General features: G+C 61.8%; 55 protein-coding genes and 1 pseudogene (2 of these 56 only partly in view). 29 read left to right on the top strand and 27 right to left on the bottom strand.

Going from position 1 to position 55,022, the window contains the following annotated elements; translation table 11 throughout:
- Positions 1-422, bottom strand: partial view of a hypothetical protein gene (locus tag C0Z18_RS22400; RefSeq protein ID WP_102647634.1) — the 5' portion only. Its footprint begins 61 nt before the window's first position; the window shows 422 of its 483 coding nt (coding positions 1-422); the start codon lies at positions 420-422; its stop codon lies beyond the left edge, outside the window.
- Between the two features lie 357 nt (positions 423-779).
- Here C0Z18_RS22400 and C0Z18_RS22395 point away from each other — a divergent pair, with 357 nt between their 5' ends.
- Positions 780-1,304, top strand: a complete 525-nt coding sequence (locus tag C0Z18_RS22395) for a CinA family protein (protein WP_102647633.1) — start codon at positions 780-782, stop codon at positions 1,302-1,304.
- Between the two features lie 46 nt (positions 1,305-1,350).
- On the opposite strand, the gene trpS is transcribed toward C0Z18_RS22395, so the two are convergent.
- The gene (trpS, locus tag C0Z18_RS22390) at positions 1,351-2,361 is read right to left on the bottom strand and encodes a tryptophan--tRNA ligase (protein ID WP_102647632.1); all 1,011 of its coding nucleotides are present in this window, start codon (positions 2,359-2,361) and stop codon (positions 1,351-1,353) included.
- Positions 2,362-2,751: 390 nt separating this feature from the next.
- On the opposite strand from trpS, the gene C0Z18_RS22385 reads away from it, so the two are divergent.
- Both C0Z18_RS22385 and C0Z18_RS22380 read left to right on the top strand, forming a co-directional pair.
- Positions 2,752-3,354, top strand: a complete 603-nt coding sequence (locus tag C0Z18_RS22385; RefSeq protein WP_102647661.1) for a DUF1326 domain-containing protein — start codon at positions 2,752-2,754, stop codon at positions 3,352-3,354.
- The gene (locus C0Z18_RS22380; RefSeq protein WP_199189519.1) at positions 3,347-4,144 is read left to right on the top strand and encodes a DUF2182 domain-containing protein; all 798 of its coding nucleotides are present in this window, start codon (positions 3,347-3,349) and stop codon (positions 4,142-4,144) included. The genes C0Z18_RS22385 and C0Z18_RS22380 overlap by 8 nt, the downstream gene beginning before the upstream one ends.
- 25 nt (positions 4,145-4,169) lie before the next feature.
- Here the strand turns inward: C0Z18_RS22380 and C0Z18_RS22375 are convergent, their stop codons facing one another.
- Positions 4,170-4,787, bottom strand: a complete 618-nt coding sequence (locus tag C0Z18_RS22375; protein ID WP_102647631.1) for a glutathione S-transferase family protein — start codon at positions 4,785-4,787, stop codon at positions 4,170-4,172.
- Positions 4,788-4,861: 74 nt separating this feature from the next.
- Positions 4,862-5,227: a hypothetical protein gene (locus C0Z18_RS22370; RefSeq protein WP_102647630.1), complete on the bottom strand. Its 366-nt coding sequence runs from the start codon at positions 5,225-5,227 to the stop codon at positions 4,862-4,864.
- An 87-nt stretch (positions 5,228-5,314) separates the two neighbouring features.
- Between C0Z18_RS22370 and C0Z18_RS22365 the strand changes: the two genes are divergently transcribed.
- A complete protein-coding gene (locus tag C0Z18_RS22365) occupies positions 5,315-5,761 on the top strand; it encodes a MarR family winged helix-turn-helix transcriptional regulator (protein WP_102647629.1) in 447 nt (148 codons plus the stop codon).
- 122 nt (positions 5,762-5,883) lie between these two features.
- On the opposite strand, the gene C0Z18_RS22360 is transcribed toward C0Z18_RS22365, so the two are convergent.
- Together C0Z18_RS22360 and C0Z18_RS22355 are read right to left on the bottom strand one after the other, a co-directional pair.
- A complete protein-coding gene (locus tag C0Z18_RS22360; RefSeq protein ID WP_102647628.1) occupies positions 5,884-6,981 on the bottom strand; it encodes an aromatic ring-hydroxylating oxygenase subunit alpha in 1,098 nt (365 codons plus the stop codon).
- A 150-nt stretch (positions 6,982-7,131) separates the two neighbouring features.
- On the bottom strand, positions 7,132-8,412 hold the full coding sequence (locus C0Z18_RS22355; protein ID WP_102647627.1) for a DUF3422 family protein: 1,281 nt from the start codon (positions 8,410-8,412) through the stop codon (positions 7,132-7,134).
- Positions 8,413-8,626: 214 nt separating this feature from the next.
- Between C0Z18_RS22355 and C0Z18_RS22350 the strand changes: the two genes are divergently transcribed.
- Positions 8,627-9,799, top strand: coding sequence for a CaiB/BaiF CoA transferase family protein (locus C0Z18_RS22350; RefSeq protein ID WP_233217431.1), 1,173 nt, complete (start codon positions 8,627-8,629; stop codon positions 9,797-9,799).
- A 77-nt stretch (positions 9,800-9,876) separates the two neighbouring features.
- On the opposite strand, the gene C0Z18_RS22345 is transcribed toward C0Z18_RS22350, so the two are convergent.
- Both C0Z18_RS22345 and C0Z18_RS33585 read right to left on the bottom strand, forming a co-directional pair.
- Complete coding sequence (locus C0Z18_RS22345) at positions 9,877-10,200, bottom strand: hypothetical protein (RefSeq protein ID WP_146014069.1); 324 nt, start codon at positions 10,198-10,200, stop codon at positions 9,877-9,879.
- A pseudogene (locus C0Z18_RS33585) lies at positions 10,197-10,675 on the bottom strand (divalent metal cation transporter). The gene C0Z18_RS22345 and the pseudogene C0Z18_RS33585 overlap by 4 nt, the downstream one beginning before the upstream one ends.
- A 386-nt stretch (positions 10,676-11,061) precedes the next feature.
- Between C0Z18_RS33585 and C0Z18_RS22330 the strand changes: the two are divergent.
- Positions 11,062-11,721, top strand: coding sequence for a carbonic anhydrase (locus C0Z18_RS22330; protein ID WP_102647623.1), 660 nt, complete (start codon positions 11,062-11,064; stop codon positions 11,719-11,721).
- A gap of 70 nt (positions 11,722-11,791) precedes the next feature.
- On the opposite strand, the gene C0Z18_RS22325 is transcribed toward C0Z18_RS22330, so the two are convergent.
- Positions 11,792-13,387 (bottom strand): alkaline phosphatase family protein, encoded by a 1,596-nt coding sequence (locus C0Z18_RS22325; protein ID WP_408647092.1) that lies wholly within the window; start codon positions 13,385-13,387, stop codon positions 11,792-11,794.
- A gap of 194 nt (positions 13,388-13,581) precedes the next feature.
- Positions 13,582-14,553: a LysR substrate-binding domain-containing protein gene (locus C0Z18_RS22320; protein ID WP_102647621.1), complete on the bottom strand. Its 972-nt coding sequence runs from the start codon at positions 14,551-14,553 to the stop codon at positions 13,582-13,584.
- A gap of 134 nt (positions 14,554-14,687) precedes the next feature.
- Between C0Z18_RS22320 and C0Z18_RS22315 the strand changes: the two genes are divergently transcribed.
- Positions 14,688-15,902, top strand: a complete 1,215-nt coding sequence (locus tag C0Z18_RS22315; RefSeq protein WP_102647620.1) for an MFS transporter — start codon at positions 14,688-14,690, stop codon at positions 15,900-15,902.
- Between the two features lie 19 nt (positions 15,903-15,921).
- On the opposite strand, the gene cysS is transcribed toward C0Z18_RS22315, so the two are convergent.
- From cysS to glpD, 5 genes are all read right to left on the bottom strand, one after another.
- Positions 15,922-17,331: a cysteine--tRNA ligase gene (cysS, locus tag C0Z18_RS22310; RefSeq protein ID WP_102647619.1), complete on the bottom strand. Its 1,410-nt coding sequence runs from the start codon at positions 17,329-17,331 to the stop codon at positions 15,922-15,924.
- A 274-nt stretch (positions 17,332-17,605) separates the two neighbouring features.
- Positions 17,606-17,974 (bottom strand): VOC family protein, encoded by a 369-nt coding sequence (locus C0Z18_RS22305; RefSeq protein WP_102647618.1) that lies wholly within the window; start codon positions 17,972-17,974, stop codon positions 17,606-17,608.
- An 89-nt stretch (positions 17,975-18,063) separates the two neighbouring features.
- Positions 18,064-18,807: an SDR family NAD(P)-dependent oxidoreductase gene (locus C0Z18_RS22300; RefSeq protein WP_102647617.1), complete on the bottom strand. Its 744-nt coding sequence runs from the start codon at positions 18,805-18,807 to the stop codon at positions 18,064-18,066.
- A 155-nt stretch (positions 18,808-18,962) separates the two neighbouring features.
- Complete coding sequence (gene pyk, locus C0Z18_RS22295; RefSeq protein ID WP_102647616.1) at positions 18,963-20,384, bottom strand: pyruvate kinase; 1,422 nt, start codon at positions 20,382-20,384, stop codon at positions 18,963-18,965.
- An 89-nt stretch (positions 20,385-20,473) separates the two neighbouring features.
- On the bottom strand, positions 20,474-22,009 hold the full coding sequence (glpD, locus tag C0Z18_RS22290; protein WP_102647615.1) for a glycerol-3-phosphate dehydrogenase: 1,536 nt from the start codon (positions 22,007-22,009) through the stop codon (positions 20,474-20,476).
- Between the two features lie 282 nt (positions 22,010-22,291).
- Here glpD and C0Z18_RS22285 point away from each other — a divergent pair, with 282 nt between their 5' ends.
- From C0Z18_RS22285 to C0Z18_RS22275, 3 genes are all read left to right on the top strand, one after another.
- Positions 22,292-23,020: an SDR family oxidoreductase gene (locus C0Z18_RS22285; RefSeq protein ID WP_102647614.1), complete on the top strand. Its 729-nt coding sequence runs from the start codon at positions 22,292-22,294 to the stop codon at positions 23,018-23,020.
- A 153-nt stretch (positions 23,021-23,173) separates the two neighbouring features.
- A complete protein-coding gene (locus tag C0Z18_RS22280) occupies positions 23,174-23,407 on the top strand; it encodes a FitA-like ribbon-helix-helix domain-containing protein (RefSeq protein WP_102647613.1) in 234 nt (77 codons plus the stop codon).
- Between the two features lie 196 nt (positions 23,408-23,603).
- Entirely contained in the window at positions 23,604-24,089 is a 486-nt protein-coding gene (locus C0Z18_RS22275) for an OsmC family protein (protein ID WP_102647612.1), read from the top strand.
- A gap of 135 nt (positions 24,090-24,224) precedes the next feature.
- On the opposite strand, the gene C0Z18_RS22270 is transcribed toward C0Z18_RS22275, so the two are convergent.
- Positions 24,225-25,541 (bottom strand): NRAMP family divalent metal transporter, encoded by a 1,317-nt coding sequence (locus tag C0Z18_RS22270; protein ID WP_102647611.1) that lies wholly within the window; start codon positions 25,539-25,541, stop codon positions 24,225-24,227.
- A 78-nt stretch (positions 25,542-25,619) separates the two neighbouring features.
- Between C0Z18_RS22270 and C0Z18_RS22265 the strand changes: the two genes are divergently transcribed.
- The 8 genes from C0Z18_RS22265 to C0Z18_RS22230 all read left to right on the top strand — a co-directional run bounded on the left by C0Z18_RS22265 (position 25,620) and on the right by C0Z18_RS22230 (position 34,784).
- Positions 25,620-26,513 carry a LysR substrate-binding domain-containing protein gene (locus C0Z18_RS22265; protein WP_102647610.1) on the top strand — a complete coding sequence of 298 codons (894 nt, stop codon included), beginning with the start codon at positions 25,620-25,622 and terminating at the stop codon, positions 26,511-26,513.
- Between the two features lie 182 nt (positions 26,514-26,695).
- Positions 26,696-28,051: an MFS transporter gene (locus C0Z18_RS22260; RefSeq protein ID WP_199189518.1), complete on the top strand. Its 1,356-nt coding sequence runs from the start codon at positions 26,696-26,698 to the stop codon at positions 28,049-28,051.
- A 46-nt stretch (positions 28,052-28,097) separates the two neighbouring features.
- The gene (gene gudD / locus C0Z18_RS22255) at positions 28,098-29,438 is read left to right on the top strand and encodes a glucarate dehydratase (RefSeq protein ID WP_102647609.1); all 1,341 of its coding nucleotides are present in this window, start codon (positions 28,098-28,100) and stop codon (positions 29,436-29,438) included.
- Between the two features lie 68 nt (positions 29,439-29,506).
- A complete protein-coding gene (kdgD, locus tag C0Z18_RS22250) occupies positions 29,507-30,436 on the top strand; it encodes a 5-dehydro-4-deoxyglucarate dehydratase (RefSeq protein ID WP_102647608.1) in 930 nt (309 codons plus the stop codon).
- A gap of 177 nt (positions 30,437-30,613) precedes the next feature.
- Entirely contained in the window at positions 30,614-31,315 is a 702-nt protein-coding gene (locus tag C0Z18_RS22245) for an ABC transporter ATP-binding protein (protein WP_102647658.1), read from the top strand.
- On the top strand, positions 31,312-32,715 hold the full coding sequence (locus C0Z18_RS22240; protein ID WP_102647607.1) for an ABC transporter permease: 1,404 nt from the start codon (positions 31,312-31,314) through the stop codon (positions 32,713-32,715). Before C0Z18_RS22245 ends, C0Z18_RS22240 begins: the two co-directional genes overlap by 4 nt.
- A 23-nt stretch (positions 32,716-32,738) precedes the next feature.
- Positions 32,739-33,518, top strand: a complete 780-nt coding sequence (locus C0Z18_RS22235) for an outer membrane lipoprotein-sorting protein (protein WP_102647606.1) — start codon at positions 32,739-32,741, stop codon at positions 33,516-33,518.
- A 3-nt stretch (positions 33,519-33,521) separates the two neighbouring features.
- Entirely contained in the window at positions 33,522-34,784 is a 1,263-nt protein-coding gene (locus tag C0Z18_RS22230; RefSeq protein WP_102647605.1) for a hypothetical protein, read from the top strand.
- Positions 34,785-34,812: 28 nt separating this feature from the next.
- On the opposite strand, the gene C0Z18_RS22225 is transcribed toward C0Z18_RS22230, so the two are convergent.
- On the bottom strand, positions 34,813-35,703 hold the full coding sequence (locus C0Z18_RS22225; protein WP_102647657.1) for a class I SAM-dependent methyltransferase: 891 nt from the start codon (positions 35,701-35,703) through the stop codon (positions 34,813-34,815).
- A 273-nt stretch (positions 35,704-35,976) separates the two neighbouring features.
- Between C0Z18_RS22225 and C0Z18_RS22220 the strand changes: the two genes are divergently transcribed.
- Together C0Z18_RS22220 and C0Z18_RS22215 are read left to right on the top strand one after the other, a co-directional pair.
- Positions 35,977-36,669: an N-acetylmuramoyl-L-alanine amidase gene (locus C0Z18_RS22220; RefSeq protein WP_233217428.1), complete on the top strand. Its 693-nt coding sequence runs from the start codon at positions 35,977-35,979 to the stop codon at positions 36,667-36,669.
- A 29-nt stretch (positions 36,670-36,698) separates the two neighbouring features.
- The gene (locus tag C0Z18_RS22215) at positions 36,699-37,076 is read left to right on the top strand and encodes a lysozyme inhibitor LprI family protein (protein WP_102647604.1); all 378 of its coding nucleotides are present in this window, start codon (positions 36,699-36,701) and stop codon (positions 37,074-37,076) included.
- A gap of 38 nt (positions 37,077-37,114) precedes the next feature.
- Here the strand turns inward: C0Z18_RS22215 and C0Z18_RS22210 are convergent, their stop codons facing one another.
- Positions 37,115-37,570, bottom strand: a complete 456-nt coding sequence (locus C0Z18_RS22210) for a GNAT family N-acetyltransferase (protein WP_102647655.1) — start codon at positions 37,568-37,570, stop codon at positions 37,115-37,117.
- Between the two features lie 190 nt (positions 37,571-37,760).
- Between C0Z18_RS22210 and C0Z18_RS22205 the strand changes: the two genes are divergently transcribed.
- The gene (locus tag C0Z18_RS22205; RefSeq protein ID WP_102647603.1) at positions 37,761-39,092 is read left to right on the top strand and encodes a carotenoid oxygenase family protein; all 1,332 of its coding nucleotides are present in this window, start codon (positions 37,761-37,763) and stop codon (positions 39,090-39,092) included.
- A gap of 39 nt (positions 39,093-39,131) precedes the next feature.
- Here the strand turns inward: C0Z18_RS22205 and C0Z18_RS22200 are convergent, their stop codons facing one another.
- Positions 39,132-39,836, bottom strand: coding sequence for an SDR family NAD(P)-dependent oxidoreductase (locus C0Z18_RS22200; protein WP_102647602.1), 705 nt, complete (start codon positions 39,834-39,836; stop codon positions 39,132-39,134).
- A gap of 177 nt (positions 39,837-40,013) precedes the next feature.
- Between C0Z18_RS22200 and C0Z18_RS22195 the strand changes: the two genes are divergently transcribed.
- Positions 40,014-40,934 (top strand): LysR family transcriptional regulator, encoded by a 921-nt coding sequence (locus tag C0Z18_RS22195; protein WP_102647601.1) that lies wholly within the window; start codon positions 40,014-40,016, stop codon positions 40,932-40,934.
- Between the two features lie 85 nt (positions 40,935-41,019).
- Entirely contained in the window at positions 41,020-41,523 is a 504-nt protein-coding gene (locus tag C0Z18_RS22190) for a GNAT family N-acetyltransferase (protein WP_102647600.1), read from the top strand.
- A 7-nt stretch (positions 41,524-41,530) separates the two neighbouring features.
- Here C0Z18_RS22190 and tam read toward each other — a convergent pair whose 3' ends face one another.
- The 7 genes from tam to C0Z18_RS22155 all read right to left on the bottom strand — a co-directional run bounded on the left by tam (position 41,531) and on the right by C0Z18_RS22155 (position 48,568).
- The gene (tam, locus tag C0Z18_RS22185; protein WP_102647599.1) at positions 41,531-42,310 is read right to left on the bottom strand and encodes a trans-aconitate 2-methyltransferase; all 780 of its coding nucleotides are present in this window, start codon (positions 42,308-42,310) and stop codon (positions 41,531-41,533) included.
- A 78-nt stretch (positions 42,311-42,388) separates the two neighbouring features.
- Positions 42,389-43,213 (bottom strand): OmpW/AlkL family protein, encoded by an 825-nt coding sequence (locus C0Z18_RS22180; protein WP_102647654.1) that lies wholly within the window; start codon positions 43,211-43,213, stop codon positions 42,389-42,391.
- A 37-nt stretch (positions 43,214-43,250) separates the two neighbouring features.
- Positions 43,251-44,504: a DUF2957 domain-containing protein gene (locus tag C0Z18_RS22175; RefSeq protein ID WP_102647598.1), complete on the bottom strand. Its 1,254-nt coding sequence runs from the start codon at positions 44,502-44,504 to the stop codon at positions 43,251-43,253.
- A 140-nt stretch (positions 44,505-44,644) separates the two neighbouring features.
- Entirely contained in the window at positions 44,645-45,121 is a 477-nt protein-coding gene (locus tag C0Z18_RS22170; RefSeq protein ID WP_102647597.1) for a hypothetical protein, read from the bottom strand.
- An 84-nt stretch (positions 45,122-45,205) separates the two neighbouring features.
- Positions 45,206-46,810 (bottom strand): DUF2957 domain-containing protein, encoded by a 1,605-nt coding sequence (locus tag C0Z18_RS22165; protein ID WP_102647596.1) that lies wholly within the window; start codon positions 46,808-46,810, stop codon positions 45,206-45,208.
- Between the two features lie 773 nt (positions 46,811-47,583).
- Complete coding sequence (locus tag C0Z18_RS22160; RefSeq protein WP_102647595.1) at positions 47,584-47,787, bottom strand: hypothetical protein; 204 nt, start codon at positions 47,785-47,787, stop codon at positions 47,584-47,586.
- Between the two features lie 151 nt (positions 47,788-47,938).
- The gene (locus tag C0Z18_RS22155; protein WP_102647594.1) at positions 47,939-48,568 is read right to left on the bottom strand and encodes a LysE/ArgO family amino acid transporter; all 630 of its coding nucleotides are present in this window, start codon (positions 48,566-48,568) and stop codon (positions 47,939-47,941) included.
- Between the two features lie 97 nt (positions 48,569-48,665).
- Between C0Z18_RS22155 and C0Z18_RS22150 the strand changes: the two genes are divergently transcribed.
- Entirely contained in the window at positions 48,666-49,562 is an 897-nt protein-coding gene (locus C0Z18_RS22150) for a LysR family transcriptional regulator ArgP (RefSeq protein WP_102647593.1), read from the top strand.
- Positions 49,563-49,763: 201 nt separating this feature from the next.
- Positions 49,764-50,336, top strand: coding sequence for a helix-turn-helix domain-containing protein (locus tag C0Z18_RS22145; protein WP_102647592.1), 573 nt, complete (start codon positions 49,764-49,766; stop codon positions 50,334-50,336).
- A gap of 94 nt (positions 50,337-50,430) precedes the next feature.
- Here the strand turns inward: C0Z18_RS22145 and C0Z18_RS22140 are convergent, their stop codons facing one another.
- Entirely contained in the window at positions 50,431-51,357 is a 927-nt protein-coding gene (locus tag C0Z18_RS22140; RefSeq protein ID WP_102647591.1) for a LysR family transcriptional regulator, read from the bottom strand.
- A 396-nt stretch (positions 51,358-51,753) separates the two neighbouring features.
- Here C0Z18_RS22140 and C0Z18_RS22135 point away from each other — a divergent pair, with 396 nt between their 5' ends.
- The 4 genes from C0Z18_RS22135 to C0Z18_RS22120 all read left to right on the top strand — a co-directional run.
- Positions 51,754-52,668, top strand: coding sequence for a SphA family protein (locus C0Z18_RS22135; protein ID WP_102647653.1), 915 nt, complete (start codon positions 51,754-51,756; stop codon positions 52,666-52,668).
- A gap of 94 nt (positions 52,669-52,762) precedes the next feature.
- Positions 52,763-53,923 carry an alpha/beta hydrolase family protein gene (locus C0Z18_RS22130; RefSeq protein WP_102647590.1) on the top strand — a complete coding sequence of 387 codons (1,161 nt, stop codon included), beginning with the start codon at positions 52,763-52,765 and terminating at the stop codon, positions 53,921-53,923.
- Positions 53,924-53,955: 32 nt separating this feature from the next.
- Positions 53,956-54,906, top strand: coding sequence for a VOC family protein (locus C0Z18_RS22125; protein WP_102647589.1), 951 nt, complete (start codon positions 53,956-53,958; stop codon positions 54,904-54,906).
- 19 nt (positions 54,907-54,925) lie between these two features.
- Positions 54,926-55,022, top strand: partial view of a Rieske (2Fe-2S) protein gene (locus tag C0Z18_RS22120; RefSeq protein WP_102647588.1) — the 5' end (the start) only. It continues 257 nt past the right edge of the window; only the first 97 of its 354 coding nucleotides appear in the window; the start codon lies at positions 54,926-54,928; its stop codon lies off the right edge, out of view.

Below are 55,022 nucleotides of genomic sequence, written 5' to 3'. Positions count from 1 at the left end.
TGTTTTGCTCGCCTGATGAATGCCTCGTACCAATACCACCCATCGCCTTCGATCCCCGAGATTATCGGGCGGGGCGTATCGCTCGACGTTTTTCCGTCCGCGGATGTGTCGCTGAGCGATACCCTCGGTCCCTTTCCCGTCTGAAAGAGAAATGCGTGCCTTGCCAGGGTGCCCCTCAGATCGATCCTCCCAAGGGCCCCAATTATTGCCGATCCTGTCGGAAGCAGTTCCGCGAGTGGCTGACGGTCCGGCGTCAAGATATGCAGACTGTTGGCTTCGTATTTCGGAAGTGCCTCCTCGAGCAGCTCTGTCGTGACCTCCTCGACAACCAGCCCGCGTGCCGTACACCACCCGTGCGCCTGCATCATAAAGGCGGCAACGCGATCCCGATACAGTCGCACCTTCTCTTCAAATTCGTCCATCTCGTTGTTGACGTCGCGTTAGATCGATCGATGCTACCACTATCTCGACGCTCGCCTGCCTGCAATGGCGGGCCCAGGATATCGAGCCGCTCTCCCAGGCTTGGTTGAGGCTTATTCAGTGCGCCCAATAGGCGTGTCGCCTCCCCAGGACGATACGTTACGTATCGGAAATCACTCTTCCTCTATCCCAAATTTCGGCCCGCGAGACGCCTGGCACCGGGCTGAAGCCGACGTGCCGCTCATATAAAGGTCCCGAACCGGATGGGTTGCGTGCCGCTGGAACGCGCGTTGCATCACCGAACGAATCGCCGGCCGGCGCATTGCCGGCCGCCCACACCCCCGATGCGGAGACGAACGATGAGTACTGCGAAAGATGTCGTTTCCTTCATGACCTCGGCCAGCCTTAAGCTCGTGACCGCCGAATCCTGTACGGGCGGACTGATTGCCGCCACGCTGGCGGCCGTACCCGGAAGCGGTGGATGTTTGGACGTCGGGTTCGTCACTTACTCGCCCACCGGCAAGGCGGGTTTTCTCGGCGTGCGGCAAGCAACCATGGACCGTTACGGACTGACCAGCGAGCAGGTCGCGCGCGAAATGGCTGAAGGCGCCCTGGAGGCGCAGGGGTGCACCGCGGACGTGGCAGTGTCCAATACGGGCGTCGCCGATTCCGGCGGTGACGGCGAGGCGCCGCCGCCGGGCACGCAGTGCTTCGCATGGGCTTGGCGTCAAGAGGCGGGGCCCTGCGTGACTTTCACGGAAACCGTCCGCTTTGCGGGCAGCCGCAATGAAATCCGTGAGGCCGCTGCCGAATACGCGTTGTCGCGTATTCGGCATTACTACGAGCGGCTGCATAGTACATCTGCCGACCCGCAACAATCGTAAGGAGCCCACGAGCGCTCGGCGTTGGACCACGCGATGCCCATAATCTTTAGAAGTAGCTCAACCCGAGTGCTCCCTTTACTTGCGATAGCGTCAGCGCGGCTGCCTCTCGAGCGCGCATCGTGCCGCGGCGCAGTATCGATACGACCTCGCCGCGATCGTCCGCTAGCTCGCGCCGCCGTGCGCGAATCGGTTCGATGAGTGACTGAAGCCGCTCGTCGAGCATGCGCTTGACGACGCTATCGCCCAATCCACCGCGGCGATAGTGGGATTTCAGTTCGCTCACTTTGTCGACGTCGGGCTCGAATGCATCGAGGAATGCGAACACCACATTGCCTTCCACCTGTCCAGGATCACTCACGCGCAAGTGACACGGATCGGTGTACATATCGTTGACCGCTTTCGTGATTTCGTCTGGACTCGCGCTCAAAGTAATCGCATTTCCCAGGGACTTGCTCATCTTGGCCTTGCCGTCGATCCCGGGCAGCCGCGTGACATTCGACAGTACCGCCTGGCATTCGACGAGGACCGGCTGCTCGACGGTATGATTAAAGCGCCTCACCAATTCATTGGTTTGCTCGATCATCGGCAACTGATCGTCGCCCACCGGCACGTGAGTCGCTCGGAACGCGGTGATATCCGCGGCCTGGCTGACCGGATACGTCAAGAATCCCGCCGGGATATCGCGCTCGAATCCGCGCAGACGAATCTCTTCCTTGATCGTTGGGTTGCGCTCGAGCCGCGCGACCGTGACGAGATTGAGCAGGTACTGCGACAGTTCCGCCAACTCCGGCACTTGCGATTGAATGAGAATGGTCGATTTCTCCGGGTCGATACCCACCGCGAGATAGTCGAGGGCCACTTCGATCACGTTCTCCGTCACCTTCCGGTGACGGCCTACGTTATCGGTTAGTGCCTGTGTATCGGCAAGAAGCAGAAACTGTTGCGCTTCATGTTGAAGCTGCACGCGGGCGCGCAGCGAGCCGACATAGTGGCCAAGATGAAGCGGGCCGGTCGTTCTGTCGCCGGTCAAGATGGTGGGGCGGTTTGCGTAGGTCATGGGCTGAAGTCTCGAGTGATCGATGACACCAGCCTTTAGCGAATACAAACAAAAATGCCGCCAAGACTGGCGGCATCACGTTTGGGAAATGCGTGGGGAAACGGGCCGCCGTGCTCAGGCGCGCCACCAACCGTGCAAGTTCAACGAGAGCGGTTTCGTATCCATAACGGCGAGTATAGCTCAGCCCATTGATCGACACCTCGGCCGTCGAACAAGGCAGAGACGCGAAGTAATCGTCTTCCCCATAGCGAATGGTGCGGATTCGATCCGTCGCCGTGCGGTAGCGCACGTTTACGCCATAGTTCGCCCGCGCCGTTTCGACCTACACTTAAAAACTCATTCGCCGGCCGCGCACCGCTTGCACGTATTCGTACGATGGAGGGAATCGTCATGGCCGAAAACTGGAAGGTGACCGGGACGTATTTCGAAAGCTGCAACTGTTATGCGCCGTGCAGTTGCGTTTGTCTCGGGCCGCCTTCGGATGGCGACTGCGCCGTATTGATCGGTTGGCATGTCGATCAGGGCGAGTTCGCCGGCACGGTGCTGGACGGTTTGAACGCCGCGCTCTTCGCCTATTCGCCGGGCCATATGCTCGAGAACAAGTGGAGGGTGGCGCTCTACTTGGACGAACGCGGGACAGCGCCGCAGCAGGCCGCGCTAGGTCAGATTTTTTCCGGTCAAGCCGGAGGGCCGCTTGCAGCGCTGGGGCCGATGATCGGCGAAGTCATGGGCGTGAGGCCGGTTGCGATCGAGTACCAACTCGAGGGGAAACGACGCAGCCTTCGCATTCCCGAGATTGCCGACATCGAGATCGAGGCGATCCCTGGTCAGGATGGCGGTGACGTGACGCTCGGGAATCATCCGCTTACCCCTGTCCCGGGATTCACCGCCGTGATTGGAAAATCGAAACGCTTCCGATTTACCGATCACGGATTCTCCAGAGAAATCGCCGACCGAAACGGGTTCTATTCTCCATTCGCCTACCATGGTTGAGCAGGGTGTCAGAGGCGAAGCCGCGATCGCCCGGCTGCCCGTGCGTGATCGCGTGATCGTGCTTTCAGGGCTTGCGGCATGCGCAACGCTCGCATGGACCTACGTGCTCTACTTGAGTTGGGGCATGGCCCATATGGACACGGTGGCCGTCGCGACGATGCCGAGCATGATGGGGTGGGGAGTCATCGACTTATTGTTGGTGCTCGCGATGTGGGGCGTCATGATGGCCGCGATGATGCTCCCCTCGAGCATACCGATGGTCATGAGTTTCGCGTCCTTGGCCCACCAGCGGCGCGTCCGGCGCCTCCCATGCGCGAAAGCCGGCGTGTTTGTCCTCGGATATCTCGCCGTGTGGTTCGCGTTCAGTGTTCTGGCCACGCTTGCGCAGTGGGGCTTGCTCGAGGCTCGCCTACTCACTCCGATGATGGTCAGCGCGACCCCGCGCTTTGCAGGCGGGCTCCTGATCGTCGCCGGCGTATTTCAACTTACCCCGCTGAAGCGCCGGTGCCTGACCCGGTGTGCCTCCCCGATCGGTTTTCTTCTCAATGAATGGCGCGACGGCACCCTCGGCGCTTGGACCATGGGTTGGCGCCATGGCATGTATTGCGTCGGCTGTTGCGGCGTACTGATGGCGCTATTGTTCGCGTTCGGCGTAATGAATGTGCTTTGGGTCGTCGCGCTGTCGATCTACGTCATGCTCGAAAAGCTATTGCCCCGGGAACGGTGGCTCCCCTTTGCTGCGGGAGGACTGCTGCTCGTCTGGGGCATCGCGGTCGCGACCGCGCCGTGATTCTTGCAAGACGAAGCGGATGCCATTAAGCCGCTTTGCGTGCCTCGGCGATACGTTGCGGCGCTTCGGGGCGAGCATACAGACGTTCCAGATACGCCTGCAAGCGGGGGAAGTCATCGATCAAATGCACTTCGTTCGCCCAATCGATCAGATAGACCGTCACGCAATCGGCAACCGTAAGCCGATCGCCGACGATGAATTCGCGCCCTTCGAGATGCTTCTCCAGGATCGCGGCCATGGTGGCGAAATCTTCCTTTGCGAGCGCGATGTCGGCCGGTAGGCGTTGATCCGGCGGATAAAGGATCGTATGCCGGGCCATTCTCCATAGCGGCTGCTCGAGTTCGGTCACCGCGAACATCGTCCAGCGATAAACTTGCGCCCGCGCCTCGAGATCCACGGGCATCAGTCCTTCCTCGGGATACTTGTCCGCGAGATACAACACGATCGCCGCCGATTCGGGGATGACGCGATCGCCATCGATCAGCACGGGGACTTTCCCAGCCGGATTGATTCGCAGAAATTCCGGACGCTTATGCTCGCCTTCGAGCAAGTTCACCGACACGTATTCGAAGTCGGCATCGACTTCATTCAATCCCCAAAGCGCGCGTTGCGAGCGCGTCCCGGCAAATCCGTAAAGCTTCATCGCAAACCTCCGAATTGTTCCGGCATGCCCGCTTGCGGGCAGCCAACCTATCGACCGCGGCAATATCGGCCTGCTCACGCGCCGGGGATAGGAAGAATGGGCATGACCTCGACCGATTCGCCCGGGAAAATCGTGAAATGCGGATGCGCTTCGAACATCTTGGCTGCGTCCGCGTGTGAAGCGCTGCGCACGATCGTGAAGGCCGCCAGCGTATTGGACGTATCTTGGATGCCGTGTTCGCCGATCCTCTTCGTTTTGCCGAGCGGACCGCCCATCTCGACGATCGCCCCTTGGTGTTTTTCGACCCATGCTTTCCACGCAGCCATACCCTCTTCTTCCTTGGCGCGCCGTGCTTCATCCGAAAGCGCATTCCACACCTTCATTTGCTTGCTTTCCTTGCTACCCAAAAAAACCGCGAGAAACAGATGTCGATCTTCCATGCGTCCTCCGTCCAGTGGTGGCGGTATCGGTAACGGGTGTCGCCGTCCGGCCTTGACAGAATAGGTTGATATCAACATAATTGCAACATGCCACGCTCGAAAAATCTTTCCTTCGATACGACGCTGATGGTGCGCGATTGCTGCCTGTGTTTGCATCTGCAGCGGGCCGCACGAAATCTCGCACGCATCTTCGACGATGCCTTGCGCCCGCTCGATCTCACGAACGGGCAATTTTCGTTGCTCATGTCGCTCAATCGGCCGCATCCACCGACGATGAAAGACGTGGCCTCGCTATTGGCGATGGATCGCACCACGCTCACGGCCGCGCTCAAGCCGCTCGAGCGGCGCGGCCTCGTGAGGATCGAACAGGATCAGGAGGACAAGCGCGGCCGGCGGCTGAGCTTAACGGCCGACGGCCATCAACTGTTAGCCAAAGCTTTTCCGGTCTGGCAGCGGACGGAAGCGGAAATCGAAAAGCAGTTCGCTACCGATGAAGTGGACCGGTTGCGCCGGCAGCTCTACCAGCTTTCGTAGAGGCGAGCCGCACACGTTGCTGCCGTTTGAGATGTTCGGGGAAGCCGGCGTTCAGGCGCTGTCCGATGACTTGGACGGCCATTGAGCCCGCGAATCACGCGGGCTTCGCCCATCCCGGCCGCCTATCCTTCGCGGATCGGGATCACGGTGCGGCCTCCGCAATTGCGTAGTAGATCCCGCAATTCGTTGATCACCGGAAACACTTCGTGATTCCAGTCGGCGCCTTGCCGGTCGTGCGCCTCCTGCTCGCGCTCGACGATCCAGCGGTCCTCCTTGAAGATGCGCTCGGTGAACCAGACGAGCAGCGGCCAAGCCAGGTCCAGCGCGAATGGAATGCCGGGCCTGCGAATCGACAGCAGGCCGAACGTGCGGTTGGTGCGTTGCTCGACGTCGAGCGGCACGTAGACGATCCAAAGATCCATCACCAGTGTTCCGCTGCCCGAGCGGATTTGGAGTGTTTGGTATGGATAGCCGGTGCGCACCGTCATCACGTCCTGGTCGTTTTGATCGCCATCCTTCTTCGCCGCGCCGAACACGAGCGCTTCGCCGACAGGCTGTTTGCCTTCCATCCGCGCGAACGTGTAGTCCACTTCCACCCAATCGTCACCGCGCCTGCGGCCAAGCGAGCGCGCACGCATCTGTCCCATCTGCCGCCGGTGCAGGAATTGATGGTTCATGTCCATCAGATTCTCGTGCATGAACGAATAGTGGCACTTGACCTCGCGGCCGAAGCGGCGCGTTTTATACGCTTTGTCTTCGACCGAGGGCAGGGTGGGCAACGGCCGCTCGTCGGCCAGCGCAGCGTCGCCCGGAAAGACGAAGATCAAGCCGTACATCTCGCGGCAAGGGTAGGCGCGCACCCCGTTCGGCAGCCGTTCACGGCCCAGGTAAGGGACGTCGACGCACTTGCCGGAACAATCGTAGGTCCAGCCGTGATAACCGCAGCGGATCGATTCGCCGTCGACCACGCCCGCGTGCAGCGGGACTTGCCTGTGCGCGCAACGATCTTCGAGGGCGAACAGCTTGCCGGACTCGGTGCGGGCGAGAACGATGGGATCGCCGGCGAAGCGCACCCCAAGCGTCTTGCCCCGCTTCAGTTCGCTCGACCAAGCGAGTGGATACCAGTGGTCGGGATGGATCGATACACGGCGCAAATCGCGTACCGGCGCGGTTGCGGGCGGTTCGATGGCACTGCTGCATTGCATCGGCATTGCATGCATCCGTGACGCCTCCTTCCATATCGGGAACTGCGGCCGTCCCCGCTAGCGGATACGTCGGCGAACGGGGGATTTGGCGCAGTCTACGCGAAACTCGAGTGCCGATCACTCTCTTAGGCACGGCGTGGGGAGATCGGGAGATTCCCTAGGTGCTCAAGCCGGCGAATCGGCGTGGCCCAGCCGGCGGATGCGAGACGTGAAGAGAACGACGGCCACGACCACGGGAACGATCAGCGCGCCCTCGACGATTTCCGGGTTCAGCGCGATATCGACGGCATGCAACGCGCGAAGGGCCGCCCCCGAGAGATTGAGCACATAGTAGGAGATGGCCGCTACCGATAGACCCTCGACCGCGTGCTGCATACGCAACTGCGTGCGCGCCGTGCGATTCATTCCTTCGAGCAGGGCAGTGGTGTGTTCTTCCTGAGCGAGGTTGACGCGTGTTCGCAGCAGATCGACGGCCCGCGCGACGCGCGTCGCGAACCGCTGGTGCCGCGCCCATACCGAACTGCATGTCTGCATCGCGGGCAACAGGCGGCGCTGCATGAATTCCGCGATCGTCGGAAAGCCCTCGATGCGTTCCTCTCGAAGTTCGGCGATGCGGGCAAGGATAAGCTTCTCGTAAGCGTCCGACGCGCTGAACCGGGTTTCGAGGCCGGCATGCGCCTCCATTTGCCCTGCGAGATGGGTCAGTTCGCGCAAGAGATAGCCATCGTCGTGATCGTGGCCGGGTCGCTCCATGCGTTGCATGAGCGCGGAGAGCGTTTCATCGAGTTTGCCGAGAAACTGGCTATGGCGGCGCGCGTCGGGTAGGGCGAGCAAGGCCATCATCCGATAGGTTTCGATTTCGAATAACCGCTGAATGAGACGACCGGCCTGTGCTTCTCTAAATCCGAGATCAAGGACGAGAAAGCGCGAAAAGTGATCCTCGTGCACTAGCCAGTCGCAATAGACTTCGCCGCCGCTCAGCACCTTGCTGCCGACGAGCACCGGGCCGGGTAAGCGTTCTCGAACCTCCGTTCGCGCTTGTTCCGCCTGTGCGGCGCAGCGAAGTTCCGCGTGCACCGCGACCAACACGCTCTCCTTCAGCAGATCGATCCACGAAGCCGGAAGTTCGCGCATGGCGGCGCCGGAGAATAGTTCGGTTTGCGCGTTGGAGAGAACGAAGGTGAACGTGGAGAACTCGGTGTGCTTCTCCCACTTGATCTGCCAATCGCCTCGCTTGGCTGTGTAGTGATTGTGCGCCGCCGCCGGCGCGGGCAAGCCCATCGCCTTGGCCAAGGCGTCGAGGAGGCGGTCGTGTATTTCTTTGTCGTGCTCGCAGTAGATGGCCAGATGGCTCACCGACGCCGGGCCGTCGATCCGGAGAAAGGGCCGGGCGTGAAGTTCGTTCGAAAGCGGATCTCTAAGAGGATGATTGAGCGCGGAAAACATGAACTTGTCCTGGGCAGCGGAGTATGAATGCGGCAGTGTAGCGTGCCGAATTGACACTACGACCGGCGGTCTGCTTTCCGGATGGGAACGTGCGTGCGTTTTTATCGAAGTTCATCAAACGAACGGCTCGTTGACGCGATCTTCCAAGTAATCCACGATGCGCTGTGCCGCGCTAAAGTTAGCACGCTGGTGTCGCTTTGACGATCGGGATTCAATGAGCGAGAGAACGATGGGTAATGGCAACGGTTTGCCGCTGGACGGTGTGCGTGTAATCGAGTTCACGCATATGGTGATGGGCCCGACGTGCGGCATGATTCTGGCCGATCTCGGCGCGGAGGTCATCAAGATCGAGCCGCCTGGCGGGGACAAGACGCGCAAGCTTCCCGGGCTCGGTATCGGTTTTTTCCGGACGTTCAATCGAAACAAGAAGAGCGTGGTGCTCGATATCCAGACGCGCGAAGGCCAAGCCCAAGCGCGCGAATTGATCGGTGAATGCGATATCGTCCTCGAAAATTTCAGGCCGGGCCTCATGGCACAGGTCGGTCTCGGATACGCCGAGCTATCGCAACGGTTTCCGCGCCTCATCTACGTTTCGCACAAAGGTTTTCTGCCGGGGCCCTATGAAAAGCGTCTGGCCCTCGACGAAGTCGTTCAAATGATGGGCGGACTTTCATATATGACGGGGTTGCCCGGGCGGCCGCTACGTGCCGGGACATCCGTCAACGACATCATGGGCGGCATGTTCGGCGCGATCGGCGTGTTGGCCGCTTTACGCGAGCGAGATCGCACGGGCCATGGTCAAGAAGTGCAAAGCGCGTTGTTCGAAAATTGCGTGTTTCTTAGCGCGCAGCATATGCAGCAGTATGCGATGACGAAGGAACCCCCTCCGCCTATGCCGGCGCGGGTGTCCGCTTGGAGTGTCTACGACGTTTTCACGCTCGCGGACGGCGAGCAATTGTTTATCGGCGCGGTGAGCGACAAGCAATTCGTGACGCTGTGCAGCGCTCTGGGACACCCCGAACTCGCGCAGCGGCCCGAGTATGCGACGAATGCGTCCCGCGTCGAGGTGCGACGTCGGTTGTTGGCCGATTTGGCGGCGATTCTCAAAGATATCCGCGTGGAAGGGTTGATGCCGATCCTGGAAGGATCGGGCATTCCGTACGCGCCGATCGTTCGCCCCGACCAATTGTTCGACGACCCGCATTTGAAGCAAAGCGGCGGCCTCGTCCCGATGCAGACCGATGACGGAGGGACGACGGATGTGGTGCTGCTGCCGCTCACGATGGGAGGGCGGCGCCCCGGGGTTCGACAACCGCTTGCCAAGGTGGGTGAGCATACGAGGGAGATTCTCGCGCGCTTGAAGAGGCGCGTAAGTCCCGATGAGTGAGCTCACTCCGGCCTCGACAATTTCGTCCAACGAATCGGTGCGGCGACTAACCGGTTTAGTTTTTTTTCGCACTACCCTCACGAAAGCACCTCCGATGCGAGCCATGCGAACAGCACGAGACTCATTGCGGCTGCTGCCGCCCAGGTTCCGGCGCGCAGGGTCCAATGCGTTCGTAATTCGCCGACCACGGGCGGCTTTATGCTCAATTGCGCGATCAGGACGATGACGGGTGCGACGGTAGCGCCATTGAATACGGCGCTCAAGTACAGGATACGGACGGGCTCGAAATGAAAGGCGAACAGCGATAGCGCCGCAATCAAACCCACTGCCATCAACGCCAACAGAATCTGCGCTATCCGTCGATCTCGGGTAGCGCCATGCGGCAGGGCGAACGCGCTCACTGCCGCGTTCGCCGCCGAGCCTGCGCGCGCGGGCGCCGCGCAATGCGCATATTGAGCGACTCGACTTCTTGCTCGGCTTGAGAAAACAGCAGATAAGGGCTAATCGTCGTGCCGAGCACGGCCAGCAGCATCTCGAGAAACGCTTTCGACCATTCGAAGTGCGGCACGAAGGACCGCAGCGCAACGCGGTCCCATGGTGTATCGGCGACCCAGGCCACGCCCGCGTACATGAAGAGTCCCACGGCAAGCCACTGCACGATGCGAGCGTAGTGCCGATGTCCATTGCCATGATGTTGCCGACGATGTTCAGCAGGTTGGCCAGCAAGAACCGCGCGACCACGAAATAAAGCACCGGGCGCGCGTCGTGAGCCCTGAGGTTCTCGGTGAGTCCGCGGCCCGTCACAGCCGCGATGTGCGCGGACACGAGCTGCAGCGCCACGACGAACGGATAGGACAGCACGCTCGCCGCAAGCATGGCGTACCCCCATTGCGCGCCCGCTAGGCAATAGGTGGCGATGCCGCTCGGATCGTTGTCCGCGGCCATGCTCGTGAGGCCGGTCCCGGTCCCTGCGGCCCATGAGTGGGATGGCGTCCGATAGGCACTGCGAGTGTCGTTCCCGGTACCGCCGGCGGCGCGCATGCGAGTGAATGAATCGTCGAATGAAAGGGTCCGGTCTTGGACAACCGGCGCGAGGCGTGCAGCAAAGAGCGGGCCCGCAGCCCTGTAGACAAGGGTGACAACGCCGGCGAGCGGACAGGGGGCTTCGCCCATCGGCCCGGTTCGGCGATAATGTCGGCCGCACCGGTACGGCGGCGCATCGCACCGCGTACCTGGATGAAACTCGAATTTGGAGATCAGATATGCGTGACGTGATCGACGGCTTCTTGCGCTTCCAACGCGAGGTCTTCCCGCAACGTGCCGAGCTATTCAAGCAGCTCGCGACAACGCAAAGTCCGAAGGCGCTATTCGTTACCTGCTCGGACAGCCGCGTCGTGCCCGAACTGCTGACGCAGCGCGAGCCGGGCGAACTGTTCGTGATTCGCAACGCGGGGAATATCGTGCCCTCGTACGGCCCTGAGCCCGGCGGCGTGTCGGCTACCGTCGAATATGCCGTGGCGGTGCTCGGCGTACAGGACATCGTCATCTGCGGCCACTCCGATTGCGGCGCAATGGGTGCGATCTCGCGTTGTACGTGCCTGGATCACATGCCGGCCGTCGCGAACTGGCTGCGACATTCCGATGCCGCCAAGGTCATCAACGCCGCGCATGAGTTCGATTCGCCGCGTGCCAAACTCGACGGCCTGGTGCGGGAAAACGTAATCGCCCAATTGGCGAATCTGCGTACGCACCCGTCCGTCGCCCTCGCGCTCGAACAGGGACGCATGAATCTGCATGGGTGGGTGTACGACATCGAGAAGGGCAGCATCGACGCGCTCGATGGGGCGACGAGGCGCTTCGTGTCGCTCGCCGAATCGCCCACCACCGTTGCAGTCGCTTCGCGCAATCGCCCTCAATTGTGACCGCGTTTGAAGTGCGGCTAACTACTACGCACGTGTTGCGAGCGACGTCGTAACGTCGCTCGCCGCTAGCTTATCGATCGCGTTCGAAACCCGGCAGCGCTTCGGTGCCTTCACGCTCCACGGCGTGCAGCCAGTGGGGCTTCAGATCGAGCAGTCGCAAAATCGTGGGCGCGACTTGCGTCGTTTGAACCGGTGCCGCGACCGTGCGGGCATGACGAATGCCTGGCAGCGAGACCAACAAGCCCAAGTGGCTGTCGTCCGGCGCATTGCCGCCGTGCTCTTCATCCTTCTTTTTGCTAGACGAATAGATCACGCCGGGGTTCGGCTGCACGATGATGTCCGGTGTGCGGCCGAGCGCCGGATTGCCGAAGCGGCGCGCGAGACTCGAGCCCGAGAGAATGTACGCTTGCGGCCCGTCCGCGCAGATGCCGGGGGCGTTGCAGCCGAGGTTCGCTTTCAACGTTGCGACCGCCGCATCGACTTGCGACGGATCGCGCAGCCAAATGAGGCCGACGTCGTCGGTCTGCACGAAGCCCGTGCCCACGAGGCCCGAACCGTCGTTCAAATTGCCCGAAGCCGTGTTGTTCTGGCCGAAGTTGCCGGTCGGATCGAGGTAGTTGTTGGCTTCGAGCAGCTTCGTCAGCGTGTCGCCATTCTTGACCAGCTTCGTGTGATCGGTCGGCGATTGCCCGTGCTTGGCCGTCACGATGATGGCCGTGCTCTCGTACAAGTTGCGTTGCTTGAGCGCCTGAACCATCGAGCCGATCGCGGCGTCGGCGTACGTGATCGCGGCGGCCACATCCGGGCCCGGCGTGAAGTCGGCGTCGAGATAGCCGCCTCCCTTGGCGACGGGCGCTTTCTGCGCGACGCTGAGTGTTTGGAAGTTCGTGCCGAACAACGTCGGCACGGCCGCGCTTTGCGTACCCGTCGAATCCTTGCCGTCGATTTCGTTCAGGATCGCTTGCACATGGTAAGCGTCGAACTTTTCGGTGTGCGTGTAGACGTCGCTGTAGTCGCTGTTCGTCGCCGGATCGATCGAGTTGATTTCGGTGCGGGCGAGATCGTCGACGCCGTGGCCCGACGGGCCGTTCAGCCAGTCATAGCCCCACGCGTGCTTGTCGGCCCACGCCGTGCGCGCGGCGGGCATGTGCTGTTTCACGACTTCGAAAATCGTGTTGGTCTTCACGTAGTCGTGCGGATAAACCGGCTTGCACACGCCACCGATGAGCGCGTGCGGGATCGCTTGCGGATTGAACGCGCCGCCGCCGTCGAGGTGGACCAGTGCGCCGCCGTTTTGCGCGTCGATGCCCGTGGTTTCGTCGAACACGACATTCCAGCCCTGCTTGCCCGTGCAATTCGTATCCGAGGGCGCATACAGCGTACGGTCATACGAAACGTCGTAGAAGAGGCCGGCGGTTTTCGGGGAGCCGCCCGTCACGAGGGCCGCGAGGCCGGGGAAGGAATCGGAAAGGCCGGGCGTATGGGCACCGGTGTAGGTGATGCCGGATTGCGCGAGGGACGCTAGATTCGGACAGGTATTGCCGCCGATGCAACGCGCGAGGTCTTGTTCGTGTAGGCCATCGATGCTGATCAACAGCACGTGCTCGACGCGTTTGGCGTCGTGATCGTGGTCGTGATCGCGGCCGGATTCGCTTGCATGCGCCATGTTCTGCACGCCGGCCATCGCGATGACGGCGCTCGCTACCGCCGCGCCCAAGTACGACCACTTTCTGCGTCCTTCCATGTTGTCACCTCATCGTTGTTGAACAGCAATCGGGTGTGCACAAGCCGATGACTGTCTATGACGAATGCGAAACTGTCGTGAAGGTGACCTTTCGGTATGCTGTCGACGCTGTAATGTTATCGACGAACGTTTGTCTTGGACTTGCCGCGAGCCGGGGCTGTTCGATCGGGCGATGCCTTTGCCATGATCCACTTTTTAAATGCGACGACGGCAGCATCCTCGGCGCGTTCGGTATTGACGACCAATGTATAGTCCGGCGCGCGCCATGCAGGCTCCGATAACGGGCATACGAGCCGCCCGGCGGCGATCTCGCGCTCGATCAGGGGGAGCGAGGCCAAGGTCACGCCGAGACCCTCTACCGCTGCGCTCAGTTGCAGGAAGACGTGATCGAAGTCGAGATGGCGGGCGCCCTGCAAGCCTGGCGCTCCGGCTTGCCGCAACCAATCGGCCCAGGCTGCGCGCGTCGTCGTGGAGTGCAGAAGCGTATGGTGTCGCAAGTCGGCGACGCCGGCGATCGGTTTGCTTCGCAGGACGGTTGGACTGCAGGCGGGCAAACGCAAGTCGGGCATCAGCGTGGTGGACGTGAGACCCGCGGCAAGCTCGGGCCCCGAGCGTACGCCGATGTCGAACGCATCGCCGACATAACGTAATTTGCGCGAGGTCGTCGAAACGCGTACGTCGATATCGGGGTAGGCGGTTTGAAAATCCGAGAGGCGCGGTAGGAGCCAATACAAAGCGAAGCTCGGCAGGGCGTTGACGCGCACAACGCCCGCGATACGGCGCGTGATGGATTCCCGGCGCAGTTGCGTAACCGAATGCGTTAGGCGTGCGAATGCGCCGTTGACGTCGTTGAGCAGCGCGGCACCTTGGTCCGTGGGTACGACGCCGCGCGGGCGGCGCTCGAAGAGCGGCACCCCGTACCAGTCTTCCAGCAATCGAATCTGTTTTCCAACGGCCCAGTGCGTAACGTGTAGCGCGTTCGCCGCCGCCGCGAAGCTCCCTAGGCGGGCGACGGCCTCGAAATGCCGCAGCGCATTCAGCGGGGGCAACTTGTCGGCGTCGTTATTCGAGGATGGATGAGTGGTCATGCCGTGACTTTTTTTCCCGGATGACTCAATTTTACGTTGATTGCCGCGCATTCCGCGCGAACCTAGACTACGCAGGTCCCATAACAACACATAGAGCGCCGCACCTGCCGGAGTTTGGGCGACGCGGTTGAACCATGAGCCCTTCTTCTCTTTCCAGCGCGGCGGCGCGCACGGCCGATACGCCCGGTCAACCGAATTCGATTTCGCGTGCGCGCGTATTGTGGCTCTCGTGTCTGGCGCATGCGCTGCACGACGGGTACACCGATATGATCTACGCCTTGCTGCCTGTCTGGCAGGCGGACTTTGGGCTCGGCTACGGTGCGCTCGCCGTATTGCGGGGTTTGTATGCCGGGGCAATGGCGACCTTGCAGTTGCCCGCAGGCCGCCTCGCGGACAAGTTCGGCACGCGCGCAACGCTCGCGTTCGGCACGCTCGTGGCCGCGGCGGGCTATGCCTTCGCTGGAATGACGGGTACTTTGGTTGGCCTGTGCGTCGCGCTCGTTGTCTCGGGAGGCGGCTCGAGCACGCAACATCCATTGGCTTCGGGGGCTGTGTCGCGCGCGTATGGCAGTCAGGCTCGCGGGCCGCTGAGCGTCTACAATTTTTCGGGCGATCTCGGAAAGTCCGTGCTTCCGGCGGCGATTTCGCTGCTGATCACCATCATGCCGTGGCGCCACGCGCTTTGGGCCGTGTCGATCGTCGGCGTGCTCGTTGCGGCCGTCATTGCACTTTTTCTCCCTTCGGTGCCGAGGGACGCGTCGTTTATCGACGAACCGTCATCAGCCAAGCGCAACGGGTCGCACTCCGGTTTCTCTCTGTTGTTCACCATCGGCGTGCTCGACACGGCGGTGCGCATGGGCTTGTTGACCTTTCTTCCCTTCCTCTTGACGGCGAAGGGAATATCGCGGCCGATGATGGGTACGGCGCTCGCGCTCGTCTTCATTGGCGGCGCGGCCGGCAAATTCGCATGTGGCTGGCTCGGTGCGCGCATGGGCGTGATCGGTACCGTGCTGGCCACCGAGGGCGGTACCGCGGCGCTGATTTTTGCGACTATCTTTCTGCCGTTGACGCCGACCCTGATCCTGTTGCCGTTGCTTGGGGTGATGCTCAATGGGACCTCGTCCATCCTCTACGGAACGGTTCCCGAGTTGACTCCGGTCGAGCGGACGGAGCGAGCATTTGCACTGTTCTATACGGGCGTGATTGCGTCGGGCGCGCTTGCTCCGATCGCCTACGGATTTCTGGGCGATCGAATCGGCGCGCCGGGCGCCACTGCCGCGACGGCGATCACGGCGCTGGCAATCTTCCCGTTGGCGATCGCGCTTCGTTCACGTTTGCGCGGAGCGTAAAGGTGCGCGCCGTACACGGCTAGCTGCTGTTTTCGGCCGGGGTCGTTTCCACGCCGATCTCTATCAGCCGTTGGCCATCCTTGCCGTCCTCCACCTTCCAGCCCAGTGCGCTCAGCATTTGACGGAGACGGTCGGCGTTTGCCCAATCCTTTTCCGCTCGCGCGCGCGCACGCTCGTCGAGCAACGCTCGAACGTTTTCGGGTATCTCGGACTCGACCGGCTTCCAGTCGCGCAGCCCAAAGCCCAGTACGGTGTCGAAGCTATCGAAGGTTGCTTTCAACGTCGCGGGCGGCAGATCGCTTTTGACGAGCTCCCAAACGACGGCGAGCGCTCTGGGCAGATTCAGATCTTCGTTGATGTGCGCATCGAATCGCGCGGCGAACTGCGCATCGACCTGGCCCGCGTCGGGCCAACTCGAATACAGATTGCGCAATCGCGTGAGGGCCGTATTGGCCGCGTCGAGCGCTGCCCAATTGAAATTGAGTTTGCTGCGGTAATGAGCCGTCAAGCAGAGATAGCGGTAAGCGAGCGGATCGATGTTGCGGCTCGTCAAGGTCTGAATGCGCAGGAAATCGCCGCTCGACTTCGACATCTTCGTATCGGCATCGAGCGTCAGGAAATGCCCATGCATCCAAAAATTCGCGAGCCGCGTGCCGTGCGCTGCCTCGGTTTGGGCTACCTCGTTGCTGTGATGAACGGCGATATGATCTTCGCCGCCGCAATGGATGTCGAACCAGGTGCCGAGGTATTTCGCCGACATGGCCGAGCACTCGATATGCCATCCCGGGAACCCGCGGCCCCATGGGCTTTCCCATTCCATTTGACGCTTCACGGTGGGTGGGCTGAACTTCCATACGGCAAAATCCGTGACGCTCTTTTTCGCACCCAGCGCGACGCGTTTTCCCGCTTGTAGACCGGCGCGGTCTAGTCGCGCGAGATAGCCGTAGTTGTCTTGCTTACTCGTATCGAAGTAAAGGCCGTCGTCTGTCCGATAGACGTAGCCTGCTCGTTCCAGTTCGCCGATAAAGGCGATTTGCTCGGCGATATGATCGGTCGCGCGACACCATAGCGTGGGCTCGAGCATATTGAGTGCGCGCCAATCGGCGACGAATGCGTCGGTGTAGTGGCGAGCGATGGCCCATGCCGACTCTCCGGTTCGCCGGCTGCCTTTCTCCATCTTGTCTTCGCCTTCGTCGGCGTCGGACGTTAGATGGCCGACATCCGTGATGTTGACGACGTGCCGAACCTGGTAGCCGTTGCGAGTGAGGACTCGGCGCAAGACGTCCTCGAACAGATAGGTCCGTAGATTGCCGATATGCGCATAGTCGTAGACGGTTGGGCCGCAACAATACATACCGACCTGACCGGCGTGAATGGGCGTGAAGGGCCGCACGGAACGCGACCAGGTGTCGTACAGCGCGAGCGGCATCCAGGGTCTCCAATAACGAAAAGGCCGCCGGTTTTTCAACGGGCGGCCAGAAGGTGGTTGCTACGGCGTGTCGCTAATTCGCTAGACGCGGCTTTCCCTCCGGCATGTTCGACAACATGCGCGCGTCGGCGACGTGAAAGGAGAGAAGTGAATAAGCATATGAGCAATGCTAGCGGGAGTGAGTTGGTGCGGTCAATAGCGTAAAAATGGGCTGAAGCACCAGATGTAATAGACGGAATTGTCCGCCGATCGAATCGACTCGTTCGAACTCGGGCTACGCTTCGGCCTTATGACAAACCACTTCGACATTGTGCCCGTCGGGTCCGATGACAAAAGCGGCGTAGTAGTTTGCGTGATATTGCGGGCGCAGCCCGGGGCCGCCATTGTCTTTTCCACCCGCCTCCAGCGCCGCGCGGTAGAACGCATCCACCTGCTCGCGGCGCTCGGCGGCAAACGCCAAATGAAGACGCGAGGGTTTTTCGTCGGTCTTGCCGAGGCACAGCGAGGCTTGACCGTTGGGGCTCATCTCGACCCCTAGCGAGCCCTCCGAAACAATCGCTACGCCGAGCGGAGCGAGGGCCTTCAAGAAAAACGCCTTGCTTGCTTCGTAGTCGCTCACTCCGATTGCAACGTGGTCGAACATGTCTCCTCCATAAAATCATTGGGCCGACGGTGACAGCGAAACGGATGATATTCCAGGGAAAGACTCAGTATCCTTCAAAACCGATGATGCTAGGTAAGGTTCAAACCGCCGTCCGACAGCAATATCTCACCGGTCAGATAGTCCGACGCCACGAGCATCGCAACGGCCTGCGCAATATCCTCGGGGCTAGCGGCCCGGCGCATGGGCGCGCGCTCTTTCCAAAGTCGCTGCGCGTCCGTCCAGTCCGCCGTGAGCGGCGTATCGACGAGGCCGGGCGCCACCGCATTGACACGGATCTCGGGCGCGAGCGAGAGCGCGAGCAAGCGAGTCACGTGATTGAGCGCCGCCTTCGTCGCCGCGTAGGGAATCGATGCGCCTTTCGGCCGAACGCCCGCATGCGAGCTGACGTTGACGACGCAACCGGGCCTTCCGCGTGTGCCGGCTTCGCGCAGCGCCGGCTGCGCGAGCGTAACGAGGCGAAACGGCGCGACGACATTGATTTCGTGAAGCTCGTGCCAGATGGCCGGCGTAGCGGCCGCCATGTCGGCATGCGGTATCACTCGGCTGATGCCCGCGTTGTTCACTAGGACGTCGAGTCGCCCCCAGGCTGCCGTGGCTTCGTCGATGAGACGCGCTCTGTCGTCATCGTTGGCGAGATCGGCTTGCACATACGTGGCGGATTCCAACTCGCGCGCAAAAGCGAGGCCGGCCTCGACGGATTGCTTCGAATGCAGCACAACCGAGAATCCATCCATCGATAATCGCCGCGCGATGGCGGCCCCGATGCCGGACGTGGAGCCGGTGATCAGTGCGACAGGAGGCGAGACTTTCATGAAGGCATGCGTCCGAATTGAGAAGTTCGATCGGACGCATTGTCGACGATTCATTGCTTTATGTCGAACGACGAGCGACTAACGGTAAGACAGTGCAGTCGGTTAAACCGCGAAATAAGTCGTCTCCCCACTCGGATAGCGATCGACGCGATGATTTAAAGAGCAGTCGGCCAGACAACGCGCAGCAGGTTCGTCGATCCCGGCGTGCCGAAGGGCATGCCGGCGGCCACGAGAATCGGTTTGCCCGCGTTCATGAAGCCGTGTACTTGCGCCGTCGCGCTTGCTTTCGAGATCATGTCTTCGGCGGTCTCGGCATCGTCGATCTCGAACGAACTGATGCCCCACGACAACGCCAATTGCCGAGCTACCGCCTGGTTGGGCGTCAAGCTCAGGATGGGCGAGACGGGGCGTTCACGAGCGACGCGCAAGGCAGTCGCACCCGAGGTCGTATAGGTTACGGTGGCGCATACGGGCATCACGCCGGTAATCGTTCGAATCGCCGCGCCGATCGCATCGGTGGTATCGGCGCCGCCCGGGGGCGCCACCGCATGCATCAACTGCCGGTACGACGGATCGGACTCCGTGTGCTCGAGAATGCGATTCATCATCGAGACCGCTTCGATGGGGTATTTGCCCGAGGCCGATTCCGCCGAAAGCATGACCGCGTCGGCGCCGTCATAGACGGCGGTTGCCACGTCGGACGCCTCCGCGCGGGTCGGCGAAGCGGAGTTGACCATTGATTCGAGCATTTGCGTGGCGACGATAACCGGCTTGCCCGCCTCCCGGCACAAGCGAACGATGCGCTTTTGAATCGCCGGGATGGTTTCGGGCGGCAACTCGACGCCGAGATCCCCCCGAGCCACCATGATCGCGTCGGCCGCGTCGATGATCTCTTCGATGCGTTCCACCGCCGAAGGCTTTTCGACCTTGGCGATGAGTTTGGCTCGCGCGCCGATCAATGCGCGCGCTTCATGTAGGTCTTCGGGGCGTTGCACGAACGACAGTGCGATCCAATCGACCCCTTGCGCCAGGCCGAACTCGAGATCTGCTCGGTCTTTTGCGGTGAGCGCGGGCAAGGGCAGGGCGACGCGCGGAACATTGACGCCTTTTCGATCGGAAATCACGCCGCCGACGATCACCCGCGTGACGATCCGCGTCAGCGAAACGTCGGTCACCTCGAAACGCAGCAGGCCGTCGTTGACGAGCAAGATGTCGCCTATGCCCGCCGCGGCGAAGATCTCGGGGTGGGGCAAACATACGCGCTTGCTGTCGCCGGGAGCGGGGTTCTGATCGAAGACGAAGGCCTCGTCCGCGCGCAATTCGGCGCGGCCGGTATCGAACGTTGCGATGCGCAGCTTGGGGCCTTGCAAATCGAGCAGCACGCCGATCGGACGTCCGTTGCGCGCTTCGATGTCCCGAATGAGCCGCAGCCTCGCCGCATGATCTTCGTAAGTGCCGTGGCTGAAATTCAACCGGAAGAGATCGGCGCCCGCTTGATGCAGCGCATCGATGACGGTTTGCGTGGAACTGGCGGGCCCCAAGGTGGCGACGATTTTGGTGGCGCGGTTTCGTGTCATATTAATTAGTAGTGCTAACTGGGAGGAGTCGAGCGATTGCACGCGCCCTTTCACCGCGGGGTGGCCTGCGGTGCGTTGCCGTCGCTAGCTCAAAGCGCCGGTGCGGCGGCGATCGGCTCGGGCGCGAGCCACGCATCGATTTCGCGCTTGGCGGCTTCGAGCTGTCCGGGCTCGATATGCAGCCCGAGTTTCGTACGGCGCCACAGCACGTCTTGCGCGCTGCGTGCCCATTCGACGTCGTGCAGATAGCGCAACTCGGCTTCGTAAAGGCCGGGCGCGAACTCGCGGCCGAGATCCGCGAGCGAGCGTGCGCCGCCTAGCATCGTCTCGGCGCGCGTGCCGTATGCACGCGCGTAGCGCAGTGCCAGCGCGGCCGGCAGCCAGGCATGTCGAGCGGCGAAACGCTTGGCGAACGGCTCGAAGTGCGCGTCGTCGATGTCGCCGCCGGGCAATGGCGCTGCCGCGGTCCAAGCCGGGGCTCGATGTTCGAGCGCGTGCGTCAACGTATCGACGGCTTCCTCCGCAAGCTTACGAAAGGTCGTGATCTTGCCGCCGAACACCGACAAGAGGGGCGCCTCATTCGGCCCCGCTTCGAGTTCGAGCTTGTAATCGCGCGTGGCGGCGGAGGGGTTGTCGGTCCCTTCCTCTTGCAATAGCGGACGCACACCCGAGTAGGTCCAACAGACGTCGCGCGGCGAGATGTGCCGCTTGAAGTAGCGATTGATCGACTCGCACAGGTAGCGGGTTTCCGCATCGTCGATCGCGACTTTGGCCGGATCGCTCGGATATTCGACGTCGGTCGTGCCGATCAGCGTGAACTCGTGTTCGTACGGAATGGCGAAGATGATCCGCTTATCGGGGTTTTGGAAAATATAAGCGTGATCGTGCTCGAACAGGCGCCGCGTGACGATATGGCTGCCTTTCACGAGCCGAATGCCGTGCTGTGCTCGACGGCCCAAGGCGCCGGTCAGCAACTCGCCTACCCAGGGCCCCGCCGCATTCGCGATGGCGCGTGCGCGGACCTCGATCGTGGTGCCGTCGGCACGGCGCAACTGCGCGAGCCATCGGCCGCCGTTGCGCGTTGCCTTCACGAGCTTCGTGCGCGTGAGGACTTTGGCGCCGCGCTCGCTCGCATCGAGCGCGTTGAGGACGACGAGCCGAGCGTCGTCGACCCAGCCGTCGGAGTAGACGAAGCCGCGCTTGATGGAGTCGACGAGCGGCGTGCCCGCCGGATGACGGCGCATGTCGATTCCGCGTGAACCGGCCAGGCGTTTGCGCCGGGCGAGGTGGTCGTACAGGAACAAGCCCGTTCGAATCAACCAAGCCGGGCGCAGGTTCGGCATATGCGGCATCACGAAGCGCAGCGGCCGAATGATGTGCGGGGCGGCCGCAAGCAACGTCTCGCGCTCCTGCAGCGCCTTACGCACCAGTCCGAACTCGCGGTATTCCAGGTAGCGCAGGCCGCCATGGATCAGCTTCGTGCTCGACGACGACGTATGCGCCGCGAGGTCGTCCTGCTCGCAAAGCAGCACCGATAGCCCGCGACCGGCGGCGTCGCGGGCAATGCCCGCCCCGTTGATGCCGCCGCCGACGACGAGCAGATCCACTACCTCCGTTGCACACATTGAACGTCTCCTGATCGAATTCGCGCGCGAAAAGCCGTTTCGCGAATGTTACCGAAAAAAATCGAACATTGGAATTTCGAAAACGAACATTTTAGGCATTCGATATGTCCCTGTTTCGATGTAACACGAGGCGCGGAGGGGCGGATGGGGCGGCGCGGAAGGACCCGCCGCGATTGCTGCGGCCCGCCTTGACAAGGGATTCGCTGCATAAGATCATTTGATCGACGTAAGAGCAAATGATCTATTTGCCCGTCAGCGGGCGACTTTCAACAGGCGGAGACGATGGCAGGAGAACTGAACGGCAAGGTTGCTGTAGTAACGGGCGCCGCCTCTGGAATCGGGTTGGCGAGCGCGGAGGCGCTCTTGTCGGCGGGTGCCCGTGTGGTGTTGGTGGACCGCGACGAGGCCGCGTTGAACGCACTGTGCGGCAAGCTCGGCCAAGCGGCGATCCCCTTGATCGTCGATCTGCTCGATCCGAAGGCTTGTGCCGCCCTGGTCCCTCGTGCGCTGCAATTGGCGGGGCAGATCGATATCTTGCATGCGAACGCGGGCACATACGTGGGTGGCGATCTCGTCGATGCGGACACCGAGGCGATCGATCGGATGTTGAATCTGAACGTCAATGTCGTGATGAAGAACGTGCACGACGTCTTGCCGCACATGATCGAGCGGCGCACGGGCGATATCGTGGTGACGAGTTCGCTGGCCGCGCATTTCCCCACGCCGTGGGAGCCGGTTTATGCGTCGTCCAAGTGGGCGATCAACTGTTTCGTGCAAACCGTGCGCCGGCAAGTTTTCAAGCACGGTATCCGAGTGGGCTCCGTGTCGCCTGGTCCCGTGATCAGTGCATTGCTCGCCGATTGGCCCGAGGAAAAACTCGAAGAGGCCAAGGAATCGGGCAGCTTGATCGAGGCGAGCGAAGTCGCGGCGACGATCCTATTCATGCTGACGCGGCAACGCGGCGTGACCATTCGCGACGTGGTTTTAATGCCGACCAATTTCGATCTATAGCCGCACCCGAACGGGGCGCGCGGGGGAGATCCCCGAAGTCGTTCGGCGACGTAGCCGCGGACCCGCCGATCGCGAAACCATCCGAAGTGATAGCAATGCTTGTATTGTCTGCGCGATGCTAGCATTGAAGCCGGGCTTGGATGGGAGTAGACGATGGCAAATCTTGTGGTCAGAAATCTGGATGACGCATTGGTCAAGAGTTTAAGGGAGCGCGCGGCCGCCCACGGTCGGAGTGTGGAGGCCGAGCATCGCGAGATCCTTGCGAAGGCTTTACGCAGTCCACAGCGCAGGACCTTCGCGGAAGTTCTGATGGCGATGCCGAATGTGGGTGACGACGCCGATTTCGCGCGAGTCGGCGACGGCGAGGCGGGACATGTATCGGGCTGATACCTATGTCATTTGCGCAGTTCGCAAACAGGGGCGGCAAAACACCGGAGTGCCCATCCTGAAAATCGCTTGTTTGGTATACCAAAATACCATCCTGTGTCAGAATGCGCAGCGTTGGTTAGCCGCGACGTCGCGGTGACCGGCGACACGATTGCGACGTCGCGAGTACAACGTTTCGATAAGGACGGGCAAGGCAATGGCACACGGCGAACACAAATACCGCGTTTCGGTGCAATGGACGGGCAACCGGGGCACCGGTACATCCGGATACCGCGAGTACGGTCGCGATCACGTCATCCGCGCGGTTAACAAACCCGATATCCCGGGCTCGTCCGACCCCGCGTTTCGCGGCGACGCGGCGCGCTGGAACCCCGAGGATTTGCTGGTGGCGTCTGCATCGGCTTGCCACGAGTTGTGGTACCTGCATTTGTGCTCCGACGCCGGCATCCGGGTCGTGGAATACCACGACGAGGCCGAAGGCACGATGCTGGATAGCGCCGAGCAAGGCCGCTTCACGGAAATCGTTTTGCACCCGCGCGTCGTCATTCGTCGCGGCGACGATCGAGCGCTAGCGTTGGAGCTGCACCATAAAGCTCACAGCCAATGCTACGTGGCGAATTCGGTCAATTTTCCGATTCGATGCGAGCCAACGGTCGACTTCGAAGGTGGTGGCGACGACTAACGCTACCGTCGCAAGGACGAGGATCGAGCCGGCTTATGCTCGCGAGCGAAATGGGAACGCGCATGGGCGCGAGATCGTCGCAACGATTTCCTCGTCGCTTCGCGCGTTAGCGTGTGCGATAGATGTCGGGCGCTTTCATCCGGGCACGAACACGCCCACCGCGGCGATTGCCATGGCGATCGTCGCGGTCCACCCGCCCCAGGCGAGCGGCCCTCTGACTGCAAACTCGCCCATGATGCGCTTGCTTCGCGCCATCAGCATGATGACGGCCATGATCGGCACCGCCGTTACCCCATTGATTACCGCGCTCCAATACAGCGCGCGAATCGGGTCGAAATGCATGAACGTAATGGCAACGCCACCCACGATCGCCAATGCGATCACCGCATAGAATTCACGCGCCAGCGCCAGATGCAACGACAGGCTGCTACGCCAACGGAAGCTACCCGCGGCTGCGTAAGCAGCGGAGCCGGCCAGTACCGGCAGCGCGAGCAATCCGGTGCCGATGATACCCAACGCGAACAGTACATAGGCGAATCGGCCGGCAATCGGTTCGAGTGCGCGTGCGGCGTCGGCCGACGTTTTAACATCGACGTGATGGACGTTGAGCGTTGCCGCCGCCGTCAATACGATAAAGAACGCAATGACGTTCGATACGCCCATGCCGACCCACGTGTCGAAGCTGATACGGCGGAGCTGCGCGGGCGCCTGATGCGGTACGCGGCGCAGCGGCTTTTGCCCTGGCTCCGACTTCATTTCCTCCACTTCCTGCGAAGCTTGCCAGAAGAATAAATATGGGCTGATAGTGGTGCCCAGCACGGCAACGATCGTCGTCAGATAGTCGCTCGATAGCGAAAAGCGCGGCATCACGATCGCATGGGCGACCTCGCCCCAGTGTATCGGCGTAATCAGGGCGACGGCGACATACGCAAGCAGTGTCAGCGCGATCCACTTCAGCAGGCGGGCGTACCGTTCATAAGGCACGAAGATTTGGAGGACGACCGACAACCCGCCTAAAACCACGACGTTCAGTTGCTGCGGCGTACCCACGAGCAGTTGCGCCGATGCGCCCATCGCCGACAGATCGGCCGCGATATTGATGACATTGGCGACGATCAGCAACAGCACCGCGGTGTAAAGCAGCCACCGCGGATAATGCGCGCGCATATTCGATGCGAGTCCCTTGCCGGTGACGCGCCCGATCGTCGCGCTCACGAGTTGGATCGCCGCCATCAGCGGATAGGTCAGCAGCAAGGTCCACAGTAGGTTGAAGCCGAACTGGGCGCCCGCTTGCGAATAGGTCCCGATGCCGGACGGATCGTCGTCCGCCGCGCCCGTGATCAGACCGGGACCGAGACGGCGTATCCACGAACGTTCGACGGGATCGGTGACGGTGCTTTCGGGTTCTTTGATGGGCTCGTCGGACACGATTTCCTCCTCAAACGTACGCATAACCGCAAGTATCGGGCCAGGCCCGAATACGTTATGGTGCTTGCCTGCACGCCGGATTCACTGCCTAACCACCCGACCATGTTCGAGATCAGCCAAATTCGTTGCTTCGTCGCCGTCGCCGAGGAACTGCACTTCAGCCGCGCGGCCGAGCGTTTGAACATGACGCAGCCGCCGCTCAGCCGGCAGATCCGCCTGCTCGAACATCAGATCGGCACGCCGCTGCTGGACCGCACGAGTCGCACGGTCAGGCTGACCGCCGCCGGCCGTTCGTTTTTCCACGAAGCGGCTCGCATCCTTCGGCTCGCGGAGGAAGCGGCCTATACGGCTCGCCGCGTCGCGAAGGGCGAGGCGGGCTTTTTATCGATCGGCTTTACCGCCGCTTCCGGCTATGGGCTTCTGCCGAAGCTGGTGCGTCTCGTGCATGACCATTCGCCGGGTGTTGCACTGACGCTCAAGGAATTGGTTAGCCGAGACCAACTCGATGCGCTCGCCTCGGGGCAACTCGATCTCGGCATGCTGCGGCCGCACGTGGATAGCGAGGAACTCGAAACAGCGGTCTTGAGTAAAGAGGGACTCGTGCTTGCCATTCCCGAGGGTCAAGCCGGCGATTGGCCCGAACATCCGGCCGCGGCCGACCTCCAGGGGCGAACGCTATTGATGTATTCACCCTACGAGGCCGATTATTTTTACCGGTTGACGCGCGCCATCTTCGATCGGGCGGGCGTGGTGCCGGTCATCGTCGAGCATGTCGCGCAGATTCACACGATGCTCGCGCTCGTGCATGCCGGTATCGGCGCGGCGCTGATACCGGAAGCGGCGATGAAGTTGCGTTTCGAAGGTGTCGTACTGCGGCCGATCGAGACGGAGCCGGTCAAGCCCGTCGAAACGATCGGCGTTTTCAAACGCGATAACGACAATCCCATCCTCTCGATCGTCAAAACGCACATCCTGCCCAAGCTCGCCGGCGTATGAATGAACGGATGCTCGCCGGTAGTTCGCCCCTGGCGGGCTCCGTCCGATCGATACAAGAATTGAATCGTTCGAGTCAGTGGTTGATTTGATCCTGAATGGGTCTCCTCACACAATCCAATACCTATAAGAGATCGCGGTCATTCGCTGCATCGCAGCGAAGACGAGCGATGGGGGAGACGCAGATGGATGAGCTACACATGCCGAGTGTGCCCGTTGCCGCGAAGCTCGCGTCCCGAACGCGCTGGGGCATCCTCGCGATGCTGTTCATCGTAACGTCGGTCAATTACGCGGACCGCGCGACGATCTCGATAGCCGGTCCGGCGATTCGCCGGGCGATGGGTTTATCTCCGGTCGAAATGGGTTATATCTTTTCCGCGTTTGCGTGGTCGTATGTGATCGGTCAATTGCCGGGCGGTTGGCTGCTGGACCGGTTCGGTTCGCGCATCACGTATTTTTTCAGCATCTTGCTTTGGTCGATCTTTACGTTGTTTCAAGGCGCAGTGGGATTCTTGACCGGCGGTGCCGCCGTTGCCGCCCTGTTCTTGCTACGACTCGCGGTGGGCGCTGCCGAGGCGCCGTCGTTCCCGGGCAATAGCCGGATCGCGGCGGCGTGGTTTCCGTCTCACGAACGAGGCCTGGCGGCGGCGATCTTCAATTCGGCTCAATACTTTGCGACGGTGTTGTTCGCGCCGATCATGGGGTGGCTCGTGCATCGGCACGGGTGGGAAAGCGCGTTCGTCTTCATGGGTGCCGTTGGGGTGGCTTGCGCCTGCGTGTGGTTGCGTGTCGTGCATGGACCGAAGGACCATCCGAGCATTAGCGAAAGCGAACTGAGGTATCTCGAGGAGGGCGGCGCGCTCGTCGCGCTCGACGCCTGCCGAGGCGCAACCAAGCCGAAACAGGTGGATACGTGGGCTTGCGTGAAGGAACTGTTGGCCAACCGCATGCTGCTCGGCATCTATATCGGCCAATACTGCATCACCACGCTCACTTACTTCTTTTTGACCTGGTTTCCGGTGTATCTGGTGCAGCAGCGGGGCATGACGATTTTGAACGCAGGCTTCGTCGCTTCTTTGCCTGCGATTTGCGGTTTCCTGGGTGGGGTCGTCGGGGGCTGGCTCTCCGATCGGATGTCGAGATCGGGTTTCTCACTGTCGGTTGCGCGTAAAACGCCGATCGTCGTCGGTATGTTGATGTCGATGAGCATGGTCGCGTGCAGTTACATCGAAGCGAACGTACTCGTCGTTATCGTGATGTCGCTTGCGTTCTTCGGTAAAGGCGTCGGTGCGCTCGGCTGGGCCGTGGTGTCCGATACTTCGCCGCGCGAAGCGGCCGGCCTCTCCGGCGGGCTTTTCAACACATTCGGAAACATGGCGGGCATTACGACGCCGATCGCGATCGGCTACATCGTGCAAGCGACGGGCTCGTTCGCCGGTGCGCTCGTTTTCGTCAGCGCGAATGCGGCGATGGCCATCGTCAGTTACGTGTTCGTCGTCGGCGAGATCAAACGTGTGCGTCTGAGCGGCTCTCTGCGCTAACGGCGCGAGCGCCGCATGCCGATTCAATTTTTCAGTGGAGTCTTAGATGAATTCGATATCGTCCGGCACGCCGGTCGTCACGGAGATGCGCGTTGTCCCGGTCGCCGGGCAGGACAGCATGTTGCTCAATCTGAGCGGCGCGCATAGTCCGTGGTTCACGAGAAACGTTGTGATCCTGCGCGATAGCGCGGGCCGAATCGGCCTCGGCGAAGTGCCGGGAGGCGAGGCGATCCGAAAGACACTGGAGGATGCCCGCGCGCTCGTGCAGGGGCAGTCCATCGGCAGATACAACGAGGTGCTGAACGCGATGCAAGCGGCGTTCGCCGACCGTGACTCGGGCGGCCGTGGCGTGCAGACGTTCGATTTGCGTACGACGATTCACGCCGTGACGGCCGTGGAATCGGCCTTGCTGGACTTGCTCGGGCAATTCCTCGGCGTGCCGGTCGCGGCACTGTTGGGTTCCGGGCAGCAGCGCGATGCGGTGCAGATGCTGGGCTATTTGTTCTATATCGGCGATCGCCGCAAAACGTCGCTCGAGTACCGCGCGCGATCCGACGAGGGCGATGCCTGGTCGAGCCTGCGCGACGAAGCCGCGCTGACCCCCGAGGCGGTCGTTCGTTTGGCCGAGGCGGCCCAGGCCCGCTACGGATTCGACGATTTCAAGCTCAAAGGTGGCGTGCTCAGCGGCGAGGCGGAAATGGAAGCGATCGTCGCGTTGCACGAGCGCTTTCCCGATGCGCGCGTCACGCTCGATCCCAATGGCGCTTGGTCGCTTGCCGAAGCGATCCGGCTGTGCCGCGACAAGCATGGGGTGCTCGCTTATGCCGAAGACCCTTGCGGGGCGGAAAACGGCTATTCGGGGCGGGAAGTCATGGCGGAGTTCCGCCGCGAGACCGGATTGCCGACGGCGACGAACATGATCGCGACCGACTGGCGTCAAATGGCCCATTCGATCCAACTGCAATCGGTGGATATTCCGCTAGCCGATCCGCACTTCTGGACCATGCAGGGCTCCGTGCGCGTCGCGCAGCTATGCCAGATGTTCGGCCTGACCTGGGGCTCGCACTCGAACAATCACTTCGATATTTCGCTGGCGATGTTTACCCATGTCGGGGCGGCTGCGCCGGGCAAGGTCACGGCGATCGATACGCATTGGATTTGGCAGGATGGGCAGCGCTTGACGCGTGAGCCTCTAAAGATCGAGGGCGGCAAGATCGCGGTGCCTCGCAGGCCCGGGCTCGGTATCGACATCGATATGGACGAACTCGAAAAAGCCCATGCCCTTTATCGCACGCATGGCCTCGGCTCGCGGGATGATGCCGTTGCCATGCAATTTCTGATTCCCAATTGGAAATTCGACAACAGACGCCCGTGCCTCGTACGGTGAACGGGACCCGTTAAACGACTACCGCCGAACTCGACGCCCATACTAGGAAAAGCACGAGGATTTGAATCATGACGACGACCACGACCACACCGCAAGAACTGAAGGCCATCATTTCGGAAGGACTCCTCTCCTTCCCCGTGACGGATTTCGATGCAAACGGCGAGTTTCGCGCGGATACCTATGCCGCTCGCCTCGAATGGCTTGCACCGTACGGCGCCACCGCGCTGTTCGCGGCGGGCGGCACCGGCGAGTTTTTTTCGCTGACGCCCAGCGAGTACTCGCATGTGATCCGGACGGCGACGGAAGTGTGCCGCGGCAAGGTGCCGATTCTGGCGGGCGCCGGCGGCCCGACGCGGGTCGCGATCGACTATGCGCGGCAGGCGCAGCGCGACGGCGCGCAAGGCATCTTGTTGATGCCTCATTACCTGACCGAGGCTTCGCAGGAAGGCATCGCCGCGCATGTCGAGCAGGTGTGTAAGGCAGTGCCGCAGATGGGCGTGATCGTTTATAACCGCGCGAACTCCAAGCTCGGTGCCGACGCGCTGGAACAATTGGCCGATCGATGCGACAACCTGATCGGTTTCAAGGACGGCGTGGGCGAGATCGAGGCGATGGTCACGATCCGCCGCCGGCTCGGCGAGCGCTTCGCCTATTTGGGTGGGCTTCCCACGGCCGAAGTGTATGCGGCGGCGTATAAGGCGCTTGGCGTGCCGGTGTATTCGTCGGCCGTGTTCAATTTCATTCCGAAAACGGCGATGACGTTCTACCGTGCGATTGCCGCGGGCGACGAAGCGACGACGGGCCGCCTGCTCGACGAATTCTTCTTGCCGTATCTAAAAATCCGCAATCGCCGCGCAGGCTATGCCGTCAGTATCGTGAAGGCGGGTGCGAAACTCGTGGGGCGCGATGCCGGTCCGGTCCGCGCGCCGTTGACGGATCTGACGAGCGAGGAGTTGGCGCAGCTCGATGCGCTGATCAAGCAACTCGGGCCGCAATGACCTAGAACGCAATTTGCTCGCGAAGCAGTCCAGGCATAGTGATGCCGGCTGCTTGCCGTTCGTCGCTGGGCCAAGCGCTTTGTCGGCGTTCTTTTCCATTCGTCGCAAGCTCGCGTAGCCGCCGCGAGAAGCGATCACAGTGCACCCATCGACAACCGATGAAGAGGGGTGCCCGTGATAGCGGCGAGTTTCCATCAAGTGACGAAGACCTATGGCGCCGGCGCGGCAGTCGTGGCGGCCGTGCGCGATGCTACGCTGGACATCGTATCCGGACGGTTCACGGTCTTGTCCGGTCCGTCGGGCAGCGGCAAGACCACGATGCTGAACCTACTCGGCGGAATCGATCGGGCGACGAGCGGGAGCGTCGCGGTTGCCGGGGAAAAGCTCGAGCGACTGAAAGGTAACGCGCTCTCGGATTTTCGTGCGCGTCATATCGGATTCGTCTTCCAAGCGTTCAATCTCATTCCCGTGTTGAGCGCCTACGAGAACGTCGAGTATCCGCTGACCCTGCTCGGCGTACCGAAGCCAAGGCGTCGCTCCGAGGTATTGGACCTACTCGACGCCGTGGGCGTCGCGCCGCATGCGCATCGAAAACCGGGCGAGCTTTCCGGCGGTCAACAGCAGCGCGTGGCGATCGCGCGTGCGTTGGCTACCCGCCCGGCGTTGGTCTTGGCCGACGAACCCACGGCCAACCTCGATAGTGCGACCGGTGCCGGCATTCTCGATCTCATGCGCGAGATACAGCGCGCGCGTTCCACTTCATTCGTATTTTCTTCACACGACCCGAAGGTGCTCGAATCGGCCGACGACGTGGTCCACGTTCGAGACGGATGCATCGTATCGGTCGAGCGGATGGTGTCATCGGAGGCGGCGCTATGAAGACTTGGACGCTTGCGTGCCGCAATTTGCTGCGTAACCGGCGCCGCTCGTCCATGACCTTGCTGGCCATGGTGATCGGCTTGACCGCGGTGCTGCTTTTCGGCGGCTACGCGCGCAACATCAACTACGGTTTGCAGACCAGCTATGTGCGCTACGGCGGCCATCTGCAAATTCAGCGCAGCGATTATTTCCTTTATGGAAGCGGCGATCCGGTGGCTTACGGCATAGCCGACTATCGACGCATCGTCGATGCGGTTCGCGGCGATCCGGTCTTGCGATCGATGGTCACCGTCGTCACGCCGATGTTGACCGTCAACGGTATTGCCGGGAATTTCGCGGCGGGGGCATCGCGTACCGTCTTCGGCAGCGGAATCGTCGTGGATGAGCAGCGCAAGATGCGTCAATGGGACGATTACGGTTTTCCCAATCGCTCGGGCCCTCTAGCGCTGGAGGGCACGCCCCCGAACGCGGTGGTGATCGGGACCGGCGTTGCGCGGGTATTGCACTTATGCGGCGTGCTGCGCGTAGCGCAATGCAGCGACCCCGTGGCCAAGCGAGAGGTCTCGACGCGCGCAACGGTGCCGGGCGACCTTGCGCAACTGGCGCTCGCCGAGTCGCATTCGTCGCGCGACAGCGCCTTCGCGGCATCGGCGGCGCACATTCAATTGCTCACTTCGAACGCGTATGGCGCGCCGAATGTCGCCGAGCTCGGTGTTGTCGCCGCCGAAAAGCAGGGCGTGAAAGCATTGGACGACATGTACGTGCAGTTGCATCTCGCTCAGGCGCAGCGCCTCGTATATGGGGGCGGCGAACCGAAAGTCACTTCCATCGTCGTGCAACTGCGGCACACGGCGGATATCGATCGCGCACGCGCTAGGTTGACTTCGGTATTGCACGGACTGCCCGGTGGCGATGCGCTCGACGTCCTCGACTTCGCCACGCTGTATCCGCAATACGGACAGGTGACGGGCATGTTCAACGCGGTATTCGGATTCATCGCCATGTTGTTCGCCACGGTGGTGATGTTCACGGTCGGCAATACGATGAACATGGCGGTGACCGAGCGCACGCGCGAAATCGGCACGTTGCGCGCCATGGGGCTGCGCGACGCGGGCGTGCGCAGGATGTTCATTTGCGAGGGATTTCTGCTCGGGCTGTGCGGTGCCGCGTGCGGTGTATTGCTGGCGCTCGCAGGGGCCCTATCGATCAATCACGCAGGATTGCATTGGACACCGCCGGGCCAGACGGACAGCGTCGCGCTGACCGTTCGCGTGTGGGGCGAAACGGCGATGATCGGCCGCCACGCGCTGGGCATCGTTCTGGTGGCGACGGCATCCGCCTGGCTGTCGGCGCGTCGCGCGTCGCGCATGCCCATCGTCGAGGCACTGCGCTTCTTTTGATTTCCCATTGCACTGGAGCACCCATGGCTAATCGCACGCCGTCGCGCTGGCTTGCCGGCATTTTCCTCAGCGTATCGATAGCGGCTGTTGCCGCGCCGAACGCGCAGCAATTGCTCGAGGCGAGCGATGCGATGCGCAATCCGGACCGCCCATTCAAATTGACGACCACGCTGATCGACTTTCACGGAGGGCGGCAGACCGACGAGGACGACCTCACGGTGTATTCCAAGATCGATCCGGACAGCGGGCAATATCGAAGCCTGATTCGCTTCGAATCGCCCGCTCGCGACCTCGGAAAACTCTTGCTCAAGAGCGGCTTGGACTTGTGGTTCTACGATCCTTCGAGTCAAGCGAGCGTACGGATTTCTCCCCAGCAGCGATTGCTCGGGCAAGCGGCGAACGGCGATGTGGTGACGGTCAATTGGGCGCACGACTACGCGGCGTCGTTCGCGGGTGAACAAGATATTCCCGACGGCGACCGCAAACTCACGCACTGCTATGAATTGGCTTTGCTGGCGCGCTCGGAGCAAGCGACCTATCGCTCGATCGACTTATGGCTCGACGTCGCCACCCAGCGCCCCGTGAAGGCGCGGTTTCATGCGGAAAGCGGCACGGTGCTCAAAGTGGCGTATTTCCGTCGCTTTCAGGAGGAGCTCGGTGCGATCCGGCCGACCGAAGTCGTGATCATCGATGGGCTCTCGCCCGACTGGATTACGGTCATGCGCTATTCGAACTACGCTTGGAAAGAGATCCCCGAGGCGTGGATGCAGCGCGATTATTTGGCGCGTTTCAGCCCGAATTGAGCGATGCGGCTTGCTACGGTCATCGTGTTGCTCGGGACGAGCTTAGGTGCGATCGCGTCGGCGCAGGCGTCGGCAGACGCCGACTTCGATGCGTTGACGCTGGCGGACACGGCGAACGTGACGGTCTCGGCACCGAGCCGTTGGCGCGGTGCGTTCGAAATCGCATTGGCCAACTACGGCGCGGCAAGTCAGACCCGAGACACGCATGGAAGCGACACCTTCCGAGTGGGTTCTTCGTTTGCGTACGATGGGACCTTGGTCGATGGCTGGCGGGCGGTAGTGTCGAACCGTATCGATATGGGTTGGCGGCGGGCGGACGGCAACGCAACGGCGATCGATACGTTCAAGCAAGCGTACGTGAGTCGGCAGGCGACGCCGTCTTTTTTGATGGACGTAGGCAGGATCAACGTGCGCGAGGGTGTGGGCTCGGGCTTTAATCCCACGGATTTCTTCAAGGCCGGCGCGCTTCGTTCGATCGTATCGATCGATCCCGCGAGCCTTCGCGAGAATCGATTGGGCACCGTCATGCTTCGGGCGCAGACACTCTGGGCGGGCGGTTCGCTGAGCATGCTCGTATCGCCGCGGCTGGCGGGGCGATCGAGCGACGCGGCTTTGAGCCCCGACTTCGGCGCGACGAATCACGAGTGGCGCTATCTGATCAGCGGCACGCAGCGTCTATTCCAAGGCTTTTCCCCGCAGTGGCTCGTGTATGGGGGCGCACGGATATCGCCGCAACTCGGCATCAACGCCACTGCCCTGGTCGGCGACGCAACAGTGGCGTTTTTCGAATACGCCGGTGGACGAGGTAAGGCGCTGGCTGACGGACCCGCCGTCGGCGATCGGTTTCATTCGCGTCTTTCGAGCGGCGTTACGCGGACGCTGCCGGGTAAGGTTTCGGTCACACTCGAATACGACTACGACGGTCTGAGCGCGAATCGATCGACGTGGCATGCCCTAAGCTTCGATCCGGCGCGGTACGGTTCGTATCGCGATGCCGTGAGCCGCAATCAAGAATTGACGACGCGCCAATCGATATTCGCCTATGTGACCTGGCAGGACTCGATCGTTCGACACCTCGACACGACCTTGATGGGGCGATACGACCTCGTCGACCACAGCGCGTTCACCTGGGTCGAAGCCCGCTACCACTGGCCACGCATCGACCTCGCCGTGCAATGGCAAGCGGATTGTGGCGGCGCGCATAGTACGTTCGGCGCGGCGGCGCAGAGCGAAGTGTTGCAGGCTATCGCGACGTTCTATTTTTGAATTCGGCTTCCCGGGCCGCGCCTCGCGCTCAGTGTGTTTCGCTTGTTCCCGCGCGGGCGTGCACGACCCAACAGGCGCCCGTAAAGCGCACCTCGTCGCCCGCAACGAAAGGCTCGAAGCCGGCGCGGACCGTGCCGAGCACCCGCTTGCGTGTTGCTTCGTCCACTTCCTGAAGTGCGACGCCGATTCGGCCGAGCCGGCTTAAGTAGGGGACCAATTGCTTCTCGGGCATCGAACAGGCGGCATCGATGGGTTGTACGTCGATATCGGCCCAACCGCTTTGCTTTAAGACGGCATCGATGTAAAGCGGATCGGCGAAGGCGAATTGACCCGGACCGTTGGCGGGACGGTCGGTCAGGTTCGGCAGGAGCGGCGCCGCGATGCGTTCGGCCGTGATCATGAAGGGATTTTCCTCCGCCGAGCGCCATGCGACGAAATGCAGTCTCCCGTCCTCCACGGTGGCGCGCCTCAGATTGCGGAACGCTTCAACCGGATCGGAAAAGAACATGACGCCGAAGCGCGAGACTACCGTGTCGAAACTGCCGGGGGCGAATGCATGGGTTTGGGCATCGGCGCAAACGAAGGCCGCCGCTGTGCTTTCCCGCGCTGCTCGCGTTCGAGCAGCTGCCGCCAAATGCTCGGAAATATCGATGCCGAGACACTTCGGCGCCGAGCGCGTTCGCGCGATGGCGAGCGTCGTGCCGCCCGCGCCGCAACCGACGTCGAGCACGCGCTCGCATGGGCTCGCCGAGACAGCGTGCACGAGCACGTCCGCAAACGGCTGGAGCACTTGGTCCAATAAAGGTTGCATTTCAACCCAAGCCTGCCCCGCCGGGCCGTTCCAAAGCTTCGCTTGCTCGCTTGCTTGCTCGTTCGCCTGCACATTCGATTGCGCGTTCGATTGCAACTCATCATCCATGATTTCCTCCTCCATTGTGCTCACGGCGCCTACGTTGCACTATACGAGTTCAAGTCGACTCGAGGTCGAGATTGTGGATGATCTGGGCTTCGGTTCTGTCGAGCTGCAGGCGAAAATCAACCGCTTCCCGACGAGCAGCCATATCCATTAGAATGCGCTTCGCTGCCATGCCGCTTATTTCAGCATGCTTGTGGAATGGCCAAAATCAAAGCGGTGATGTGCGCTGCAATAGCGCCGCTAACCACTGCGTCTGTTCAATTCACTTCATTTCCGATGTCGAGAATCTCCCGCATTCGCTCTGTTTTGCTCCTTCTTGGCGTGCTATGCGCCGCGACCTGCCATGCGGCGTGGGTGATCGTCGATGCCGGGCATACACCGGCGCATCCGGGCGCGACAGGGGCGAGCGGTCGCGTGGAGCACCTTTACAACCTCGATTTGAGCAAAGCCGTGACGGCCGATCTCGAGGTGGCGGGCGTGCGGGTAACGCGCACGGGCGCGGATGGGCGCGACATCGCGCTGGCCGAGCGCCCCAACGCCGCGCCGAATGCCGATTTTTTTATCTCGATCCATCACGATTCAATGCAACAAGCGTGGATTGATGCGGGCCGGCGCAGCGAATTCAAAGGCTTTGCGATCTTCGTCTCCGAACTCAATCCGCACTACGAGCAAAGTCTCGCTTGCGCCAAATCGATAGGCGAACGCTTGTTGGCCGCGGGGGAAACGCCTTCGCTATACCATGCGATCCCGATCAAAGGGGAGAATCGTCCTTTGATCGATCGGCGCCTCGGTATCCACCGGTTCGACGATTTGGTGGTGTTGAAGACAGCGCCGATGCCGGCGGTACTGGTCGAGGCCGGCGTTATCGTCAACCCGGAGGAGGAGCGGCGACTCGCCGAACCGGCCACGATCGCTAAATTGGCCGGCGCGATCTCCAAGGGCGTGATGGATTGCCGTGTGCCCGATTGAATTTTTGTGACGATGAAAGAGGAAAAACAATGAAGAAACTCGCCGTTCTCCTTGGTGCCGTACTCGTTCCGTTCGCCGCGCATGCCGCGGGTTGCGCCAAGCCGCGCAATGCGTTCGATCAGGTCTATTGCTCGAGCAATATCTTCTCGCAGGCCGATCGCGATTTGAACCAGCAATACTCGCGTTTGCGCACGCACTTGAATCCGGCGCAGCAAACTTCGCTGAAGACGGGCCAGCTCGCTTGGCTGAAGCAACGCGATCAGCAATGCAGCGAACAAAAGGATAACGGCTACTTCGTGAACCTCGATTGCGCGGTGGAAATGACCCAGCAACGCCTCGCGTTCCTGCAGGAGCGCGAGCGCGAATGCAACAGCACCGGTTGCGTCGACGCTAAGCTCGGCCAGTAACGACGAACCGATCGCGTGCGATGCGCCCGCGTCGCACGCTAAGTACCGCCGTCAGAGGCGCTAGGCGCCTTGACGTAGTAGATATCCCATTGCGTCTCGTCGACCTTGACGAAGCCATGCCGCTGATAAAAGCGGTTCGAATCGCTATCCCTTAGCGCCCCGAGCTTGACCGGCATCGAGCGGCGATCCGCATCGGCGAGGATCGATTCGAGCACCGCGGCGCCGACACCTCTTCCCTGAAATCCGGGCACGACATAGAGATGCTCGAGCGCGAGGTGATCGTCCGCGGGCTTTACTTGAACGAAGCCCGCCGGCTCGCCGTTCACCAAGATGAACCGGCATTGAGCCGGATCGAACCCATTGAGAAAACGCTCGCGCGCCCGCTCGGGATCGAAGCGGCCGATGCGCTCGAGGCTTTCGCGCATCGCGTCGATTCGCATCCGCACGAGCGTTTCGGCATCGCTCCGCTCAGTCCGCGCAAACCCCACTTTCATCTTGGCGCTCCGCATTTTAAAGACTTCGGAGGTTACGTCCTCAGGCCTGGCCGGGCAAGCGCCGCTTCGGACGCGCGCTGCAATAATTTATCCGGGTAATATTGACATTAATTTAACCCGGGTATAAATTGGCGTGGCTCGTTATCGAGCGTTCCTCGCCAACCCTGCTTCATCTTGCTCGAAACCCGCTATGACGACCATCGACCTCAACGCCGGCGCACTCGCGCCGGTGGCCAACGAAGTGGAGCATCTTGCCTTGCGGGTAACCGGGACGGTGCCCGGCGATCTCGACGGCGTGCTCGTTCGCAACGGCCCGAATCCCTTGACGGGCCGCTTCGAAGGCGAGGGCGTTCTGTCGTGGTGGCCCGAGGCGGCCATGTTGCATGCGATTTCATTCGAAGGCGGCAGCGCCACAGCGTACCGAAACAAATGGTTGCGGACCCAACGATGGGCGCAGGTTTACGAGCCGCAATCGGCCTCGTTGCGGCCCGATACGAATCCGAATGTCAACGTCATTCGGCACGCAGGCGAAACGCTCGCGCTAGCCGAAGGCGGCTTGCCGCTAGCCGTCTCGCCTTTGCTCGACACGCTCGGGCTGCCCCGCCGGCATCCGTTCGCCGCGACGGGCATGACCGCGCATCCGAAGATCGATCCCGAGACGCGTGAACTCGTGACGTTCCATGCGGGTTGGAGGCCGCCTTTCCTGCGTTATGGCGTGGCGGGTGCGGACGGCGATTCGATCGTCGACATCGACATCGCACTCGAGCGGCCGTCGATGATGCATGACATCGCGATCACGCGAACGCATAGCATCGTTCTCGATTTGAACGTGGGCTACGACTTTTCGATGTTGGAGCGCGGGCACCGCATGCCGCTGCGCTGGGACGATCGGCGCCCTGCGCGGCTCGGTGTCATCCCTCGTCATGGCGGCATGCCGAGGTGGTTCGAGATTTCTCCGTGCTTCATTCAACACGTCGTGAATGCCTACGACGAAGACGAGAACTCGATCGTCCTAGATGCCATTCGGTATCCGTGGTTTCTGCGTCTGACACCGGATGGCCGCGCATTCGAAGACAATCCGCTCGGCACGCTGCACCGGTATCGAATCGACCTTGCCTCCGGGCTTGTGCAAGAGCACGCGGTCGACGCGCTGGGCGTCGAGCTGCCCCGAATCGACGAGCGGCGGACGGGCCGGCCGTATCGTTATCTTTACGCGGTCGAGCAGCCGAGCCCGGATCAAATGCGTGGCATCGTGCGTTACGACTGGGAAGGCGGCGCGTTCGAGCGGTATCCGTTGCCCCCGGGCGATCAAAACAGCGAGCCGGTTTTCGTACCGCGCGCAGCGGGCGGGAGGGAACACGACGGTTGGCTGTTGTGTTGCGTCTATCGGCACGCGACGGCGACGAGCGACGTGCTCCTACTCGATGCCCGCGACATCGCCGCCGGCCCTATTGCGACCGTGCATCTGCCGGTTCGTATCCCGGCCGGCTTTCACGGTCAGTGGCTGCCTCGCGAGGAGTGAGCCGTGCACGGGCGGGTGCCCAATGCCTTACCTAAACTTTCACCAGGGAACGACGCGCCCGAGATAGTCCACGTAATGGAGCCCCGTGCGGCCCGCGTGGGCTTCGATCGTATCGACTAAGTTGGGGATACTTTCTTCGATGCTCAATCGCGCTTGAGGCCCGCCCATATCGGTCCGTACCCAGCCGGGCGCCAATAGCATAAGCGTGCGCGCGTCGCCCGCGTGCCGCGCGGCGTAGCTGCGCATGAACATATTGAGCGCGGCTTTGCTGCCGCGGTAGACCTCGTAATTCCCGTTAACGTTGTTCGTGACGCTGCCTTGGCCCGACGACATCACGGCGATCGTTCCGTTCGGATCGACGAGATCTTGGAAGCGTTCGACCACGCGCATGGGACTCAATGCGTTCGTCACCATCACGCGCACGAACTCTTCGGTGGAAACGTCGGCGATCGTTTCGCGATCGTCGTTCTTGACGCCGGCATTGACCAGCAGCAGGTCGAGCCGGCGCGGCTCCAGGCGCTTGCGCAGCGCCGAGACGTCGTCGATATCGGTGATATCGACGGTTTCCGTCTCCAGCGCGCCTTCGCTTTTGTCGGCGAGGTGCCGCAAGGCAGCCATGGAATGCGCTCGCCCCGTGGCGATCACGTGCCAACCGCGCGCGAGATATTGCTCGGCGATCGCGAACCCGAGTCCGCGGGATGCACCGATGAGAAGGACGGTTTTTCGAGGGGATTGATCGGGCATGAATGACTCCTTGCAAGACGATAAACCGCGATGCCGCGCCGAGTTGCTCAAAGCGCGATTCGGTCACGACCTCGGCCAAGCAATATATCGAGAACGAGAAGCCGCCGGAATAGGCGTGTCATGCACTCGTCACTTGCACGAAACGCCTTCTTTGAATATCACATGCTAGGATCGCGCATGCCCGATCCCGATTTGAACCTACTCATCGCCCTGGATGCGTTTCTTGCCGACGCGAGCGTTGCCGCGGCCGCGCGCCGCTTGGGATTGAGTACGTCGGCGATGAGCCGAACGCTTATCCGGCTGCGAGCGGCGACGGGAGATCCGCTCTTGGTCCGCGCGGGACGGCGCATGGTATTGACCCCGCACGCCGAGGCGATTCGCGCGCGTACCCGTGATGCACTCGACGAAGCGCGCGCGGTGCTCAGTTCCGCGAGGGCGGATATCGACGTCTCGTCGCTCACGCGCACTTTCACGATCCGCGCCAACGACGATTTCGTCGAGGCCTTCGGCTCGCCGCTCATCGCCGAGGCCTCGGCGAGCGCGCCGAACGTGCTGTTGCGTTTCGCCCCGAAGCCCGAGAAGACGGCGTCCCATTTGCGCGACGGCTCCGCGGATCTCGAGATCGGCGTCTTGGGGGAAATGGGCCCCGAGGTGCGCCTACAAGCTTTATTCCGCGATCGTTTCGTGGGCGTCGTGCGCTCGGGACACCCGCTTCAGGGCGAGACCAGCGTCGGCGCCGTGCGCTATGCCGCGTTCGGCCACGTCGTCGCGGCGCGGCGGGGAAATCCGAGCGGTCCCGTCGATGAAGCCTTGGCCGCGCTTGGAATCACGCGCAAAATCGTGGCCGTGGTGCCGAGCTTTTCCGCTGCGTTGGCCGTGGCCCGGACGTCCGATCTCGTTGCACTCCTGCCCGCCTCTTGCGTCCCATCGGACGGAGGTCCGACGCCCGGCGGCATTCACGTTTTCGAACTGCCGGTCGCAACGGAATCCATTACGGTGTCGCAAATGTGGCATCCCCGTTTAGAGCTCGATCCCGCGCATCGCTGGCTCAGGCAATTGGTCCTTTCGGTCTGCCGCCGGTATAGCTCGCTGCTTTGAATTCCCGGATCGCGGTACAGTAAATACCCCGCCGTTCCCGATCACGAATTCGCAGTCTCCAACCTTCGATCAAGGCGGTTTCGCAATGGAACATTTGACGATAAGGCGCAGCAGCGATGCGGATAGCGAGGCAATCGCGCACCTGTACGAAGATGCCCAGGTCTACGCGCAAACGCTGCAATTGCCCTTTCCGTCGCTGGCTAGCTGGAAAAAGCGATTGAGCGAAACACCGACCACGGTCTACCACTTGGTGGCCGAGATCGACGGCGAACTCGTTGGGTCCGTCGTCGTTGAACCGTTGGCGAATCTCCGGCGCCGGCACGTCGGCACCATTGCGATTGCGGTATCGGGCCGGCGTCAACGGCAGGGCATTGGAAACGCATTACTGATGAGCGTTGTCGATCTTGCCGATAATTGGATGAATCTCTTGCGCCTCGAGCTGAATGTCTTCGTCGACAACGAGCCGGCCATCGCGCTTTATAAAAAGCACGGCTTCGTGGTCGAGGGCGAGTTGGCCAAATACGCCTATCGAAACGGCCGGTACGTGAACGTCTATCAGATGGCGAGGATCAAGCCCGAGGGCGTTTGATCCTTCGCTACTTGCGCGTCGCCACGATGAATAGCCGTGGGAAGGGCAGCAGAATGCCGCCGTCGTCCAACGCCGGATAGCCTGCCGCCACGGCGTCGCGATAGCGGGCGAGGAACGCATCGCGCTCGCTGTCGTTCAGCGCCGCGAGGAACGGCCGCAATGCACTGCCCTTGAACCATTCGACGACCGCATCGGCGCCGCCGCGCATCGGGTGGTAGTAAGTCGTGCGCCAGACGTCCACGCGCGAACACAAAGGCGAAAGCAGCATGTAATAGTGCCGCGGGTCGAAATGCGCGGTACGGCCCGTGTTTTTTAGTCTGTCGGCCCAGGGCCCGTTGGCCGCGACCTCACGCATGAGCCGGTGCGAGGGTTCATCGACGTTGTCGGGCATTTGCACGGCGAAGTGTCCGCCCGAGTTCAGTTTCCCGATGAGTTTCGGGAACAAGGTGTCGTGCGAGGGTAGCCATTGCATGACGGCATTCGAGAGGATGAGATCGTATGTGCCGGGCTCATCCCATTGCGTGATATCCATGACGTCGAAGCGAACGGCGGGGAGACGCTTGCGCGCGGCCTCGATCATATCGGCCGATGCGTCGAGCCCGCGAATCGCCGCGTTCGGCGCGAGCGCGCCCAGCACTTCGGTCGAATTGCCGGGACCGCAACCTAGGTCGATGACCGAGCTAAGCGGTGCCTGCGGCACCGCGGCCAGCAGATCCCTGACGGGACGCGTGCGTTCGTCCTCGAATTTCAAATATTGCTGCGCGAATCGATCGAGTGAATCTGTCATGTGGCGGCTCCTGAGAGTGCGACGACACGCAAGGACACGGCATCGGTCCATGCGGCCGTCGATGAGCCCATTGTGCGCTCAGAATCGATACGACACGGCGACGAACGTAATGATCGGATCGGCTTTGAGTTTCGCTTTACTGACGGCGAGCAACGTGCCGTCGGCGGCTTTGATATCGGTTTCGGCATAGGTCTTCAACGGCATGTACGACACCGATGCGTTGACCTGCCAATGCTTGGTCAGCGCATAGCTGGCTCCGATGTTGAAAATCGGCGTCCACGACGAAGACGATTTCGCCGAGATACTCGTGGGCCCCGGCTTGCCGGCTCCCGCGGCGAGGATGCTGCCGAGGTTCTCGTTGAGCGACTGCGAGAAGTACGGGTTGAGCCGGAACGAATTGAACCAGGAATAGGTGATGCCCACGCCTAGGAACGGCCGAAACTTCGCCTCCGCGTTATTGAAGAAGTATTGCAGCATCGCCCCGGCCGTCCATTGGCGAACCCTCCCCACGAGCGGATTGTTCGAGGGCGCGCTGAGGTTTTCCTGGCCCAGCGCTCCCCCGGGCCCCGGCGGCTGAATGACGCCGAAGCCGCCAATGCGAAACTCGGGGGGGACGCCGCCCAATGTCGTCAATGCGATGTGATCGGTAAAGAAGTGGCTGAACGTGAGCCCGAGCGTGTTGGCATTGCTGACGGTCAACCCCGTGCCTGCCGAGGTGAACGACGACGGCAGGCCGAGCGGCCCGTTGATCGGCATCGGTGCCACATGCGTTGTCAGCGGATCGCTCGAGTACTGCGGCGCGATGTGAAACCAACCGAGCGATAGCACGTTATCGCCGGCCTGTTGCGCATGCGCGCCCGTTGACACGCAAGCCGCGACGAGCGGCGCAAAAAGCTTCCTGATCCCCATATTTGCGTTCCTAGGCCTTGTTCGTTATCGGTCACTGGACGAATGCGCTGACGGCAAAGTACGGCGCGCTCGGATCCGATGTATCGAGGTACCCGATCGTGCCGCCCGTGAAAATCATCTTGCCGGTCGGTGTCGTTCCGGCCGCGCCTTTCGTGGTGGTCACGAGCCCGGGCAGCGTTTGCGTGTAGTCGAGGTTGATGGCCGTCGCGAGCGAGGCGAGCGACGGGTTGAACGGATCGAGCATCGTTGCCTGCGCGTTCGTCAGTGCGGTGGTGCGATAAGCGAAATTGCTGTCGACGCCGATGTATTCGCCGTTTTGCGACCCGGCCGCTACGTTGGTTTGCGGTGCGAGCATGGCGATACCGGACTCGTCGTCGGCGAGCGGCGTGGCGGGCGGCGAGCCCGGCGGCGAGAAGACCGAAGGATTGGCGGCGCCTACTCGAATCAGGATCGGCACGAGTTGGCCTTTGAGCTTGCCGACGATCAGAACGCCTTGCGCTTGAGGACCGCTGACCGCTTGCGTCGGCGTGACCTGCCCGGTGAAGTGATCGGTTTCGAAGGTCGGCGAATCGGTGCGGGCGACGAAGTTAGTCCCAGGCTGCCGGCACTGTCCCGCGTAGATGCCGCTGTTGTCGCACTCGGTGAAGCTGCCGTCGGCGTTGATCGTGACGGCCCCATCGACGGCGACCGGCGCGAAGCTCTGTGACGGCACCTTGTGGTAGCCGAGCATCGAATACTTGCCGGCGATCTCCGCGAGGCTCGTCGAGGTTTGCGCGAACGAGATGAACGGATAGTAGGGGAACGTCGTGTCGGGCACGACGCCAACGCCGGCGACACCCGCGAATTGAATCTCCGCGCCGGGGATCGTGCCGCCCAATACGCCTTCGCCTAGGAACACGCGCGCCGGGCGGGTCGGATCGAGGCTCGCGTTGTTCAGGCGGAACGCGCACTGATTGAGCTTGGTGGTCGGCAGCAGCGTTTCTTGCGTGAGCGTGCCAGAGAAGACGTTGTTGGGTGCCGTCGCGCGCGTGGGCAGAACAGTGCCCTTCGTCACGGGCACGGGCGAGGCCAAGTACGTGATCTTGTACGTCATCGCCGTCGTATCGAGCTGCACTTGCACGAGCTCGCCCGAGCCGGAGCCGCCCGTGAACACGGTGCCGTAATCGATCGTCTGCGGGCATAGCCGCGTCGCGACCGGAGCGGGTGGATCGCCGCCGCCGCTGGCACCGCAGGCGGAGAGAACAAGGGCGGCCAGCGCCATCGAGAGCAGACTACGCCAAATCATGAGGAGTCCCGAATAAATGATTTTGTTTAAAGAATGAGAGCCTGGTGCCGCCGAATAGAAACGACCCTCGAGGGCCGCGCGCCCGCTCCTCGTGAGGCGGGCGCGCTCGATACCGCGGCGGATCAGCCGCGGCTAGTCGATTAGTGGATGGTCAGGTACGGCGTCGTCGTAAGCGTGCCGGATACCGTGCAACCGCCCGAGAGGGCTTGATTCGTCAGGCCGATCGTCGTTTCTTTTAGTGTCGTGTTCTCCGCGATGCTGGCGGCGATCGTGCTCGGCCCGCATGCACCCAGGAGGGTGTTGACCGCGACGCCGCTCAGTGAAAGGCTCGTCGTCGACAGTACGTCACCGGTCCAAGGCAACTTCGTCGCGGTGATGCCCGTGCACAGCGAGGCGCCGGAAAACGAGGCGGACGTGATAGAGATCGCGCCGGTGCTGCTGACGCTGCCGACCATATTGGCCTTGCAGCTCACCGAAACGATCCCCTTGGTCAGCGTGGTCGATCCCGTCAGGCTGATCGGGCCAGCCGGAGAGATCGTCACGGCATAGGCCGATGCCGAAGCTGCCAGGAACAACGCCAATGCCGCACCTACGGGGATGAGTTTGAATCTCTTCATGTTGAGAACCTCTCACTAGGTTAAAGGCAAGATGTGATGACGGCCGGTTGGCGCTGCCGGCCGCTTCGTGAAGCGATACCACCCTTACTGTACGAACGCGCCAATCGTGAAAAAGGGATTCGGCAAGCCCGTGCCGTTCATCAACACCGCGAACACGTTGCCGACCTTGATCATGTAGCCGGTGTCGCCCGTCTTGAAGACCGTGGCGGCGCCTGAGGTGAAGTTGTTTTGCGCGGTGACTTGGACGAGGCCCGGCTGTGTTTGCGTGTAGTCCAGCGTGAAATTCGTCGCGGCCGTTGACGTGAACGGATTGAGGAAGGCCGCGGTCGTGCCCTGGAAGATCGTGGACGTGTAGTTGACGCCAGCATTGGTGGTCGTCGCGTTGTCGAGACAGGCACCCTCATAGACGGTGGGTGACGTCGACGTCGGCCCGTTGGCCGTGACTAGGCCACATGCCGTCACGCTATTGGCGCCGATGAACGCGCCCGTCAACGATGACGTTGCAATGGCTTGCACGGGGGCGAGCAGCGAAATGCCGAGTTGGTCGTCCACCGTCGAGTCGAACAACGAGGTTCCCGAATGAGCGTATCCCACGCGGATGACGACCGGAACGATCTGGCCGTTCAACTGGCCGGCGATCATGATCCCGTGCGCCTGGTCGCCTCCGAATGCGGCCCGCAGTGTGCCGGCACCGGCATTGGGGAACACGGTGCCGGTATCTGAATTTAAATTCGCTGCACTCGTGAAAACGTTGTCCGGCGATCCGTCCGTATTGGTTCTGAGGGTCCAGTTGCCGCCCGTCGTCGGACACGACGTATAGGTTTGCCCGCTATCGGGCGCGCACGAGCCATCGCTGTTGATCGTCTCGGCGAGCTGGATGCCGTCCACCTGCCAGCCGAGATAGTTGCCGGTCGGGTTGTCCGCGTTCGTTTGGAAGGCACCGCCCGATGGCGTGAAGTGGATGCCAAGTTCGTTGTAGTGCCCGGCGATCTTGGAGAAATCGGTGACGGTCTGGGTGAACGCGATGAACGGGTAATAGTCGAACGTTTTGCTGGGCACCGTGGCCACGTATACGCCGGGGGCGAGTTGCAAACCGTCGAACTGCACGGTCGAGCCCGGAATCCCACCGCCCACGATGCCTTGGCCGACGAACATCATCGGCGGATTGTTCGGATTGATCGCAACCTTGTAGCTTCCGTCGGCCGTTTGCCCGTTTTCGAGGACGAACGCGCAGCGGTTCTGCTCGGCCGTGGGCAGCTTCAAAGGTGTCGTGGCGACGCCTTGAGCATTCTTGACTTGATACTGGTCCGCGTTCTGGAAGTCGCCTGTGATCGTGAGCCCGGCGCGCGTGGTGTTGACCTGTCCGGCGGTGGTGGGCACCTCCGACTCGATGAACGTCATCTGATACTGCTTTTTCGAAGTGTCGAACTTGACCTTGACGTATTCGCCGCTGCCCGAGCCGCCGGTATAGGTGGTGGTGTAGTCGAGCGTCGCCGGACACAGGACGGTGGGCGGCGTCGGTTGCGTCGTCGCGCCCGAGCCCGAGCAGGTGTTGCTCGAACACGGCGCGGTTGCGATCGGCGCGGGGTTGTCCGATCCCCCACCGCTGCAACCGCTCGTCAGCAGCGCGACGGCCAAGGCGCCGGCGGATGCCGCAATAAAGGAATGAATGCGCGCGGTAGGCGCCATAGTGTGTCTCCATGCTCCGCAGTCGGCCGAAGTGAGTGCTTGAACCATCGACGGAATTTCGCTTGCGGCGATGTGTTCCGTTTCACGAAAAGCACCGACCCCGATCCCGTGGAGCTCGAGTTTATGGAATGGGTGGATATTTACCCTCAATTGGCATATCGAGGGCAGCGGGCGTTACCTTACGGGCGTATCGCGATTTGTGTAAATAGAGACGCAGGTCCAAACGACTTTTTATGAAATGTTCAATATTTACGCGGGTTTGAGCGATCGTTTAAAACGGCCCGCAATGTGAGATTTCACCTCGATCTCATGCCGATTGAGTGAATCTTTTCGAGATGCGTGTCAGATGCGCCCTTCGCTTGCTACAGCGGCCGCGGGCCAATAGAGAGGGAGTACGGCCGATAGCGTGGCGGAAACGTCGTTGAAAATTCCCGATAACTACGCCGCGCTCAACCAAACGACGGATGAGTCGATCTTCGCGCTCTGACATGAGCGTACGGAATGTGCAGTTGCGGAAACGTTATGTGAGGCGGGTTAAAAGCGCTATGAATAATAGCGTTGTCGTAGATGTTTAATATGTTTATCGGTTGAATTATTCGACAAGACGAGCGCCACTCCTAAAGTCGTCACATCGATTGCGGCTGAAATCGATTCAGATTGCAGTGCAATAAATGGGGAGGCGTGACATTCCAGATTGCCACGGAAGGGGGCGAGGTGGAGCACGCCGGTTGCGCCGAGCGCAACCGGGCATGCAACGGGATGGTGTGCGCGTGTTAGACCGTCGGCAAAGCGGCTCTTGGAGTCGGCTTGGGCGCCGACGGCGGCGCCGGGGTATGGCTGACGACCTTGCCGCCCGCGACGACGTCGCTATCGGGTGCGTCTGTCCGGTCGACGTGGCCTTCTTGCAGAATCACGCACATCGCGACGAGCAGCGCGAGCGCAACCGACAACAGGACAAAGTAGCCGACGATTTTCATGAACGAACACCTCGCAGCCGGGGGGCGCGCGCGAGACGCGCGCAAACGATTGCCGACGAGCGTTTATAGCACGATCTAGTGACAGTTCATGAATCAGGACGGTTAGGTGTCCGATCTATTGGGAGTGTTCGGGCGGCGGCGCCGAACCGCGTTAGCGCAGTTGCGCCGCCGCGACGAACAGAACCATGCTTCCGATGGCGCCGTCCAGCACGCGCCAGGCGGTCGCTCGACGAAAGAGCGGCGCCAACAGACGCGCGCCGTATCCGAGCGAGACGAACCAGAGCGGGCTGATCGTCATCGCGCCGAGGGCGAACGCCATTCTCGCGCCTTCGGGTTCGCGTGCGCCGGCGGTGCCGATCAGCAGCAGGACATCGACGTACACGTGCGGGTTGAGCCAAGTAAAGGCGAGCGTCATTAGGACTACTGACCAGCCGCTTTGGGGCGCCGGGGCATGAGCCGGCGCCTGCTGGCTCGCCACGTCCATCACCGCGTGGCCGGGGCGCCACGCACGCCGCAGCGTCGAAATGCCGAACCAGGCCAAGTAGGCGAGGCCGCCGTATAGGACGAACTCCACGACGCGCGGATAGCGCGCGGCGAGCGCGGCCGCCCCACCCACCCCGGCGGCGATCAACAAGAAGTCCGACACGGTGCAAAGCGCCACGATCTTGCCGACGTGCGAACGCATGATGCCTTGCCGGAGCACGAACGCGTTTTGCGCGCCGATGGTGACGATAAGGGAGGCGCACAGCGCGGCGCCGTGGGCGTAAGCGGTCCAGTTCATGATGAGGCGGGTAGACGATACAAGTGGATGGCGTTAGTCTGCATGCCGGATGCATCTAAGAACAGCTAATTCGCCTTAACGCGATTAAGGAACGCTAATGATCGACTATGCCCTGCTCGATGCCCTTGCCGCGGTGGTTCGGCACGGCTCGTTCGACCGGGCCGCGAGCGAGTTGAACGTGACGGCTTCGGCTGTCTCTCAGCGCATCAAGCTGCTGGAGGAGCGCGTCGGCAGCGTGCTCGTCAAGCGCGGGCAGCCATGCGTCGCGACCGCGTCGGGCGCCTTGCTATGCCGTCATACCGAGCGCGTGCGGCTGCTCGAGGCGCAATTGGCCGACGACATGCCGTCGATGGCGGGCTCTCTGCTCGGGCAGTCGTGGCCGACGCTGCGCGTGGCCGTGAACGACGACAGCGTCGGTACGTGGTTCGTCGATGCCGTGGCGGCGTTTTGCGCCGAACGCCGCATGCTGCTGGACCTCGTCATCGACGATCAAGACCATACGGCCCAGCGCATTCGCGACGGCAGCGTGCAAGGGGCGGTGACGACACAGGCCGAGCCGGTGCAGGGGTGCCGTTCCGTGCGGCTGGGGCGGATGCGTTATCTCGCCGTATGCTCGCCCTCGTTCTTCCATCGCTATTTCGGGGAAGGGGTGAACCGCGACGCGCTGCGCCGGGCGCCGTGCGTGGTGTTCAATCCGAAGGATGCGCTGCAAGCGCGCTTCATGCGCCGTCTGACGCGGGCGGACATCGATCCGCCGCAGCACTGGCTACCGCACGTGGGCGGCTATTTGCGCGCCTGCGTGACGGGCCTCGGCTGGGGCATGTGCCCGACGCAAATGATCGAAACGTTACTCGAGCGCGGCGAGCTCGTCGAACTTGCGCCGGGCCGCCATCTCGACGTCGATTTGTATTGGCAGAGCTGGCGTTTGTCGATCGGATGGCTCGACGAATTCAGCGCCGTGCTCAAGCGGCGCGCCGGCGAATTCTTGGATTAACGGCCTTATCGCCTTATCGGTTGGGCATTGGTAAGCTACGGTAAACCCTCATAAGTCACGTCCTTTTTGCGTAAGACCTTCGGATTCTGGCAACATAGAGTGCTTTGTCTACCCGGTAAGAACGTTGCGCGAAGACGCAACGGGCGCTCAGCGCCGCATAACTAGCGGTCTTCCCCAACCACTGCGAGCAGTGCATTTCCTATGGTTTTGAACGTCGAAAGTGCCCGCCAAGCTGCGGATTTAGGCAGCAAGATCCGAGCGCTGCGGCACCGGTTGCATAAAACGCTCGATGAAACGGCAACGGTGGCAGGAATCTCGAAGCCGTTTCTGTCGCAAGTCGAACGCGGTTTGGCCACCCCGTCGCTGACGTCCCTCGCCGGTATCGCCACCGCGCTGGGCGTCACGCTTCAGTACTTTGTCGATACGCCGAGCGAGGAACGCTCGGTGAGGCGATCGGGGCAATTGCGTTTTTTCAGCTTCGCCGATTCGACCGATCTATTCGCTCGGCTCACGAACTCGTCGGTCGGCAGTCAACTGGAAAGCATTCTGGTGCGATTGCCCCCGGGGCAACCCTCGGCGGAGGTGACGACGCACGCAGGTGAGGAATTCGTCTATGTCATTTCGGGTGAAATGTCGTTGACGCTGGAAGGCAAGACGTTCGCGCTTTACGCGGGCGATAGCGCGCACTACGAATCGACGGTGCCGCACAGTTGGTCCAATACCGGGAAGACCGAAACCACGCTCGTTTGGGTCGGCACGCCGAGGCTTTTTTGACGGACTGACTTCGCGTTGCGTATCGGGCTGCCGGCTCTAGCCTACGGGCGATCTTGGCAGGTCGCCGGTCACCGCGGACCGCAGCGGCCCCGTTTCAGCGAGCCTCGTGGCGTGCTTCGTCCATCGCCGTGACGGCCTTTTTCAATAGCCCACGCAACCAAGTGAGCCCGGGGTCCAACGTGCGGTGCTTGTGCCATTGCATGAACTGCTCCATGGTAGGTACGGCGATCGGCACGTCGCGCAGCACGATCGGAAGGCTGCGCGAGGCTTCTTCGGCGAGCCGCCGGTGCATGGTGGCGATGCGGTCCGTGCCGACCAGCAAATAGGGTGGCGACACGAAGCTGTAGGTACTCGCCTCCACTCGCCTCACGACGCCCAGGCGCTCGATGAACCAGTCCGAGAGCACCGCCTGTCCATCTCCGACCTGGACCACGACATGGCCTGCCGCCATATATCGCTCGTGCGTCATCTCACCCCGTGCGAGCGGGCTCCGGTCCCATACCACGCAGCAATACGTCTCTTCGAGCAGCAAGTCGGCAGGATGCTCGGTCGAGCAAAACTCCTTCGGAATGATCAACAGGTCCGCTTCCCCGCGCTCCAGCGCGCGATGGGGGTGGGCGATTTGCGGCCGCAGATCGAAGCGGATGTGCGGCGCCTGTTCATAGGCGAGCTTGAACAGGTGCGGCATCAGCGTCGTCATGGTGTAGTCAGAGACGAACAGACGGAAGAGGCGGCTTGCTTGCGCCGGCGCGAATTCGGGCTGCGCCGCCACCGTCGCGTCGACACGCACGAGAATATCGCGCACGGGCTCCCTGAGGGTTTCGGCGCGCGGCGTCGGCTCCATCTTGCGACCGACCTGCACGAGCAACTCGTCGTTGAAGTATTCGCGCAACCGCGCCAGCGCGTTGCTCATCGCCGATTGGCTCAAATGGATCTTTTCGGCGGCCCGGCTGATGTTCTGTTCGCTCAAAAGGGCATCGAGCGCCACGAGCAAGTTGAGGTCGAGCTTGTTGAACCGCATGCGTGCTGTCTCCGCTCACGCGTATCAGGGTTTAGCCTGAAAGTATTGATGCCGTCGATATCGGCAATGGATCGAATCCATTTTTAGGGTACCTCGACCTATCTTAACCTAGTGCCGTGCTTGGGGTCGATGCAGTGCCGTCATGGCGATAAACCCGGATAGGACACCGCATCTCGAAGCGGTATGGCGTGCACCGTCGCATCGAGAGGCCCGCGTCAGGCACTTCGGTGCGAACGGACCGCCGTACGCCGTCCGTTCGCACCGGGCTTTCCACTATCAAAGAGACACCAGGCGGCGCAGGCGCCCCTAGGTCGAGGAGACGAAATGAAGATCCCATGCGAAGCGCCCACCGAGGGGGGCGACGCCTTCCATCGGACGGCCGGACGAAAGGCATCGATGCCCAAGAAGCTGATCGCGGCCGTCGCCGGCTGCATGATGTTGGCCGCCGGTTCGATGAAAGAAGCACAGGCATTCGAGAGTGGCGTTTCCCCTTATCCGGCCGGCGCGGTCGGCACGAACATCGCCAACTTGCCGCCGATTCCCGGGTTATTCGCGTTGGAGCAGTTCAACTACACGTTCGCGAACGGTCTTTACGGCAATGACGGCAAAAAGCTGCCGATTCCATTCCGTACCTCGGTGTATTCGGCAACTACGCGTCTGCTGGTGTCCTATCCGTTTCACCTCGTTGGCGCGAACGTCTATACGCAGTTGGTGATTCCGGTCGTGTCGCTGCATACGAGCGTTTTCGGACAGTCGAACACGCAGAACGGCCTAAGCAACATCACGTTGACGCCGGTACTGCTGCAATGGCACCTCTCGCCGAACCTGGCGATCGCGTCGGGCATCGATTTCGCCTTCGAAACGGGTTCCTACAGCCCCGTCAAACCGAGCGTCGCGGTGGGTTACACCTCGGTCCAACCGGTGCTCGCCGTTCGCTACAACGTTCCTAACGGCATCGACGTCGGCATCGAGAATCGCTTTTTGCTCAACTCGAAGAACGGCGCGACGAACTATCGCTCGGGCGACGGCTACGTGGCTGAGTTCAATGCCGGCTGGAACTTCGGTCCGTGGAAGCTCGGCGTGGTTGGGGCGTATTTGAATCAGTTCGGCGACGACAAGGCGAACGGCGTGAACGTGGGCAATCGGATGAAGACGTTCGGCATCGGCCCGTCGGTCGTCTACGACGCTAGAACCTGGAACGTCAACCTCAACTATCAGCACGGGTTCTATGCCGTGAATACGGCCAAGAGCAGCAGCATCTGGCTGAACATCGCCATCCCGTTATGGCCGGGCTTCGGGCGTAAAGGATAGACAGTACCACCGAGGCCATGCGCGTACGTGAGTGAAGCCGTTTCATCGATGCCGCCATCGGGCGATCCACCATTTTTAACCAACGCAATCAGCCATGTTTCGTTACTTTCCTACGAACTACGTTTGGGATTTGTCCGTCAATCTCGCGATCGAAATGGGCGCGCGCATCGGCGAAATAGCGCAAATGTGCGCGCCCCTGCAAGAGGCGGCCAAGCAGCCGGATGCGCAGGGGACCCGCGCGTTTCGAGATGCGTGGCTGGAGACGGCCGATCGGCTTTGCGATCTTGCGCGGGAAGACGAAGCGCGAGGGCGGCTGTTGTCGGCGGGCGAGAAATACAAGCGGGCCGCGATTTATCTGATCACGGCCGAGCGGATGCTGGCACACGATGCACCGGGGCGCATCGACCTGTACCGCCGCTCGCTCGATACGTTCGGCAAAGGGATCGCGCTTTGCGGCGAGAACTGCGAACGGGTCACGATTCCATACGGCGACAAGCAGTTGGCCGGCCTGCTCGTGAAAGCGACGCATGCCGGCGGGCGCGACCCGCTGCTCGTGCAAGTGAACGGGCTCGATTCGACCAAGGAAATGAAGTACTTGGTGGGTCTGCCTGCGTGGCTCGCGCGGCGCGGTGTGTCCTCGCTGATCGTCGACCAGCCCGGCACAGGCGAAGCCCTGCGTTTGCAGGGGCTGCACGCGGTCTATAACTCGGAGGTTTGGGCAAGCCGAATCGTCGACTGGCTCGAAGGCCGGGACGATGTCGATTCGAAACGGATCGGCATGGAGGGTGTTTCGCTGGGCGGCTACTACTGTCCGCGCGCGGTCGCCTTCGAGCCGCGCTTCGCATGCGGTGTGGTGTGGGGTGCCAACCACGACTGGCGCGACGTGCAAAAAAAGCGCCTGCAGCGCGAAGGCAACTTCCCTGTGCCGCATTACTGGGAGCACGTCCGTTGGGTTTGGGGCGCGAAAGACATCGACGACTTCATGCGCATCGCCGAGGACGTCCATCTCGACGGTGTGCTCGATCGCATCAAAGTGCCGTTCCTCGTCACGCATGGCTCCAAGGATTCGCAGATCCCGGTCTCCTGGGCGCACCGTACGTATGAACAGCTCGTGAACAGCCCGAAGCGAGAGCTGAAGATCTTCACGGAACGCGAAGGTGGTGTACAGCACTCGAGCTTCGACAACTCGATCAACGCGGGGCACTTCATCGCCGATTGGGTCGCCGAAACGCTCGGCGGACGCACCGCACTTTGACCTATTCAACTTTTCATCGGCACGCATATCACATGGACATTCTTGGACCCGATACGCTCGTCTTCGGCGTGGACGACGTCGCTGCCTGCACCACGTATCTGATCGATTACGGTCTGGTGCCGGTTCGCTGCGACGATACCGGCGGCCGCTTCGAGGCACTCGACGGCACGGGCATCGAAATCGCGCACCGTGACGCTTCCGGCTTACCGCCCGCACTCGGGACGGCGAGCATGCTGCGCAAGACGATCTACGGCGTGGCGGATACCGCGGCGCTCGATGCGATCGCCGCCGAACTGCGCCGCGATCGCGAAGTGCGCGTATTGGCCGATGGCTCGATCGAATCGGCCGACGACATGGGCTTTGCGCTCGGCTTCCAAGTGACCGCGCGCCGCGCGCTGTCCTTGGCCGCGGAGCAGGTGAACTCGCCCGGTGCGCCGGCGCAGCGCGCGCCGAACGTCGTGGCGGTCAGCGACGATGCCGAGCTCACTCCGCGCACGCTCTCTCACGTCGTCTACTTCGTGCCCGATGCCGCAAAGGCTGAAGCGTTCTATGTGGAACGTCTCGGCTTTCGCTGCACGGACCGCTTCACGGGTGTCGGCCCGTTCCTGCAGCCGGCCGGCACGCTCGACCATCACACGCTATTCATGATCCAGACGCCGCCGTTCATGAAGGGCTGCGAGCACTTCACGTTTCATATGGGCGGACCGACCGAAGTGCTGCAAGCCGGCGCGCGTTTCGTCGAGAAGGGCTACCAATCGTTTTGGGGACCGGGGCGGCACCGCTTCGGCTCCAACTGGTTCTGGTACTTCAACAGCCCGCTCGGGTGTCACGTCGAGTACGACGCCGACATGGATTTGCATGACGTCGCGTGGACTGCGCGCGAGGCGCCGATGGGCGCAGACGCGTCGCAACTGTTCCTGTTCCAGCACCGCGAGAAGTGGGCGCCGGGCGGTCCGCCGGCGGCTGGCGCCAAAGCGGATTGACCACGCACTTCACGCCACCATGTCCAAGCCAATCCCGCCGGTGCGTCTCGCGGACGTCGACGATCTGCCCGATCCCGGCGCGCGAGGCTTCGATCCGGGCAAAGCGGGACGCGATA

It is taken from the genome of Trinickia dabaoshanensis, assembly GCF_002879885.1.
GTDB lineage: Bacteria > Pseudomonadota > Gammaproteobacteria > Burkholderiales > Burkholderiaceae > Trinickia > Trinickia dabaoshanensis.
Note: the sequence above shows the minus strand (reverse complement) of the source record. Positions and strands in the feature narration are given on the sequence as shown.

Bases quoted from the DNA above. Each gene is read 5' to 3' on its own strand.
- C0Z18_RS22395 (WP_102647633.1), top strand. From the start codon at position 780: ATGAGTACTGCGAAAGATGTCGTTTCCTTCATGACCTCGGCCAGCCTT.
- trpS (WP_102647632.1), bottom strand. From the start codon at position 2,361: ATGACCTACGCAAACCGCCCCACCATCTTGACCGGCGACAGAACGACC.
- C0Z18_RS22385 (WP_102647661.1), top strand. From the start codon at position 2,752: ATGGCCGAAAACTGGAAGGTGACCGGGACGTATTTCGAAAGCTGCAAC.
- C0Z18_RS22380 (WP_199189519.1), top strand. From the start codon at position 3,347: ATGGTTGAGCAGGGTGTCAGAGGCGAAGCCGCGATCGCCCGGCTGCCC.
- C0Z18_RS22375 (WP_102647631.1), bottom strand. From the start codon at position 4,787: ATGAAGCTTTACGGATTTGCCGGGACGCGCTCGCAACGCGCGCTTTGG.
- C0Z18_RS22370 (WP_102647630.1), bottom strand. From the start codon at position 5,227: ATGGAAGATCGACATCTGTTTCTCGCGGTTTTTTTGGGTAGCAAGGAA.
- C0Z18_RS22365 (WP_102647629.1), top strand. From the start codon at position 5,315: ATGCCACGCTCGAAAAATCTTTCCTTCGATACGACGCTGATGGTGCGC.
- C0Z18_RS22360 (WP_102647628.1), bottom strand. From the start codon at position 6,981: ATGCATGCAATGCCGATGCAATGCAGCAGTGCCATCGAACCGCCCGCA.
- C0Z18_RS22355 (WP_102647627.1), bottom strand. From the start codon at position 8,412: ATGTTTTCCGCGCTCAATCATCCTCTTAGAGATCCGCTTTCGAACGAA.
- C0Z18_RS22350 (WP_233217431.1), top strand. From the start codon at position 8,627: ATGAGCGAGAGAACGATGGGTAATGGCAACGGTTTGCCGCTGGACGGT.
- C0Z18_RS22330 (WP_102647623.1), top strand. From the start codon at position 11,062: ATGCGTGACGTGATCGACGGCTTCTTGCGCTTCCAACGCGAGGTCTTC.
- C0Z18_RS22325 (WP_408647092.1), bottom strand. From the start codon at position 13,387: ATGGCGCATGCAAGCGAATCCGGCCGCGATCACGACCACGATCACGAC.
- C0Z18_RS22320 (WP_102647621.1), bottom strand. From the start codon at position 14,553: ATGACCACTCATCCATCCTCGAATAACGACGCCGACAAGTTGCCCCCG.
- C0Z18_RS22315 (WP_102647620.1), top strand. From the start codon at position 14,688: ATGAGCCCTTCTTCTCTTTCCAGCGCGGCGGCGCGCACGGCCGATACG.
- cysS (WP_102647619.1), bottom strand. From the start codon at position 17,331: ATGCCGCTCGCGCTGTACGACACCTGGTCGCGTTCCGTGCGGCCCTTC.
- C0Z18_RS22305 (WP_102647618.1), bottom strand. From the start codon at position 17,974: ATGTTCGACCACGTTGCAATCGGAGTGAGCGACTACGAAGCAAGCAAG.
- C0Z18_RS22300 (WP_102647617.1), bottom strand. From the start codon at position 18,807: ATGAAAGTCTCGCCTCCTGTCGCACTGATCACCGGCTCCACGTCCGGC.
- pyk (WP_102647616.1), bottom strand. From the start codon at position 20,384: ATGACACGAAACCGCGCCACCAAAATCGTCGCCACCTTGGGGCCCGCC.
- glpD (WP_102647615.1), bottom strand. From the start codon at position 22,009: ATGTGTGCAACGGAGGTAGTGGATCTGCTCGTCGTCGGCGGCGGCATC.
- C0Z18_RS22285 (WP_102647614.1), top strand. From the start codon at position 22,292: ATGGCAGGAGAACTGAACGGCAAGGTTGCTGTAGTAACGGGCGCCGCC.
- C0Z18_RS22280 (WP_102647613.1), top strand. From the start codon at position 23,174: ATGGCAAATCTTGTGGTCAGAAATCTGGATGACGCATTGGTCAAGAGT.
- C0Z18_RS22275 (WP_102647612.1), top strand. From the start codon at position 23,604: ATGGCACACGGCGAACACAAATACCGCGTTTCGGTGCAATGGACGGGC.
- C0Z18_RS22270 (WP_102647611.1), bottom strand. From the start codon at position 25,541: ATGCGTACGTTTGAGGAGGAAATCGTGTCCGACGAGCCCATCAAAGAA.
- C0Z18_RS22265 (WP_102647610.1), top strand. From the start codon at position 25,620: ATGTTCGAGATCAGCCAAATTCGTTGCTTCGTCGCCGTCGCCGAGGAA.
- C0Z18_RS22260 (WP_199189518.1), top strand. From the start codon at position 26,696: ATGGATGAGCTACACATGCCGAGTGTGCCCGTTGCCGCGAAGCTCGCG.
- gudD (WP_102647609.1), top strand. From the start codon at position 28,098: ATGAATTCGATATCGTCCGGCACGCCGGTCGTCACGGAGATGCGCGTT.
- kdgD (WP_102647608.1), top strand. From the start codon at position 29,507: ATGACGACGACCACGACCACACCGCAAGAACTGAAGGCCATCATTTCG.
- C0Z18_RS22240 (WP_102647607.1), top strand. From the start codon at position 31,312: ATGAAGACTTGGACGCTTGCGTGCCGCAATTTGCTGCGTAACCGGCGC.
- C0Z18_RS22235 (WP_102647606.1), top strand. From the start codon at position 32,739: ATGGCTAATCGCACGCCGTCGCGCTGGCTTGCCGGCATTTTCCTCAGC.
- C0Z18_RS22230 (WP_102647605.1), top strand. From the start codon at position 33,522: ATGCGGCTTGCTACGGTCATCGTGTTGCTCGGGACGAGCTTAGGTGCG.
- C0Z18_RS22225 (WP_102647657.1), bottom strand. From the start codon at position 35,703: ATGGATGATGAGTTGCAATCGAACGCGCAATCGAATGTGCAGGCGAAC.
- C0Z18_RS22220 (WP_233217428.1), top strand. From the start codon at position 35,977: ATGTCGAGAATCTCCCGCATTCGCTCTGTTTTGCTCCTTCTTGGCGTG.
- C0Z18_RS22215 (WP_102647604.1), top strand. From the start codon at position 36,699: ATGAAGAAACTCGCCGTTCTCCTTGGTGCCGTACTCGTTCCGTTCGCC.
- C0Z18_RS22210 (WP_102647655.1), bottom strand. From the start codon at position 37,570: ATGAAAGTGGGGTTTGCGCGGACTGAGCGGAGCGATGCCGAAACGCTC.
- C0Z18_RS22205 (WP_102647603.1), top strand. From the start codon at position 37,761: ATGACGACCATCGACCTCAACGCCGGCGCACTCGCGCCGGTGGCCAAC.
- C0Z18_RS22200 (WP_102647602.1), bottom strand. From the start codon at position 39,836: ATGCCCGATCAATCCCCTCGAAAAACCGTCCTTCTCATCGGTGCATCC.
- C0Z18_RS22195 (WP_102647601.1), top strand. From the start codon at position 40,014: ATGCCCGATCCCGATTTGAACCTACTCATCGCCCTGGATGCGTTTCTT.
- C0Z18_RS22190 (WP_102647600.1), top strand. From the start codon at position 41,020: ATGGAACATTTGACGATAAGGCGCAGCAGCGATGCGGATAGCGAGGCA.
- tam (WP_102647599.1), bottom strand. From the start codon at position 42,310: ATGACAGATTCACTCGATCGATTCGCGCAGCAATATTTGAAATTCGAG.
- C0Z18_RS22175 (WP_102647598.1), bottom strand. From the start codon at position 44,504: ATGATTTGGCGTAGTCTGCTCTCGATGGCGCTGGCCGCCCTTGTTCTC.
- C0Z18_RS22170 (WP_102647597.1), bottom strand. From the start codon at position 45,121: ATGAAGAGATTCAAACTCATCCCCGTAGGTGCGGCATTGGCGTTGTTC.
- C0Z18_RS22165 (WP_102647596.1), bottom strand. From the start codon at position 46,810: ATGGCGCCTACCGCGCGCATTCATTCCTTTATTGCGGCATCCGCCGGC.
- C0Z18_RS22160 (WP_102647595.1), bottom strand. From the start codon at position 47,787: ATGAAAATCGTCGGCTACTTTGTCCTGTTGTCGGTTGCGCTCGCGCTG.
- C0Z18_RS22155 (WP_102647594.1), bottom strand. From the start codon at position 48,568: ATGAACTGGACCGCTTACGCCCACGGCGCCGCGCTGTGCGCCTCCCTT.
- C0Z18_RS22150 (WP_102647593.1), top strand. From the start codon at position 48,666: ATGATCGACTATGCCCTGCTCGATGCCCTTGCCGCGGTGGTTCGGCAC.
- C0Z18_RS22145 (WP_102647592.1), top strand. From the start codon at position 49,764: ATGGTTTTGAACGTCGAAAGTGCCCGCCAAGCTGCGGATTTAGGCAGC.
- C0Z18_RS22140 (WP_102647591.1), bottom strand. From the start codon at position 51,357: ATGCGGTTCAACAAGCTCGACCTCAACTTGCTCGTGGCGCTCGATGCC.
- C0Z18_RS22135 (WP_102647653.1), top strand. From the start codon at position 51,754: ATGCCCAAGAAGCTGATCGCGGCCGTCGCCGGCTGCATGATGTTGGCC.
- C0Z18_RS22130 (WP_102647590.1), top strand. From the start codon at position 52,763: ATGTTTCGTTACTTTCCTACGAACTACGTTTGGGATTTGTCCGTCAAT.
- C0Z18_RS22125 (WP_102647589.1), top strand. From the start codon at position 53,956: ATGGACATTCTTGGACCCGATACGCTCGTCTTCGGCGTGGACGACGTC.